At 72.2% G+C, this 56,765-nt stretch carries 47 protein-coding genes, 3 tRNA genes and 3 pseudogenes (2 of these 53 cut by a window edge); 17 read left to right on the forward strand and 36 right to left on the reverse strand.

The genetic code is table 11. The features are described 5' to 3' along the window. The 5 genes from ACGFYN_RS07325 to ACGFYN_RS07345 form a co-directional block, all read right to left on the reverse strand. Positions 1 to 312, reverse strand: the 5' portion of a protein-coding gene (locus tag ACGFYN_RS07325; RefSeq protein WP_393864769.1) for an SDR family NAD(P)-dependent oxidoreductase. Its footprint begins 453 nt before the window's first position; 312 of the gene's 765 nt are visible here — the first part of the coding sequence; the start codon lies at positions 310 to 312; its stop codon lies beyond the left edge, outside the window. Between the two features lie 72 nt (positions 313 to 384). Next, the gene (locus ACGFYN_RS07330; protein WP_393864770.1) at positions 385 to 969 is read right to left on the reverse strand and encodes a TetR/AcrR family transcriptional regulator; all 585 of its coding nucleotides are present in this window, start codon (positions 967 to 969) and stop codon (positions 385 to 387) included. 54 nt (positions 970 to 1,023) lie between these two features. Then, positions 1,024 to 1,374, reverse strand: coding sequence for a nitrite reductase small subunit NirD (gene nirD / locus ACGFYN_RS07335; RefSeq protein ID WP_393864771.1), 351 nt, complete (start codon positions 1,372 to 1,374; stop codon positions 1,024 to 1,026). After that, complete coding sequence (nirB, locus tag ACGFYN_RS07340; protein WP_393864772.1) at positions 1,371 to 3,986, reverse strand: nitrite reductase large subunit NirB; 2,616 nt, start codon at positions 3,984 to 3,986, stop codon at positions 1,371 to 1,373. Before nirB ends, nirD begins: the two co-directional genes overlap by 4 nt. After that, complete coding sequence (locus ACGFYN_RS07345) at positions 3,987 to 5,291, reverse strand: NAD(P)/FAD-dependent oxidoreductase (protein ID WP_393864773.1); 1,305 nt, start codon at positions 5,289 to 5,291, stop codon at positions 3,987 to 3,989. A gap of 188 nt (positions 5,292 to 5,479) precedes the next feature. Between ACGFYN_RS07345 and ACGFYN_RS07350 the strand changes: the two are divergent. Next, positions 5,480 to 5,689: pseudogene (locus tag ACGFYN_RS07350) on the forward strand (chloramphenicol phosphotransferase); the annotation flags it as partial. On the opposite strand, the gene ACGFYN_RS07355 reads toward ACGFYN_RS07350, so the two are convergent. Next, positions 5,673 to 6,293, reverse strand: a complete 621-nt coding sequence (locus ACGFYN_RS07355; protein ID WP_393864774.1) for a class F sortase — start codon at positions 6,291 to 6,293, stop codon at positions 5,673 to 5,675. The pseudogene ACGFYN_RS07350 and the gene ACGFYN_RS07355 sit on opposite strands and share 17 nt — an antisense overlap. 131 nt (positions 6,294 to 6,424) lie before the next feature. Beyond that, on the reverse strand, positions 6,425 to 6,940 hold the full coding sequence (locus tag ACGFYN_RS07360; RefSeq protein WP_393864775.1) for a hypothetical protein: 516 nt from the start codon (positions 6,938 to 6,940) through the stop codon (positions 6,425 to 6,427). A gap of 289 nt (positions 6,941 to 7,229) precedes the next feature. On the opposite strand from ACGFYN_RS07360, the gene ACGFYN_RS07365 reads away from it, so the two are divergent. Next, positions 7,230 to 7,820, forward strand: coding sequence for an NADPH-dependent FMN reductase (locus ACGFYN_RS07365; protein WP_393864776.1), 591 nt, complete (start codon positions 7,230 to 7,232; stop codon positions 7,818 to 7,820). Positions 7,821 to 7,885: 65 nt separating this feature from the next. Here ACGFYN_RS07365 and ACGFYN_RS07370 read toward each other — a convergent pair whose 3' ends face one another. Then, the gene (locus ACGFYN_RS07370; RefSeq protein WP_393864777.1) at positions 7,886 to 9,538 is read right to left on the reverse strand and encodes a M4 family metallopeptidase; all 1,653 of its coding nucleotides are present in this window, start codon (positions 9,536 to 9,538) and stop codon (positions 7,886 to 7,888) included. Between the two features lie 133 nt (positions 9,539 to 9,671). On the opposite strand from ACGFYN_RS07370, the gene ACGFYN_RS07375 reads away from it, so the two are divergent. Further along, entirely contained in the window at positions 9,672 to 10,082 is a 411-nt protein-coding gene (locus ACGFYN_RS07375; RefSeq protein ID WP_393864778.1) for a gamma-glutamylcyclotransferase family protein, read from the forward strand. Between the two features lie 3 nt (positions 10,083 to 10,085). On the opposite strand, the gene ACGFYN_RS07380 is transcribed toward ACGFYN_RS07375, so the two are convergent. Both ACGFYN_RS07380 and ACGFYN_RS07385 read right to left on the reverse strand, forming a co-directional pair. Next, on the reverse strand, positions 10,086 to 12,188 hold the full coding sequence (locus ACGFYN_RS07380) for a molybdopterin oxidoreductase family protein (RefSeq protein WP_393864779.1): 2,103 nt from the start codon (positions 12,186 to 12,188) through the stop codon (positions 10,086 to 10,088). A gap of 114 nt (positions 12,189 to 12,302) precedes the next feature. Further along, on the reverse strand, positions 12,303 to 12,989 hold the full coding sequence (locus tag ACGFYN_RS07385; RefSeq protein ID WP_393864780.1) for a vancomycin high temperature exclusion protein: 687 nt from the start codon (positions 12,987 to 12,989) through the stop codon (positions 12,303 to 12,305). A 258-nt stretch (positions 12,990 to 13,247) separates the two neighbouring features. Between ACGFYN_RS07385 and ACGFYN_RS07390 the strand changes: the two genes are divergently transcribed. The 5 genes from ACGFYN_RS07390 (at position 13,248) to ACGFYN_RS07410 (ending at position 20,299) form a co-directional block, all read left to right on the forward strand. Further along, a complete protein-coding gene (locus ACGFYN_RS07390; protein WP_393864876.1) occupies positions 13,248 to 14,120 on the forward strand; it encodes a sirohydrochlorin chelatase in 873 nt (290 codons plus the stop codon). Positions 14,121 to 14,170: 50 nt separating this feature from the next. Beyond that, on the forward strand, positions 14,171 to 15,484 hold the full coding sequence (locus ACGFYN_RS07395; protein ID WP_393864781.1) for a deoxyguanosinetriphosphate triphosphohydrolase: 1,314 nt from the start codon (positions 14,171 to 14,173) through the stop codon (positions 15,482 to 15,484). Positions 15,485 to 15,619: 135 nt separating this feature from the next. Beyond that, positions 15,620 to 16,885 carry an NAD(P)/FAD-dependent oxidoreductase gene (locus tag ACGFYN_RS07400; RefSeq protein ID WP_393864782.1) on the forward strand — a complete coding sequence of 422 codons (1,266 nt, stop codon included), beginning with the start codon at positions 15,620 to 15,622 and terminating at the stop codon, positions 16,883 to 16,885. 104 nt (positions 16,886 to 16,989) lie between these two features. Then, complete coding sequence (gene dnaG / locus ACGFYN_RS07405) at positions 16,990 to 18,894, forward strand: DNA primase (protein ID WP_393864783.1); 1,905 nt, start codon at positions 16,990 to 16,992, stop codon at positions 18,892 to 18,894. Between the two features lie 103 nt (positions 18,895 to 18,997). Next, positions 18,998 to 20,299 carry a sigma-70 family RNA polymerase sigma factor gene (locus ACGFYN_RS07410; protein WP_393864784.1) on the forward strand — a complete coding sequence of 434 codons (1,302 nt, stop codon included), beginning with the start codon at positions 18,998 to 19,000 and terminating at the stop codon, positions 20,297 to 20,299. A 71-nt stretch (positions 20,300 to 20,370) separates the two neighbouring features. On the opposite strand, the gene ACGFYN_RS07415 is transcribed toward ACGFYN_RS07410, so the two are convergent. The 4 genes from ACGFYN_RS07415 to ACGFYN_RS07430 form a co-directional block, all read right to left on the reverse strand. Further along, entirely contained in the window at positions 20,371 to 22,302 is a 1,932-nt protein-coding gene (locus ACGFYN_RS07415) for an ABC transporter ATP-binding protein (RefSeq protein WP_393864785.1), read from the reverse strand. Beyond that, complete coding sequence (locus ACGFYN_RS07420) at positions 22,302 to 24,035, reverse strand: ABC transporter ATP-binding protein (RefSeq protein WP_393864786.1); 1,734 nt, start codon at positions 24,033 to 24,035, stop codon at positions 22,302 to 22,304. Before ACGFYN_RS07420 ends, ACGFYN_RS07415 begins: the two co-directional genes overlap by 1 nt. 115 nt (positions 24,036 to 24,150) lie before the next feature. After that, positions 24,151 to 25,608, reverse strand: a complete 1,458-nt coding sequence (locus ACGFYN_RS07425; protein ID WP_393864787.1) for an FGGY family carbohydrate kinase — start codon at positions 25,606 to 25,608, stop codon at positions 24,151 to 24,153. Positions 25,609 to 25,701: 93 nt separating this feature from the next. Then, complete coding sequence (locus tag ACGFYN_RS07430; protein ID WP_393864788.1) at positions 25,702 to 26,007, reverse strand: YtxH domain-containing protein; 306 nt, start codon at positions 26,005 to 26,007, stop codon at positions 25,702 to 25,704. A 157-nt stretch (positions 26,008 to 26,164) separates the two neighbouring features. Here ACGFYN_RS07430 and ACGFYN_RS07435 point away from each other — a divergent pair. From ACGFYN_RS07435 to ACGFYN_RS07445, 3 genes are all read left to right on the forward strand, one after another. Then, a tRNA-Asn gene (locus ACGFYN_RS07435) sits at positions 26,165 to 26,237 on the forward strand. 5 nt (positions 26,238 to 26,242) lie between these two features. Next, positions 26,243 to 26,315: transfer RNA gene (locus tag ACGFYN_RS07440), tRNA-Asn, on the forward strand. Positions 26,316 to 26,493: 178 nt separating this feature from the next. Beyond that, positions 26,494 to 26,570: transfer RNA gene (locus ACGFYN_RS07445), tRNA-Ile, on the forward strand. A gap of 120 nt (positions 26,571 to 26,690) precedes the next feature. Here ACGFYN_RS07445 and ACGFYN_RS07450 read toward each other — a convergent pair. From ACGFYN_RS07450 to ACGFYN_RS07470, 5 genes are all read right to left on the reverse strand, one after another. Beyond that, positions 26,691 to 26,987, reverse strand: a complete 297-nt coding sequence (locus tag ACGFYN_RS07450) for a hypothetical protein (protein ID WP_393864789.1) — start codon at positions 26,985 to 26,987, stop codon at positions 26,691 to 26,693. A 263-nt stretch (positions 26,988 to 27,250) separates the two neighbouring features. Next, positions 27,251 to 27,739, reverse strand: a complete 489-nt coding sequence (locus ACGFYN_RS07455) for a hypothetical protein (protein ID WP_393864790.1) — start codon at positions 27,737 to 27,739, stop codon at positions 27,251 to 27,253. 58 nt (positions 27,740 to 27,797) lie between these two features. Then, on the reverse strand, positions 27,798 to 28,202 hold the full coding sequence (locus ACGFYN_RS07460; protein WP_393864791.1) for a hypothetical protein: 405 nt from the start codon (positions 28,200 to 28,202) through the stop codon (positions 27,798 to 27,800). A gap of 147 nt (positions 28,203 to 28,349) precedes the next feature. Further along, the gene (locus tag ACGFYN_RS07465; protein WP_393864792.1) at positions 28,350 to 29,045 is read right to left on the reverse strand and encodes a hypothetical protein; all 696 of its coding nucleotides are present in this window, start codon (positions 29,043 to 29,045) and stop codon (positions 28,350 to 28,352) included. 499 nt (positions 29,046 to 29,544) lie between these two features. Continuing rightward, positions 29,545 to 30,231: an ANTAR domain-containing protein gene (locus tag ACGFYN_RS07470; RefSeq protein ID WP_393864793.1), complete on the reverse strand. Its 687-nt coding sequence runs from the start codon at positions 30,229 to 30,231 to the stop codon at positions 29,545 to 29,547. Positions 30,232 to 30,468: 237 nt separating this feature from the next. On the opposite strand from ACGFYN_RS07470, the gene ACGFYN_RS07475 reads away from it, so the two are divergent. Together ACGFYN_RS07475 and ACGFYN_RS07480 are read left to right on the forward strand one after the other, a co-directional pair. Then, positions 30,469 to 30,864, forward strand: a complete 396-nt coding sequence (locus tag ACGFYN_RS07475) for an STAS domain-containing protein (protein ID WP_393864794.1) — start codon at positions 30,469 to 30,471, stop codon at positions 30,862 to 30,864. Beyond that, complete coding sequence (locus ACGFYN_RS07480) at positions 30,861 to 31,826, forward strand: anti-sigma factor RsbA family regulatory protein (RefSeq protein ID WP_393864795.1); 966 nt, start codon at positions 30,861 to 30,863, stop codon at positions 31,824 to 31,826. The genes ACGFYN_RS07475 and ACGFYN_RS07480 overlap by 4 nt, the downstream gene beginning before the upstream one ends. 111 nt (positions 31,827 to 31,937) lie before the next feature. Here ACGFYN_RS07480 and ACGFYN_RS07485 read toward each other — a convergent pair. The 3 genes and pseudogenes from ACGFYN_RS07485 to ACGFYN_RS07495 all read right to left on the reverse strand — a co-directional run bounded on the left by ACGFYN_RS07485 (position 31,938) and on the right by ACGFYN_RS07495 (position 34,817). Next, a pseudogene (locus ACGFYN_RS07485) lies at positions 31,938 to 33,400 on the reverse strand (GAF domain-containing protein). 19 nt (positions 33,401 to 33,419) lie between these two features. Then, a complete protein-coding gene (locus tag ACGFYN_RS07490) occupies positions 33,420 to 34,460 on the reverse strand; it encodes a rod shape-determining protein (protein WP_393864796.1) in 1,041 nt (346 codons plus the stop codon). Positions 34,461 to 34,649: 189 nt separating this feature from the next. Then, positions 34,650 to 34,817: a hypothetical protein gene (locus ACGFYN_RS07495; RefSeq protein ID WP_393864797.1), complete on the reverse strand. Its 168-nt coding sequence runs from the start codon at positions 34,815 to 34,817 to the stop codon at positions 34,650 to 34,652. Positions 34,818 to 34,864: 47 nt separating this feature from the next. On the opposite strand from ACGFYN_RS07495, the pseudogene ACGFYN_RS07500 reads away from it, so the two are divergent. Beyond that, a pseudogene (locus tag ACGFYN_RS07500) lies at positions 34,865 to 37,675 on the forward strand (S8 family serine peptidase); the annotation flags it as partial. On the opposite strand, the gene ACGFYN_RS07505 reads toward ACGFYN_RS07500, so the two are convergent. From ACGFYN_RS07505 to ACGFYN_RS07515, 3 genes are all read right to left on the reverse strand, one after another. Beyond that, positions 37,650 to 39,005 (reverse strand): carboxyl transferase domain-containing protein, encoded by a 1,356-nt coding sequence (locus tag ACGFYN_RS07505; RefSeq protein ID WP_393864798.1) that lies wholly within the window; start codon positions 39,003 to 39,005, stop codon positions 37,650 to 37,652. The pseudogene ACGFYN_RS07500 and the gene ACGFYN_RS07505 sit on opposite strands and share 26 nt — an antisense overlap. Then, positions 38,998 to 40,443 (reverse strand): acyl-CoA synthetase, encoded by a 1,446-nt coding sequence (locus ACGFYN_RS07510; RefSeq protein ID WP_393864799.1) that lies wholly within the window; start codon positions 40,441 to 40,443, stop codon positions 38,998 to 39,000. The genes ACGFYN_RS07505 and ACGFYN_RS07510 overlap by 8 nt, the downstream gene beginning before the upstream one ends. A gap of 71 nt (positions 40,444 to 40,514) precedes the next feature. Next, a complete protein-coding gene (locus tag ACGFYN_RS07515) occupies positions 40,515 to 41,558 on the reverse strand; it encodes a MerR family transcriptional regulator (RefSeq protein ID WP_393864877.1) in 1,044 nt (347 codons plus the stop codon). 166 nt (positions 41,559 to 41,724) lie between these two features. Here ACGFYN_RS07515 and ACGFYN_RS07520 point away from each other — a divergent pair, with 166 nt between their 5' ends. Next, the gene (locus ACGFYN_RS07520; protein WP_393864800.1) at positions 41,725 to 42,594 is read left to right on the forward strand and encodes a RimK family alpha-L-glutamate ligase; all 870 of its coding nucleotides are present in this window, start codon (positions 41,725 to 41,727) and stop codon (positions 42,592 to 42,594) included. 13 nt (positions 42,595 to 42,607) lie between these two features. Here the strand turns inward: ACGFYN_RS07520 and ACGFYN_RS07525 are convergent, their stop codons facing one another. From ACGFYN_RS07525 to ACGFYN_RS07570, 10 genes are all read right to left on the reverse strand, one after another. Beyond that, a complete protein-coding gene (locus tag ACGFYN_RS07525; RefSeq protein WP_393864801.1) occupies positions 42,608 to 43,207 on the reverse strand; it encodes a hypothetical protein in 600 nt (199 codons plus the stop codon). After that, on the reverse strand, positions 43,173 to 44,009 hold the full coding sequence (locus ACGFYN_RS07530) for an FkbM family methyltransferase (RefSeq protein ID WP_393864802.1): 837 nt from the start codon (positions 44,007 to 44,009) through the stop codon (positions 43,173 to 43,175). Before ACGFYN_RS07530 ends, ACGFYN_RS07525 begins: the two co-directional genes overlap by 35 nt. Next, positions 44,009 to 44,233 carry a Trm112 family protein gene (locus ACGFYN_RS07535; RefSeq protein WP_393864803.1) on the reverse strand — a complete coding sequence of 75 codons (225 nt, stop codon included), beginning with the start codon at positions 44,231 to 44,233 and terminating at the stop codon, positions 44,009 to 44,011. Before ACGFYN_RS07535 ends, ACGFYN_RS07530 begins: the two co-directional genes overlap by 1 nt. Continuing rightward, a complete protein-coding gene (locus ACGFYN_RS07540) occupies positions 44,230 to 45,156 on the reverse strand; it encodes a hypothetical protein (protein WP_393864878.1) in 927 nt (308 codons plus the stop codon). The genes ACGFYN_RS07535 and ACGFYN_RS07540 overlap by 4 nt, the downstream gene beginning before the upstream one ends. 24 nt (positions 45,157 to 45,180) lie before the next feature. Next, complete coding sequence (locus ACGFYN_RS07545) at positions 45,181 to 45,915, reverse strand: methyltransferase domain-containing protein (RefSeq protein ID WP_393864804.1); 735 nt, start codon at positions 45,913 to 45,915, stop codon at positions 45,181 to 45,183. Further along, a complete protein-coding gene (locus ACGFYN_RS07550; RefSeq protein WP_393864805.1) occupies positions 45,912 to 47,300 on the reverse strand; it encodes a condensation protein in 1,389 nt (462 codons plus the stop codon). Before ACGFYN_RS07550 ends, ACGFYN_RS07545 begins: the two co-directional genes overlap by 4 nt. After that, positions 47,297 to 51,811 (reverse strand): alpha-(1->3)-arabinofuranosyltransferase family protein, encoded by a 4,515-nt coding sequence (locus ACGFYN_RS07555; RefSeq protein ID WP_393864806.1) that lies wholly within the window; start codon positions 51,809 to 51,811, stop codon positions 47,297 to 47,299. The genes ACGFYN_RS07550 and ACGFYN_RS07555 overlap by 4 nt, the downstream gene beginning before the upstream one ends. Beyond that, entirely contained in the window at positions 51,808 to 52,560 is a 753-nt protein-coding gene (locus ACGFYN_RS07560) for a class I SAM-dependent methyltransferase (RefSeq protein ID WP_393864807.1), read from the reverse strand. Before ACGFYN_RS07560 ends, ACGFYN_RS07555 begins: the two co-directional genes overlap by 4 nt. Before the next feature lie 47 nt (positions 52,561 to 52,607). Then, positions 52,608 to 53,759: a glycosyltransferase family 4 protein gene (locus ACGFYN_RS07565; RefSeq protein ID WP_393864808.1), complete on the reverse strand. Its 1,152-nt coding sequence runs from the start codon at positions 53,757 to 53,759 to the stop codon at positions 52,608 to 52,610. 193 nt (positions 53,760 to 53,952) lie between these two features. Further along, positions 53,953 to 54,939: a DUF3068 domain-containing protein gene (locus ACGFYN_RS07570; protein WP_393864809.1), complete on the reverse strand. Its 987-nt coding sequence runs from the start codon at positions 54,937 to 54,939 to the stop codon at positions 53,953 to 53,955. 164 nt (positions 54,940 to 55,103) lie between these two features. Here ACGFYN_RS07570 and ACGFYN_RS07575 point away from each other — a divergent pair, with 164 nt between their 5' ends. After that, entirely contained in the window at positions 55,104 to 55,256 is a 153-nt protein-coding gene (locus ACGFYN_RS07575) for a hypothetical protein (RefSeq protein ID WP_393864810.1), read from the forward strand. A 2-nt stretch (positions 55,257 to 55,258) separates the two neighbouring features. Continuing rightward, positions 55,259 to 56,500, forward strand: a complete 1,242-nt coding sequence (locus ACGFYN_RS07580; protein ID WP_393864811.1) for a PucR family transcriptional regulator — start codon at positions 55,259 to 55,261, stop codon at positions 56,498 to 56,500. Between the two features lie 19 nt (positions 56,501 to 56,519). Here the strand turns inward: ACGFYN_RS07580 and ACGFYN_RS07585 are convergent, their stop codons facing one another. Continuing rightward, positions 56,520 to 56,765: the end of an NAD-dependent epimerase/dehydratase family protein gene (locus ACGFYN_RS07585; protein WP_393864812.1), read on the reverse strand. It continues 846 nt past the right edge of the window; 246 of the gene's 1,092 nt are visible here — the last part of the coding sequence; its start codon lies off the right edge, out of view; the stop codon is at positions 56,520 to 56,522.

Here is a 56,765-nt window from a genome sequence, read left to right on the forward strand (position 1 = left end):
GAGGTCCGCCAGCGGGGCGCCGCCGCGGAAGACGCCCGCGTTGTTGACCGCCACGTCGAGTGAGCCGAAGGTGTCGACGGCGGCCCGCACCATGGACTCCGCGTCCTCGGGGCGCGTGACGTCGGCCGTCACCGCGAGCGCCTTGCCGCCCTGGTCCTCGATCAGCCGGACCGTCTCGTCGAGCGGTTCCCTGCGCCGCCCGGCCACGACGACCCGCGCCCCCTCCGCGGCGAACGCGAGCGCGATCGCCCGCCCGATCCCGGAGCCCGCGCCGGTGACGAGTGCGGTCCTGTCGGTGAAACGGCTGGTCATGATCTCCCCTTGTTCTTGACCGATCGGTTCAGTATGAGAGCGCAGAAAGCACCCCTCCATGAGAGAGGCGTCTCAGTCGAGCAGCGCCAGTGCCTGCTCCGCCGCGTCCCGTACCCGGGCCGGGTCCGCGGACGCCTTGCCGACCACCCGCAGGCCCTGGAGCAGCACCAGCAGCATGCGGGCGAGGGTGAGCGGATCGCGGCCGGCCGGCAGCTCGCCCTGGGCCTGCGCGCGGACCAGGGCCGAGTGCAGCACGGCCTCGAGCTGGTCCCAGTTGCGCTCCACGTGCCGGGCCGCCGCCGGGTCGTGCGGGGCGAGCTCGCCGGCCGTGTTGGTCACCAGGCAGCCGTTCAGGCGCAGTTGGGCGTCGGCCGCCTCGGCCGCGTACCGCCGTACGACGGCCCGTACGCCGGGCAGTGCGGGGCCCGGCCGGGACAGCTCCCGCACGATCGGCGGGAGTCCTGCCCGGTCGTAGCGCTCCAGTGCCTTCAGATACAGCTCGTGCTTGTTGCCGAAGGTCGCGTAGATGCTGGCGCGTCCGATGCCGAGGCTGGCCACCAGGTCGGACATCGACGTCGCCTCGTAGCCGCGCCGCCAGAACAGCTCCAGGGCTGCCTGCAGCGCGGCGTCCGGATCGAACTCCTTGGTCCTGGCCACGAACCGCAGCCTAGATCTGATCAGAACGATCGGTCAAGAAAGGTCGGGGAGGGGCTACGCCGCCCGTACCTCGTACGTCGCCACCCGCACCGACTCGTCGTCCAGGCACTGCCCCGACATCAGGTCGAAGCGCTGCTTGAGCAGGGGCGAGGCGACGTACGGGCGGCCCTGGTGGGAGCCGGTCAGGCCGCGGGAGAGGACCGCCGCGCCGCCGAAGGGGTCGCGGTTGTCGATCGCGTACAGGTTGCCGTCGCGGTCGCGGAACAGGGCGGCCTGGCGGCCGTCGGGCAGCAGGGCGGCCACCCCCCGGCCGGGGACCAGCCGGGTGAGGTCGCAGACCGCCAGCCAGCCGTCCGCCAGCTGGAGTTCGATCTTCAGGTCGGTCGTCTCGGGTGCCAGGGTCATCGCTGGGCGCTTCCTTCCAGGAGGCTGTCGGGGCGCATGCCGATGGACAGCAGCGGCAGGTCGGGCTTGATCTGGTCGCGCTCGGGGACGAAGCCGACGACCGGGTCGGGGGCGTCGGGCGCGTTCACGAAGGACACGAACCGGGCGAGCTTGTCCGGGTTGTTGATGGTGGTCGCCCACTCGTCGGCGTAGTTCGCCACGTGGTCCGCCATCAGGGACTCCAGCTCCTCGCAGATGCCGAGGGAGTCCTCCACCACCACGTCCCGCACGTGGTCCAGGCCGCCGGGGATGCGCTCCAGCCAGGTCGAGGTGCGCTCCAGGCGGTCGGCGGTGCGGATGTAGAACATCAGGAACCGGTCGATCAGACGCACCAGTTCGGCGTCGGTCAGGTCCTGGGCCAGCAGGTCCGCGTGGCGCGGGGTCGCGCCGCCGTTGCCGCCGACGTAGAGGTTCCAGCCGCCTACGGTGGCGATGACGCCGAAGTCCTTCGACTGGGCCTCGGCGCACTCGCGGGCGCAGCCGGAGACCGCGGACTTGAGCTTGTGCGGGGATCGCAGGCCCCGGTAGCGCAGCTCCAGGTCGATCGCCATGCGGACGGAGTCCTGGACGCCGTAGCGGCACCAGGTCTGGCCCACGCAGGACTTCACGGTGCGCAGCGCCTTGCCGTACGCGTGGCCCGACTCGAAGCCGGCGTCCACCAACCGCATCCAGATCAGCGGGAGTTGCTCGACGCGGGCGCCGAACATGTCGATCCGCTGACCACCGGTGATCTTCGTGTAGAGGCCGAAGTCGCGGGCGATCTCGCCGATCGTGATCAGGCCCTCGGGGGTGATCTCACCGCCGGGGATGCGCGGGACGACCGAGTACGAGCCGTTCTTCTGGAGGTTGGCCAGGAAGTGGTCGTTGCTGTCCTGCAGTGCCGCCTGCTCGCCCTCCAGGACGTAGCCGCTCGCACCGATCGTGGGGGCGAGGGAGGCGATGATCGAGCCGATCGCCGGCTTGCAGGTCTCGCAGCCGTCGCCGCCCCGGGCGCCGTCGCGGCCGTAGCGGTCGAGCAGGTCCTGGTAGGTGCTGATGCGCAGGGCGAGGACGATCTCGTAGAGCTCCTCGCGGGTCTGCGAGAAGCAGCCGCACAGGCCCTTGTCGACCTCGACGCCGCTCGCCTCCAGCTCCGATGTGACCAGCTGGCCGAGCACCTTGACGCAACTGCCGCAGCCCGTACCGGCCTTGGTGCACTTCTTGACCTCGGGCACGGTGCTGCAGGAGTGCTCCGTCACCGCGCCGCGGATCGCGCCCTTGGAGACGTTGTGGCAGGAGCAGATGATCGCCTCGTCGGGCAGGGCCGACGGGCCGAGCTGGGCCCCCGAGCCCGCTCCGGCGGGCAGGACGAGCGACTCGGGGGAGATGGGCGGGACCGAACCGGTCAGGGCCCGCAGGGTGCCGTAGGCGTCCGCGTCGCCGACCAGGATGCCGCCGAGCAGCGTGCCGTCGCGGCCGATGACGAGCTTCTTGTACAGGCCCGAGCGGGAGTCGGAGTAGACGACGTCCAGGCAGTCCTCGGTGGCGCCGTGCGCGTCGCCGAAGGACGCGACGTCCACACCGAGGAGCTTGAGCTTGGTGGACAGGTCGGCGCCGGTGAAGGTCAGTTCCTCCGTCTCGTCCGCGGCGATCGTGGCGGCGGCCGTCGCGGCCTGCTCGTAGCCGGGGGCCACCAGGCCGTATACCCGGCCGTCGCAGGCCAGCGCGCACTCGCCGATCGCGAAGACGTGCGGATCGGCGACCGTGCGGCACTGCTCGTCGACGGTGATGCCGCCACGCTCGCCGACGGTGAGGCCGCAGGCGCGGGCGAGCTGGTCCCTCGGCCGCACACCGGCGCTGAACACCACCAGGTCCGTGGCGAGTTCGGAGCCGTCGGAGAGCTTCATGCCGGTGACCACACCGGCGGCGTCGACGACGATCTCCTGCGTGCCCACGCCCGTGTGGACGCTCAGGCCCATCTCCTCGATGGTGCGCAGCAGGGCCGCGCCGCCGCCGTCGTCCACCTGCACCGGCATCAGCCGCGGCGCGAACTCCACGATGTGGGAGGTGAGTCCGAGACCCTGCAGCGCGCCGGCCGCCTCCAGGCCCAGCAGCCCGCCGCCGACCACCGCGCCGACCGTCGCCCCGCTCTTCGCGTACTCCTCGATCGCGAGCAGGTCCTCGATCGTGCGGTAGACGAAGCAGCCCTCGGCGTCCTTGTTCGGGACCGGCGGCACGAACGGGTACGAGCCGGTGGCCAGCACGAGGGTGTCGTAGGAGAAGACCTTGCCGGACCTGGCGGTGACCTTCCGCGCCTCGCGGTCGACCCTCTCGGCCGGGTCGCCCACGTACAGCTCGATGCCGTGGTCGTTGATGAACTCCATGTCGGTCATGGAGAGTTCCTCGGGGCTGCGGCCCGAGAAGTACGAGGTGAGGGCGACACGGTCGTAGGCGGGACGCGGCTCCTCACAGAGCACGACCACGCGGTGCGTGGCGGTCAGGCCGCGCTCGGCGAGCGCTTCCAGGAAGCGCTGGCCGACCATGCCGTGGCCGACGAGGACGATCGTGGGGGTGGCCCCCAGGGCGGCGGTCATTCAGGAGCCTCCATCATTGGTGAGCAGGTGGAGCAGCGGGCCGTCGTCGGGGAGCGGCTCTGCTCCCTCCCAGGCGCGGGCGAGCGCGCCGACGGTGCCGAGTTCGCCGACGAGAACCCCGCCGACCAGGCGGTCGTCGCGGACGACGACCTTGCGGTACGTGCCGCGGGTGGCGTCCGTGAGCTGGACGACGTCGTCCCCGGGACGCGGCTCCGTCTCGCCGAACGCGGCGAGGTCGAAGAAGCCCTCCCCGGCCAGCGTCAGCCGGGTCAGTGAACGGGTGCCGGTGTAACGGGCGTTCGTCCGGCCGGAGAGCGACTCGGCGAGGATCTCGGCCTGTTCGAGCGCCGGAGCGGCCAGTCCGTACACGGTGCCGTCGTGCTGGACGCAGTCGCCGACGGCCCGGATGTGCGGGTCGGAGGTGCGCAGTTCGTCGTCGACGACGATCCCCTTGCGGACCTCGAGTCCCGCGATCTGCGCGAGGCCGACCCGCGGGTGGACGCCGCAGGCCAGGACCACCAGGTCGGCGTCGAGGGCGTACCCGTCGTGCATCTCGACCGAGCGGACCGCGCCGCCCACGCAGCGCACGTCGCGCACCCGGCACTCGGTGTGGACCTCCACGCCGAGGTCGCCCAGGTGCCGCTCGACCAGCGCGGACGCGTTCGGGTCGAGCTGGCGCTCCATGAGGCGCTCGGACTGCTGGGCGAGGACGACCTGGGCACCGCGCCGGGCGAGCGCGCGGGCGGCGGACACCCCGAGGAGCCCGCCGCCGATGACGACCGCGCGCACGCCGGGCCGAACCGCCTTGGAAAGGCCCAGGCAGTCGTCCATGGTGCGGAACGCGTGCACGCCCTCGGGCAGCACGTGATCCGGGGTGCTGTGCCTTTCCGGGGGACGACCCCCGGACTCCCGGCCGGAAGAGCGGGTCGGCTCCCCGGCAACGCGCGCAGACGCGAGGTATGCGTCCCTGAACAGGCCGCGCAGGGGCGGCAGTACGGGGTTCGAGCCGGTCGCCAGGACGAGCGTGTCGTATGCGATCTCCGAGCCGTCCGCGAGGTGTACGGCTCGCACCTCGCGGTCGATGCCCGTGACCCGGCCGCGGATGAGCTCCGCGGGCGCGGGCAGCGCGATGACGTCCGGGCTGTAGCGCCCGGCCAGCACCTCGGCGAGGAGCACCCGGTTGTACGGGCGGTGCTCCTCCTCGCCGATCAGCGTCACGGGCGTGCCGAGCTCACCGAGCCGCCGGGCGAGACGGACGCCCGCGAGGCCGGCGCCGATCACCACCACACGCGTATTCGAGGTCATGCCTAGGAGCGTGCGGTGCCGGTGTTACCCGGCAGCATCACCTCTGTTTCCCGCGGGGAACGCTGCCCTCTTCGGGTGCGGAGGGTGGGTGTGAGGGTTCCGGGAGGGCCCCGGGAGGGCGGTGTGAGGCCGCTACGGTGACCCGATGAACCTCAGGTGATCGTGCTCAACGGCGGCTCCAGCCGGCCGGCCTGGGCGTCCTCTGGGCCGGCGTCCACTGCGCCCCGGGACCGCAGCGGGCCGCGAGCTCGCCCGGGGCGACCGCCCGCACGGCATGACCGGGAATCAGGCGGACCTGGCCCACAAGGGAGTGACCTACGACGTCGAGGTGGACACGACACACACCGGCGCTGGAGTGCGCCCGCACGATCGCTGCGGCCGTCAGCCGCTGCCCGTGAGGTGGGCGAAGACCACGACGTTCCCCTGGTAGCCCGTGCTGCGTGAGTAGCCGCCACCGCAGGTGATCACGCGGAGTTCGGGGCGGCTCGCGGGGCCGTAGACCTTCCGGTCGGGGAAGTGGCGGGCGTCGTAGACCTCGACCGCGTCGACCGAGAACAGGGCCGTGCCGCCGTCGCGCCGGTCGACCTCGATGCGGCTGCCCCTGCGCACGGAGCCGAGGTCGTAGAAGACGGCGGGGCCGTCGGCGTTGTCGACATGGCCGGCGACGACGGCGGTGCCGCGTTCGCCGGGGGTGGTGCCGGCCTCGTACCAGCCGGCGAGGTTCGGCTTCGCGGCGGGCGGCACGTCGAGGCTGCCGGCGCGGGTGAGCGCGAGGCCCATGAGGGGCGCGTTCACGTGGATCGACGGGATGCGGATGCGGTCCGGCGGCGACGGCGGCAGCGCGGGCGCGGCGGGCGGTTCGCCGCCGTGGCCGGTGCGGGCCTGCGCGGCTGAGGGCTGCGGCGGGGCGTGCGTCAGCGTGTCCGTGGTGAGCAGCCACGCGCCCGCGCACAGGGCGGTCACGGTGACGGCGCCTATCGCGGTGTTGCTGATGCGGCGCACGCGTGCCTCCAGAAGGACGGGACGGGCGGACCCGTCCGGTGGACCCGTTCCCCCCTCCGGGCCGCGAGGGGCGTCGGACCCGGAGGGGGAGGGACAAGCGGTACCGGCGGACGGACAGCGGAGGGTGTCCGTCAGATCCCGTCGCCTCTCGCCCGGCGATGCAGGAGCCAGGTACCGCCCGCGGCGGCGACGGCGAGAGCCGCCACACCGGCCGCGGCCTGCACGGGATCGGGGCCCAGAGCGCCGCCGACCCCCGTCTTCACACTTCCGTGGGGCGCCTGCCCGCGCGCCTCGGCCAGAGTCACCACCAGGTCGCCCTTGACCTGCCGGTCGCCCTCGGCGCACTTCGCGACGATCTCGTACGTCCCGGGCTGCGCGCTCGACGGCACCCGGAACTGGCCGATCGCCTGGCCCTCGTGCGCGCTCGGGGCCAGCGTGAAGGGGCCCGCGCCCACCGCGCCCGCGTCGCCCGCCGCCGTGCCGGCCGCGCAGTCCGCGGTGTTGACCGTGACCTCGCCGCCGGGAACGGCCGAGTACGGGAACACCTCCAGGCTGCCGGTGCCGCCCGCGTACGCGGGCGCGGCCACGAAGCCCGCGGCGGCGACGGCGAGCGCGCTACCGGTCAGCAGACGGGCGGTACGTCGCATCGGTGCTCCTTCGAGCTGTCCTCGGTGTCCTTGGGTGTCCTCTGTCCCTCCGAGGTAAGTGGCAGCGGGCCGGGACCGCTTCCTGAACGGATGTCAGAAATGTGGTGAATGGGTGTCAGATGAGCGCGCGTGAGGGGTGCGCGGGCGGACTTGCCGCAGGTCACCGGCGTGAGCGGGGCCCGTGGCCGAAGAGCACCCGTTGGGCGCAGGGCGCGCGGGTGAACGGGTGACCCGGTCCTCACGGCACGGGCTTGACCTCAAGGAAGCTTGAGGTTGGAGGGTGTGACGCATGGAGATCACAGAAGCCGCAGAGACCCCCTTGGCCGTCACCCTCGTCGTCGGCAGCAACCGGCACGGCCGGTTCGGACCGGTCGTCGCCCACTGGCTCCTCGACCGCATGCGCGACCGCGACGACCTGGCCGTCGAGGTGGTCGACGTGGCCGACGCCCACCTGCCCACGACCCTCGCCCCGACCCCCGAGGCGACCGCGGCCCTGTCCGCCGTCACCCCCAAACTGGCCGCCGCGGACGCCTTCGTGGTCCTCACGCCCGAGTACAACCACTCCTACCCGGCGGGCCTGAAGAACCTGATCGACTGGCACTACACCGAATGGCGCGCCAAGCCCGTCGCCCTCGTCTCCTACGGCGGCGTCTCGGGCGGCCTGCGCGCGGTGGAACACCTGCGCCAGGTCTTCGCCGAACTCCACGCGGTGTCCCTGCGCGACACGGTGTCCTTCCACAACGCCGGGTCGTCCTTCGACGGGGGACGCCTCAAGGATCCGACGGCGGCGGATGCGGCGGCGAAGGTGATGCTGGACCAACTGGTGTGGTGGGGACGGGGGTTGAGGGAGGCGCGGGACAAGCGACCGTACGGTCGCTAGGCGGGCGGCAGCGGAGCCTGGTGAGGTCCAGGTTCCGCTGCCGCCGTATTTCCGCCGCCGGCCGGTCAGTTCACGTTGACCGCGCTCCATGCCGCGCCCACCGCGGCGTACTCCGCGCTTCCCGCCCCGTACAGGTCCTTCGCCGCGCTCAGGGTCGCCGTGCGTGCGCCCGCGTAGTTCGTCGACGACGTCATGTAGACCGTCAGCGCGCGGTACCAGATCTGGCCCAGCTTGTCCCGGCCGATGCCGGTCACCGACTTGCCGTTGTACGTGGGGGAGTTGTAGCTGACGCCGTTGATGGTCTTAGCGCCGCTGCCCTCGGCCAGCAGGTACGCGAAGTGGTTCGCGACCCCGGAGGAGTAGTGGACGTCGAGGTTGCCGACCGAGCTGCTCCAGTAGTCCGCGGACTGGCCGTCCCTGGACGGCTTGTCCATGTAGCGCAGGGCGTCGGCGCCGAAGCCGGAGCGGACGATCTTCTCGCCGATCAGGTAGTCGCCGGGGTCGGAGGAGTTGTTCGCGTACCACTCCACCAGTGTGCCGAGGATGTCGGACGTCGCCTCGTTCAGGCCGCCGGACTCGCCCGAGTACGTCAGCCCCGCCGTCTTGGAGGTGACGCCGTGCGTCATCTCGTGGCCGGCCACGTCCAGCCCGACCAGCGGTCCGAGCGTCGTACCGTCACCGTCGCCGTACGTCATGCAGAAGCAACTGTCGTCCCAGAAGGCGTTGTTGTACTTGTTGCCGTAGTGGACGCGGTTGTACGAGCCCTTGCCGTCGTTGCCGATGCCGTTGCGGCCGAAGACGTTCTTGTAGAAGTCCCAGGTCATGTTGGTGCCGTACTGCGCGTCCACGGCGGCCGAGGCGCGGTCGGAGTTCGTGCCGTCGCCCCAGTGGTCGTCCGTGTCGGTGAACACCGTCGACGGAGCGCGGCTGACGCAGATGCTGGTGAGGAAGCACAGGTCCGACTTGTTCGCCGCGTCGCCCGTGTAGGTGCCCCCGCGCGTCGGGTCCTTGAGCTGGTACGTCGATCCCGACTGCGTCGTCTGAAGCGGAACCGTGCCGCTGTACAGCGACTTGCCGTCGCCCGTCGCCGTCTCGATGTCGTCCCAGGCGTCGATCTGCGAGCCGGTGCGTGCGTCGGTGAGGACGGTGCGGGAGACCGGGTTGCCCATCGAGTCCTGCGCCATGACGTTCGTCCGCCATGCCAGCTTCGGCGCCCCGTGCAGGGCGTCGACGACCAGTTGGGGCTTGGCGGTCAGCTTCTTCAGGGTCTCGCCGAGGTTGACCGCCCGCAGCGCGTTCGCCGCGAGGTCGGCGGCCCTCGGCGCCGATATGGAGGGGTCGACGGAGGCGAGGGATATCTTGCTCCGCGTCGCCCGGTTGGCGCTGCGGTACGCACCGTCGGACGCCATGTGGACCACGAAGTCGCCGCCCAGGACCGGGAGCTGACGGTACGTCCGCTCGTAGCGCACATGCTGTGTGCCGTCGCCGTCGACGATCACGTCCTGCACCTTCGTGCCCTCGTCGGAGGTGAGCCCGAGGCTCGTGGCGTGCTTCAGCAGCGCCGACGCCGCGTTCTCGATCGCGCCCGCCCTGGTGGGCCGGTCGTCCGCGACGGCGGCGGGGGAAAGTGCGGCGGCCAGCAGGCCGGCGGTGGTCGCGGCCACGCCGAGAGTGGCGAGACGACGGGAGCCCCGGACGTCGATACGTATCCGACTCATGGATCTCCTCGAAAAGGCGCCAACGGGCGCGTGGGGGGAGGGAAGGCGCTTGTTGACTCAGATTTAAGAGGCCATGACAGATCAAGGTCCATAGCGCGTACGAGGAGGTATGTGAGGAGAGAGAATCGTTTTTGTGAGTCTCCGTTTCTTCGTCTACGGCACCCTGCTCCGCGGAGAGCCCAACCACGGCCCCTTCCTGCGCGGCCGCACCGGGCCCGAGGAGCCGGGACGGCTGGACGGCGCGGTGCTCTACGACGGTCCGGGCTATCCGTACGCCGTCGAGGAGCGCGGCGGTGTCGTGTACGGCGAGCTGGTGACCGCACTGCCCGATGACCACGAGGAGTTGCTGGCGGACCTCGACCGCCTGGAGGAGTACGCGCCCGGCGATCCGCGCAACCTCTACGAGCGGGTCGAGCGCGAGGTGCACCGCGACGGTGCCGGACCGCCCGTACGCGCCTGGGTCTACGTGGCCGCCCCCGCCGTCGCCGCACGTCTGCGCGCCCGCGGGAAGCTGATCGAGAGCGGCGACTGGCGGCTCAGGTGAGATTCACTTCCGTACGGCCTCCAGCCGCACCGCGCACGCCTTGAACTCCGGCATCCGGGAGGTCGGGTCGAGCGCCGGGTTGGTCAGGGTGTTGGCGCGGCCCTCGCCGGGCCAGTGGAAGGGCATGAAGACGGTGTCCGGGCGGATCGAGGTGGTGATGCGGGCCGGTGCCACCGCGCGGCCCCGGCGGGAGACCACCGCGACCGGGTCGCCCTCGGCCGCCCCGAGCCGCGCCGCGAGGCGCGGGTGCAGCTCCACGAACGGGCCCGGCGCGGCGGCGTTCAGCTCCGCCACGCGGCGGGTCTGGGCGCCGGACTGGTACTGGGCGACGACCCGGCCGGTGGTCAGCAGCACCGGGTACTCCTCGTCCGGTTCCTCGGCGGAGGCGCGGTGCGAGACGGGGACGAACCGGGCCCGGCCGTCCGGGGTGGCGAACCGGTCGAGGAAGAGGCGGGGAGTGCCGGGGTGGGCGGCGCCGGCGGCCTCCTCGTCCGCGGACTCGTCCTGGGGGCACGGCCAGAACACCCCGTTCTCCTTCGCCAGCCTGCGGTAGGTGATGCCGGAGTAGTCGGCGGGCCCGCCCGCGCTGGCCCGGCGCAGCTCCTCGAAGACCTCCTCGGCGTCGGTCGGGAAGCCCTTCTCCACGCCGAGCCGGCCGGCCAGTTCGTGCATGACCTCCAGGTCGCTGCGGACGCCGCCGGGGGCGGTGATCGCCTGCCGCCGCAGCAGGACACGCCCTTCGAGGCTGGTGGTCGTGCCGGTCTCCTCCGCCCACTGCGTCACGGGCAGGACGACGTCGGCGAGGGCCGCCGTCTCGGACAGCACGACATCGCACACGGCGAGGAAGTCGAGCGACTTGACGCGCTCCTCGACATGCGCGGCGTGCGGCGCCGACACCACCGGGTTCGACCCCATCAGCAGCAGGGACTTGATGTCCGTGCCGAGGGCGTCGAGCAACTCGTAGGCGCTGCGGCCCGGTCCGGGCAGGCTGTCGGGGTCCACGCCCCACACCTCGGCCACATGGCGCCGTGCCGCCGGATCGTCCAGCTTGCGGTAGCCGGGCAACTGGTCGGCCTTCTGGCCGTGTTCGCGCCCGCCCTGGCCGTTGCCCTGCCCGGTCAGGCAGCCGTATCCGGACAGCGGGCGGCCCGCCCGGCCGGTGGCCAGGCACAGGTTGATCCAGGCGCTCACCGTGTCGGTGCCCTTGGCCTGCTGCTCGGGCCCGCGCGCGGTCAGCACCATCGCGGCCTCGGGCTCGCAGAACAGCCGTACCGCCTCGCGCAGTTCGGGAACGGACACCCCCGTGATCCGTTCCACGTACTCGGGCCAGTGCGCCATCGCCGCGGCCCGCGCCTCCTCCCAGCCGGCCGTACGGTCCTGGACGTAGGCCTCGTCGACCCGGCCCTCGGCCACGATCAGATGCAGCAGGCCGAGTGCGAGGGCGAGGTCCGTGCCCGGGCGGGGCGCGAGGTGCAGGTCGGCCTGCTCGGCGGTCTTCGTGCGGCGGGGGTCGACGACGATCAAAGTGCCGCCGTTCTCCCGGAGTTCGCTGAAGAACCGGAGTGACGGCGGCATCGTCTCGGCGAGGTTCGACCCGACGAGGATCACGCAGCCGGTCCTCGGTATGTCCTCCAGCGGGAAGGGCAGCCCGCGGTCCAGCCCGAAGGCCCTCGTGCCGGCGGCCGCCGCCGACGACATGCAGAAGCGGCCGTTGTAGTCGATCTGCGAGGTGCCGAGCACCACCCGGGCGAACTTGCCCAGGGTGTACGCCTTCTCGTTCGTCAGACCGCCCCCGCCGAAGACGCCGACCGCGTCCGGGCCATGTTCCGTACGCGTCCGGCGCAGTCCTTCGGCGATACGGTCCAGTGCCTCGTCCCAGGTGGCGGGCGTGAGGGTGCCCTCGGAGCGCACCAACGGGGAGGTCAGGCGCACCCGGGACGAGAGCACGGCCGGTGCCGTACGGCCCTTGCCGCACAGTGCGCCCCGGTTCACCGGGAAGTCCGCGCGCTCACTCACCTCGACCGTGCCGTCCGGCGCGGGCGTGAGGTTCATCCCGCACTGCAGGGCGCAGTACGGGCAGTGCGTGGGCGTCGCGGTGGTCTGCATGCCACCCAGCGTGCTTCGGCCGTGTTACATACGGGACGGCCCCCTGTTACGCCGGCGGGACGGCGGCCTCCCCCTGTCGGGCCGCCCGGCGTGAGGGGCGCCGCGACCGCCTCGTCACCGGGCGGTCGCCAGCGCCGCCGGCACCCCCGCCTCCTTCGGCCCGAGGAAGCGCGGGTCCGGCTGGAACACCGCGTCCAGCGCCGCCTTGCCCGCCGCGAAGATCTCGCGGGTGCCGCCGTAGTACCAGGTCACGTCGTGCTTGTCCTGGACCCCGATGCCGTACGACCGCACGCCCGCCGCCTGGCACAGCGCGACCGCCCGCCGGATGTGGAAGCCCTGGCTGATCAGCACCGCCCGGTCGACGCCGAAGATCTTCTTCGCGCGGACGCAGGAGTCCCAGGTGTCGAAGCCGGCGTAGTCGCTGACGATCCGCCCGTCGGGGACGCCGTGCCGGGTCAGGTAGCCGCGCATGGCGTCGGGCTCGTCGTAGTCCTTGCGGCTGTTGTCGCCGGTGACCAGGACGACCTCGACGCGGTTCTCGCGGTACAGCCGCGCGGCCGCGTCCAGGCGGTGGGCGAGGTAGGGGGAGGGCTCTCCGTCCCACAGGCCCGCGCCGAACACGACGGCGACCTCGGTGCGGGGCACGTCCGCCGTGGTGCGCAGCCGGTCGCCGGTGACCGTGTACATCCAGGTCGCCGGCAGCAGCGCCAGCACGCACCCGGCCATCACGGCCTGGACCAGCCGCCGGCGGCCGGTACGCGTGCGTGGCAGCCGAGGTCTGCGCAACGTGGGTCGGCGCATCGGACGGTCCCTCCCGTGTGGCCTGCGAAGTCCGTGTGTCGACAGTCAGAGACGTCCTGTCAGGCCGCGCGGTTCGCGCGCACACTAAGTGACCAGTCTCACTCGGAGAGTGAAAGCCCAGGCCGCGTCGCCTCACAAACCCCACAGGTCCCACGGTGAACAGCCGGAAAGCGCCCGTCATTCCGGCGCAACGGATCGGCAACCTGCGGCACCGATCATGTGTCCATGACGCCGTCGAACCCTCCTCGCGACGAGTCCATGACCGAGCCCGGTGCGGCCGTGCAGTTCCAGGCGGCCCACCTCGGCAGCACGGCCCATCTCATGGACCGGATCAGCACGCAGCTCGCCAGTCAGCTCAGCCTCGTCTCGCTCAACGGCAGGCGGCGCCCCGGCCCTCCCGCCCTCGTGGTCGTGGCGCACGGCAGCCGTGACCCGCGCGCCCTGAAGACCGTCCAGGCGCTTGTCGACCGGATCCGGGACGAGCGCCCCGGCCTGCGCGTCCACCTCGGCCACATCGAACTGAACGAACCGCTCCTGCCCGACACCCTCGCCTCCCTCGGCACCGGCGAGGCCGTCCTGGTCCCGCTGCTGCTCGGCCGGGGCTACCACATCAAGCGGGACATCCCCGAGATGGCCGCCGCCTCCGACGCGCACACGCGCGTGGCCGGTGCCCTCGGCCCGCACCCGCTGCTCGTGGATGCGCTGTACTCCCGCCTCGTCGAGGCCGGCTGGCGCACCCGCATGGACGAGGCGGCCCGCCGCAGGAGCGCCGTGGTCCTCGCCGCCGCCGGCTCCCGCGACCCGGAGTCGAAGGTGGACACGGGCCGTACGGCCCAGCTGCTCGCCGACCGCCTGGGTGTCCCGGTGGTCCCCGCCTACGCCACCACCGCCGCACCGGCCGTCCCGGACGCGGTGCGCGCCCTGGCCGCGAGCGGCCGCCACCGGGTCGCCGTCGCCTCGTACTTCACGGCGCCGGGCCGCTTCGCCACCGAGTGCGCCCAGGCGGCCCCGTGGATCGCCTCGGCCCCGCTGGGCACCCACCCGGCGATGGCCCGCCTCGTCCTGCACCGCTACGACCAGGCACTGGCGACGCCCGGCACGGTGACGCGGGCCGAACTCGCCTCGGCCTGAAACGGTCACCGACGTCCCGATTGTCGGTGCCGGGCTTTACTGTCGGGTGCATGGAAGGCAGCGCAGGCATCGCACCGCAGGCTTACGAGAACCACCTCCCGCCCCCCGGGTACGACGCGCCCGCGGTGGAGCGCTGGGCACCGGAGCCCGACAAGCGCCCCGGACGCACCGCCTTCCAGCGCGACCGCGCGCGGGTGCTGCACTCCGCGGCCCTGCGCCGGCTGGCCGGCAAGACCCAGGTGGTCACCCCCGGGACCCGCAGCCAGGCGTGGGACGCCAGCCCGCGTACGCGACTCACCCACTCCCTGGAGTGCGCCCAGGTCGGCCGTGAGCTCGGCGCGGCCCTGGGCTGCGACCCGGACCTGGTGGAGGCCGCCTGCCTCTCCCACGACCTGGGCCATCCGCCCTTCGGTCACAACGGCGAACAGGCGCTGAACGAATTCGCCGAGGACGTCGGGGGCTTCGAGGGCAACGCCCAGTCGCTGCGGCTGCTCACCCGCATCGAACCCAAGCGCTTCACCGACGGCGGCTCCCGCTCCGTCGGCCTCAACCTCACCCGCGCCACGCTGGACGCGGCCACCAAGTACCCGTGGCCGCGCGGCGCCCACCCCACCGACCCCGGCTCCCGGAAGTTCGGTGTCTACGAGGACGACCGCGCCGTCTTCGACTGGGTCCGCAAGGAGGCCCCCGGCCCCCGTGCCACCTTCGAGGCCCAGGTCATGGACTGGTCGGACGACGTGGCGTATTCGGTGCACGACGTCGAGGACGGCCTGCACGCCGGCCACGTCGACCCCAACTGCCTGCACGCCGAGCCCGAACGGCAGGCGGTCTTCGCCGTGGCCGTCGGCCGGTACGTGCCCGCGGACACCGACCCCGCCGAGCTGTCCGCCGCCCTCGACCGCCTCCAGGACCAGGCGTGGTGGCCGCACGGCTACGACGGCTCGGCGGCCGCCCAGGCCCGCCTCAAGGACGCCACCAGCCAGCTCATCGGCCGCTTCTGCCTCGCCGCCGAGGCCGCCACGCGCGCGAGGTACGGCTCCGGGCGCCTGAGCCGCTACGACGCCGAGCTCGTCGTCCCGCACGAGACGCGGCTGGAGTGCGCGGTCCTCAAGGCCGTCGCCGACCGCTACGTCATGCAGCGCGCCGAGCAGGAGCGGCTGCGGGCCGACCAGCGGATCGTGGTGGCCGAGCTGGCCGAGGCGCTCACCCTGCGCGCCCCGGACGGCCTGGACCCGCAGTTCCGCGCCCTGTTCGACCAGGCCGGCGACGACCGTGCCCGCAAGCGCGTCGTCGTGGACCAGATCGCCTCTCTCACGGACGCCTCGGCCCGGTCGCTACACGCGCGCCTGACGGGGCATCCATGAGACTGGCGGGACGCGGGTGACACCAAACACGCCCGAATGTGACCCTCCGTGGCCTGATCGGGCCACTCCCTCTTCCCCCATCACGCTGCGTGCGGGACGCTCGCATGTGGCGGCACCCTTAAGAGGAGGCATCAAGTGGTCGACGCGGATCAGACATTCGTCATCGTCGGAGGCGGCCTCGCCGGCGCGAAGGCGGCCGAGACGCTCCGGGCGGAGGGCTTCAGCGGGCGGGTGATACTGATCTGCGACGAACGCGACCACCCCTACGAGCGCCCGCCCCTCTCCAAGGGCTACCTGCTGGGCAAGGAGGAGCGCGACAGCGTCTTCGTCCACGAACCGGCCTGGTACGCCCGCAACGACATCGAGCTGCACCTCGGCGAGACCGTCGAGGCCATCGACCGCACGGCCAGGACGGTCCGCTTCGGCGGGGACGGCACGCTCGTCCGCTACGACAAGCTGCTGCTGGCCACGGGAGCGGAGCCGCGCCGGCTGGACATCCCGGGCACCGACCTCGCGGGCGTCCACCACCTGCGCCGCCTCGCCCACGCCGAGCGGCTCAAGGGCGTCCTGGCCGCCCTCGGCCGGGACAACGGCCACATCGTGATCGCCGGAGCGGGCTGGATCGGCCTGGAGGTCGCGGCGGCGGCCCGCGAGTACGGCGCCGAGGTGACCGTCGTGGAGCCCGCGCAGACCCCGCTGCACGCCGTCCTCGGCCCCGAACTCGGCAGCCTCTTCGCGGACCTGCACCGCGAGCACGGCGTCCGCTTCCACTTCGGCGCGAAGCTCACGGAGATCGTGGGCCAGGACGGCATGGTGCTGGCCGCCCGCACGGACGACGGCGAGGAGCACCCCGCCCACGACGTCCTGGCGGCGATCGGCGCGGCCCCGCGCACCGGCCTCGCGGAGGCGGCCGGCCTGGAGATCGCCGGCCGCGAGCACGGCGCCGGCATCGTGGTCGACGAGCGGCTGCGCACCTTGGACCCCGACATCTTCGCGGCCGGTGACGTCGTCTCCTTCCCGCACGCCCTGTTCGGCACCCGCCTGCGCATCGAGCACTGGGCCAACGCCCTCAACGGCGGACCGGCGGCCGCCCGCGCCATGCTCGGCCGGGACGTCACCTACGACCGTGTGCCCTATTTCTTCTCGGACCAGTACGACCTGGGGATGGAGTACAACGGCTGGGCGCCCCCGGGCTCGTACGACGAAGTGGTGATCCGGGGAGACGCCGGAAAGCGTGAGTTCATCGCGTTCTGGGTCAAGGACGGCCGGGTGCTGGCCGGGATGAACGTGAACGTGTGGGACGTCAAGGACCCCGTCCAGCAGCTGATCCGCTCGAAGACACGGGTGGACACGGAGGCGCTGGCGGACCCGCACGTTCCGCTCGCAAGCCTCGTCTCCTAGATGTCACAGCACCCCCGTGCTGTGACTCCCGGGGGCAACCCCCGGACCCCGGCCGAACGCGGAGGCGCCCCAGGAGTGTCAGTTCTGCCCCGTAGAATCACCACGTGGCAGGACGGATCAACGACGAGGACGTGAAGGCGGTACGGGACGCGGTCCCGATCGACGCCGTGGTGTCCGAGTACCTCCAGCTGCGCAACGCGGGTGGCGGCAACCTCAAGGGCCTGTGCCCGTTCCACGACGAGAAGTCGCCGTCCTTCCAGGTCAGCCCGAGCAAGGGACTCTTCCACTGCTTCGGCTGTCAGGAGGGCGGCGACACCATCACGTTCGTGATGAAGGTCGACCACCTCACGTTCTCGGAGTCGGTCGAGCGCCTGGCCGCCCAGGCCGGCATCACGCTGCGGTACGAGGAGGGCGGGTACAACCCGTCCCACCAGCGCGGCGAGCGCATCCGCCTGGTCGAGGCCCACAAGATCGCCGCGCAGTGGTACATGGAGCAGCTGGCCACCGGCCCCGAGGCCGACACCGGCCGCGCGTTCCTCGCCGAGCGCGGCTTCGACCAGGCGGCCGCCGAGCACTTCTCCGTGGGCTACAGCCCCCAGGGCTGGGACCACCTCACCCGCTATCTGCGCGGCAAGGGCTTCACCGACAAGGAACTGCTCCTGTCCGGTCTCGCCCAGGAGGGCCGCCGCGGCCCCATCGACCGCTTCCGCGGCCGTCTGATGTGGCCGATCCGCGACATCGGCGGCGACGTCGTCGGCTTCGGCGCCCGCAAGCTGTACGAGGCGGACAACGGCCCGAAGTACCTCAACACCCCCGACACCGCGATCTACCGGAAGTCCCAGGTCCTGTACGGCATCGACCTCGCCAAGAAGGACATCGCCAAGGCGTCCCGCGCGGTGGTCGTCGAGGGCTACACCGACGTCATGGCCTGCCACCTGGCCGGCGTGACGACGGCGATCGCCACCTGCGGCACGGCCTTCGGCGGCGACCACATCAAGATCCTGCGCCGGCTGCTGATGGACAACGGCAGCGCGCGCGTGATCTTCACCTTCGACGGCGACGCGGCCGGCCAGAAGGCGGCCCTGCGCGCCTTCGAGGACGACCAGAAGTTCGCCGCCGAGACCTACATCGCGATCGCTCCGGACGGCATGGACCCCTGCGAGCTGCGCCTCGCGAAGGGCGACGACGCGGTGACGGACCTGGTCGAACCCCGCACCCCGCTCTTCGAGTTCGCGCTGCGCCAGATCGTCGTCCGCTACGACCTCGACACCCCCGCCGGCCGCGCCGCGGCCCTGGACGAGGCGGCCCCGATCGTCGCCCGCATCAAGAACAGCGGCGCCCAGCACGAGGTCGCCGTGCAGCTCGCCGGCATGCTCGGCATCCTCGACACCCAGTTCGTGGTCAAGCGGGTGGCCCAGCTGGCCCGTTGGGCCCGCGACCGAGGCGGCAAGGGCGGCCCGGCCCCGTCGGCCCGCGGCCCGCAGGGGTACGAGGCGGCCCCCCGCCCCAGGAACTCCGGCCCCGCCCTCAACCTCCGCAACCCCGTCTACGCCACCGAACGCGAACTGCTCAAACTGGCCCTCCAGCAACCTGAGTTGGTCTCCCCGGCCTTCGACGCGTACGGCATCGACGAGTTCACCGCCGCGCCCTACGCCGCCGTACGCCAGGCGGTCATGGAGGCGGGCGGCGCCGAGGACGGCACGCGGGACGCCCAGGAGTACCTGGTCCGGGTCCGCGAGGTCGCGCCCGACGACGCCGTCCGTGCCATGGTCACCGAGCTCGCCGTCGAGCCGATCATGCGCCGCACGGTGGACGAGGCGTACGCGGGCATGGTGCTGGTCCAGGTCAGGCGCCGTGCCGTGGAGCGCCGTATCCGCGACATCCAGTCGCAGATGGCCCGGGTCTCCGCGGGCGGAGATCCGGCGCAACTGGCTGCGGTACAGAACGAATTGTGGGTACTCCAACAGTATGACCAGGCGCTGCGGGAGCAAGGAGCCGCGGCGCTCTGAGCACAGCCGTACGGCTGGGTAACCGCGCGGTCACGGCACGATTGCAAAAAGTCACCGCACGCCCCTCGTGGCGGCGATGTGTCGTACTCCACACTGGGTTCCGGTGCCTGAGTCCTCGGAGCGCGGCCGATCCGTCCCACACGGGTCCCACAACCCCGCGGTTCCGCTCATCGCGTACGGGACGGACAGCGGCGTGGCCGCAGACTCCGCCCCCGAAGTACCGCTGCCGCACACCTCTGCAGCGATCATCCTGGAGGTCGCCCCCGTGCAGACCCAGACCCTCACCCAGACCGACGCCAGTACGGACACGGAGCCGGACGCCGAGACCGAGGTTCTGGTCGCGGTCCCCCCGCAGAACCGTGTCATGCACCACCCCGAGGCGGACCCGGAGGGCGCGCCCGAGCCGGCCGAACCGCCCGCCGGGGCGCTGGAGACCGAGGCCACCGAGCCGGTGGAACCTCCCGTCGTGGAGCGGGCCCGCGCCGACACCAGCGGCCCGTCCTCCGACCTGTTCCGCCAGTACCTGCGCGAGATCGGCCGTATCCCGCTGCTCACCGCGGCCGAGGAGGTCGAACTCGCCCGACGGGTCGAGGCCGGCCTGTTCGCCGAGGAGAAGCTGGGCAACGCCCCTTCTCTCGACAGCCAGTTGGCCCTCGACCTGGACCGCCTGGTGGTCATGGGCCGGATGGCCAAGCGCCGCCTCATCGAGGCGAACCTGCGCCTCGTGGTCTCCGTGGCCAAGCGGTACGTCGGCCGCGGCCTGACCATGCTGGACCTGGTCCAGGAGGGCAACCTCGGGCTCATCAGGGCGGTCGAGAAGTTCGACTACGCCCGCGGCTACAAGTTCTCGACGTACGCGACCTGGTGGATCCGCCAGGCCATGTCGCGGGCTCTAGCCGACCAGGCCCGTACGATCCGCGTCCCGGTCCATGTCGTCGAACTGATCAACCGGGTCGTCCGCGTCCAGCGCCGCATGCTGCAGGAGCGGGGCTACGAGCCGACACCGGAAGAGGTCGCCGCCCACCTCGACCTGGCGCCAGAGCGGGTCAGCGAGGTGCTGCGGCTGGCCCAGGAGCCCGTCTCCCTGCACGCCCCCGTGGGCGAGGAGGACGACGTGGCCCTCGGCGACCTGATCGAGGACGGCGACGCGACCTCACCGGTGGAGTCGGCGGCGTTCCTGCTGCTCAGGGAGCACCTGGAAGCCGTGCTCTCCACGCTCGGCGAGCGTGAGCGCAAGGTCGTACAGCTCCGCTACGGCCTGGCCGACGGCCGCCCCCGCACGCTGGAGGAGATAGGCCGCATCTTCGGCGTGACCCGGGAACGGATACGGCAGATCGAGTCGAAGACCCTGAACAAGCTCCGCGACCACGCCTTCGCGGACCAGCTGCGGGGATACCTGGACTGAGCCGTCCGAGCTGACAGAGAAGGGGGGGCCGCCTCCCGGCGGCCCCCCTCACAGCTGATCGACCGGCACCGTTAGTCCACCTCGGCCACAGCCTGGGCGAACTGCGCCTTGTACAGCCGCGCGTACGCCCCGTCCGCCGCCAAGAGATCCCCGTGCGCGCCCTGCTCGACGATCGACCCGTTCTCCATGACGAGGATCGTGTCCGCGTCCCGGATGGTCGACAGCCGGTGCGCGATCACGAACGACGTGCGCCCGTGCGCGAGTTTGGCCATCGCCTTCTGGATCAGCACCTCGGTGCGGGTGTCCACGGAGCTGGTGGCCTCGTCGAGCACCAGGATCACCGGGTCGGACAGGAACGCCCGCGCGATGGTGATGAGCTGCTTCTCACCGGCGCTGACCCCCGTGCCCTCGTCGTCGATCACGGTGTCGTACCCGTCGGGCAGCGTACGGACGAACCGGTCGGCGTGCGCGGCCCGCGCCGCCTCCTCGATCTCGCCCCGGGTGACCTCCCGGGACGCGCCGTACGCGATGTTCTCCGCGATCGTGCCGCCGAACAGCCACGTGTCCTGCAGCACCATGCCGATCCCGGAACGCAGTTCGTTCCGGGACATGGACGCGATGTCGACGCCGTCGAGCGTGATCCGCCCGCCGGAGACGTCGTAGAACCGCATGAGCAGGTTCACCAGGGTGGTCTTGCCCGCGCCCGTCGGGCCGACGATCGCGACCGTGTGGCCCGGTTCGGCCTTCAGGGACAGGTTCTCGATCAGCGGCTTGTCGGGGTCGTAGCGGAAGGAGATGTTCTGCAGCTCCACCCGCCCACGCAGCTCCTCGGGCCGCCGGCCCTCCACCGGATCCGCCTCCTGCTCCTCCGCGTCCAGGAGTTCGAAGATCCGCTCGGCCGAGGCGACACCCGACTGCACCAGGTTGGCCATCGACGCGACCTGCGTCAGCGGCATCGAGAACTGCCGCGAGTACTGGATGAAGGCCTGCACGTCACCGATGGACAGGGCGCCCGAGGCGACCCGCAGACCGCCGACGACGGCCACCAGCACGTAATTGAGGTTCGACACGCACATCATCAGCGGCTGCATGATCCCGCTGTTGAACTGCGCCTTGAACCCGGCCTCGTACAGCGCGTCGTTCTGCTCGGCGAACTGCTGCGCCGACTCGTCCTGCCGCCCGAACACCTTCACCAGCGTGTGGCCGGTGTACATCTCCTCGACGTGGGCGTTCAGCTTGCCGGTGGAGCGCCACTGCTGCACGAAGTGCGGCTGCGAGCGCTTGCCCACGCGCGTGGCGACGACGAACGACAGCGGCACGGTCACCAGCGCGACCAGCGCCAGCAGCCACGACACCCAGAACATCACCGCGAGCACACCGATGATCGTCAGCAGCGAGTTGATGAGCTGGCCCATCGACTGCTGCAGCGTCTGCCCGATGTTGTCGATGTCGTTGGTCGCGCGGGACAGCACCTCACCGCGCTGGCGCTTGTCGAAGTACGACAGCGGAAGGCGCGACATCTTCGTCTGCACGTCCTCGCGCATCCGGAACATCGTGCGGTTGACCGTCCGGTTGACCAGCCGCGTCGCCACCGCCATCAGCAGGCCGGCGACCGCGAACGTGCACAGCGCCAGCAGCAGTACGCGGCCCACGGCGTCGAAGTCGATGCCCTGGCCCGGTGTGAAGTCGGTGCTGCGGAGCATGTCGGCGACCTGCCCCTGGCCCCGCGCCCGCATCGAGTCGAGGACCTGCTCCTTGGTCGCACCGGCCGGCATCTGCCGCCCGATGATTCCGGAGAAGACCAGGTCGGTGGCCTTGCCGAGGATCTTCGGCCCGATCACGTTGAGGCCCACGCTGACCACCACGCACAGCAGCAGCGCATAGATGGTGAGACGTTCCGGCTTGAACTGGGAGATCAGGCGTTTGCCCGAGACCTTGAAGTCCATCGAGTGGTTGTCCGGGCCGCCGCCCTGGCCCATCATCCGCGCCATCGGCCCGGCCATCAGGCAGCCTCCGCTTCCGTCAGCTGGGAGAGCACGATCTCCCGGTATGTCTCGTTGTCGGCCATCAGTTCGTGATGACGGCCCGTGCCGACGATCCGGCCCTCGTCGAGGACCACGATCCGGTCGGCGTCCCGGATGGTCGCCACCCGCTGGGCGACGATCACGACGGTCGCCTCCGCGGTCTCCTCGGAGAGCGCCGCCCGCAGCGCGGCGTCGGTGGCGTAGTCGAGGGCGGAGAAGGAGTCGTCGAAGAGGTAGATCTCCGGGCGCTGGACGAGCGTGCGGGCGATGGCGAGCCGCTGGCGCTGGCCGCCCGAGACGTTCGTACCGCCCTGCGCGATGGGCGCGTTGAGCCCGCCCTCCAGCTCGGTCACGAAGCCCTTGGCCTGCGCGACCTCCAGCGCCTGCCACAGCTCCTCGTCCGTGGCGTCCGGATTGCCGTAGCGCAGATTGGTCGCCACGGTGCCCGCGAACAGGTACGGCTTCTGCGGTACGAGCCCGACCGTCTTCGCCAGCAGCTTCGGCTCGAGGGAGGCGACGTCCGTGCCGTCGACGAGGACCTCGCCGTCGGTCGCGTCGAACAGCCGCGGGACCAGCCCGAGCAGCGTGGACTTGCCGCTGCCGGTCGAGCCGATCACGGCGGTCACCTCGCCGGGCCGTGCCACCAGGTCGATCGCCGTGAGGACGGGCTCCTCGGCACCGGGATAGCGGAACCCGGCGTTACGGATCTCCAGGTGCCCGTGCCGGCGCAGCTCGGTGACCGGCGCCACCGGCGGCACCACGCTGGAGGAGGTGCCGAGGACCTCCTGGATCCGCTCGGCGCACACCTCCGCGCGCGGCACCATCATGAACATGAAGGTGGCCATCATCACGGACATGACGATCTGCATGAGATAGGCGAGAAAGGCGGTCAGATCGCCGATCTGCATGCCGCCGCTGTCGATGCGGTGCGCACCGAACCAGACCACGGCGATCGACGACAGGTTCACCACCGTCATCACGATCGGGAACATCAGCGCGAGCATGTTGCCGGTCTTCAGCGACATCTCGGTGAGATCGGCGTTGGACTTCCGGAACCGGTCCTTCTCGTAGTCGTCCCGGACGAAGGCGCGGATGACGCGGTTGCCGGTGATCTGCTCGCGCAGCACCCGGTTCACCGTGTCCAGCCGGGTCTGCATGGAACGGAACAGCGGCCGCAGCCGCCGCACGATCAGGGTCACGCAGATGCCCAGGGTGGGCACCACCGCGACCAGCACCGCTGACAGCGGCACGTCCAGACCGAGCGCCAGCACGATGCCGCCCACGCACATGATCGGCGCGGACACCATCAGCGTGAACGTCATCAGGGCCAGCATCTGGACCTGCTGCACGTCATTGGTGGTGCGGGTGATCAGCGACGGCGCGCCGAAGTGGCCGACCTCCCGCGAGGAGAAGGACTGCACCCGGTCGAAGACGGCGGCCCGGACGTCCCGGCCGAGCGCCGAGGCGGTCCTGGCGCCGAAGTAGACGGCACCGATGTTGCACACGACCTGCGCCAGCGAGATGCCGATCATCAGGGCGCCGAAGGAGAGGATGTAACCCGTGTCACCCTTCACGACGCCGTTGTCGATGATGTGCGCGTTGAGCGTGGGCAGGTACAAGGTGGCGCAGGTCTGCAGGAACTGCAGCAGCACCAACAGGGCGATGGGTTTCTTGTAGGGCCTGAGATAGGTCCGCAGTAGTCGTATGAGCACGCTACGTCTCTCGGAGTCGGCGATGGGGCGGGCTTGATGCCCGAGGCTCCTATCGTCGGACACTCCACCCGTGTTACCTCAACCGATTAAGCCGACAGCAGTGAGGTTTACCGTCTTACGGGCGGAAAGCTCCAGGGTGTGTCTGATCCCTCACGGAAACGAACTGCTGCCGCACCGCCTGACCCACCGCCAGCTCGCCGCCGGGCTCGAGAACCTGCGCCGCCGCGCCCTGCCAGGCCGGCGGGTTGCGCGGGTCGAGGGTGCCCTGCGAGGAGCCGAGCGCCCAGGCCGCCTGCCGGGCGGCACCGATCGCCGCGTAGTCCGCGGGCTGCGGCACCACGACCTGCGCCCCGAACAGCATCGGCGCCGCAGCCTGCACGGCGGGCAGCTCGGCGGCCGCCCCCAGCAGGAAGACCCGCCGTACCTCGACGCCCCGCCCGCGCAGCACGTCCAGCGCGTCCGCGAGCCCGCACAGCATGCCCTCGAACGCCGCCCGCGCCAGGTGCTCCGCCTTCATCGACTCCCGCCGCAGCCCGGCGAGGGTGCCCGCGGTGTGCGGCAGGTTCGGCGTCCGCTCACCCTCCAGATACGGCAGGAGTACGAGTCCGTGCGAGCCGGGCGTCGACTTCAGCGCCAGATCGGACAGACTCTCCAGGTCGGGCAGCCCGAGCAGTTCGGCCGTCCCGCGCAGGGCCCGTACGGCGTTGAGCGTGGTGACGACGGGCAGATGCATGCCGGTCGCGTCCGCCAGGGAGGTGATCATCCCGCTGCTGTCGAAGAGGGCCTCGGGATGGACCGCCATCACGGAGCCGGAGGCGCCGAGCGACACCACGGCGTCACCGAGCCCGATGCCGAGCCCCAACGCGGCGGCCATGGTCTCGCCGGTCCCCGCCGAGATCAGCAGCCCCTCGGGGGTCGTACCGGCCGGGTCGGACGGCCCGATCACCTCGGGCAGCATGACCTGGTGACCGAGCGCCAGCTCGACGAGATCGGTGCGGTAGGAGCCGGTGGCCGCCGACCAGTACCCGGTCCCGGAGGCGCCGCCCCGGTCGGTGGTCCGGCGCACGGGCCGACCCAGCAACTGCCACACCAGCCAGTCGTGGGCCTGCATGAGCATCGCGGTGCGCAGGGCCGCGTCGGGCTCGTTCTTCGCCAGCCAGCGCAGCTTGGTCACCGGCTGCGCGGCCTGCGGCACGCACCCCACCGCCTGCGCCCACGCCTCGCGCCCGCCGAGCGCGTCGATCAGATCGGCCGCCGCGACCTGCGCCCGCTTGTCCCCGCCGACCATCGCGGGCCGCACGGTGCCGCCCTGGGAGTCGAGCGGCACGAGCGAGTTCGCCTGCGCCGACACGCCGATGGCCTGCACGCCTTCGAGAAGTCCGCCGCCGGCCGCCTCACCGAGGGAGAGCAGCCAGGCCTGCGGGTCGACGTCGGAGGGCCGTCCGCCCCCGCCGTCGACACCCTCGATCGGATGCGGGGCGTACCCCTGCCTGAGCACGGCGCCCGTGTCCGAGTCACAGACGACGATGCGAGTGAAATCGGGCGCACTGTCCAGCCCGGCGACTATCCCCATGACCAAAATTCTATGGGCCCTGCGGCGCGACGGCGCGTGGCCTCACAGGCCCCTCGCAGCCGAGGAGAAACCATGTGCCGCTGAGGGCGCCGGCTAGGTGTTGCTGGTGCCCCAGTCGTCCTGTGCCGCGCCGTCGCCGCCGCGTTCGCGAAGGGAGCGCACCCGCTGGGTCACCGAGTCCGGCACGCGGTCCCCGACCTTGTCGCTCACCACGTGGTACGCCTTGCCCGCGAACTCGCGTCCCTGCTGCGCCGCCGACTCCGCGGTGTTGCGGACGGCGGGGTTCTGCGCGACCTGACGTGCCGACTTCTTCAGCTGCTCGTAGCGCTCGCGCCCGGCGCGCGTGCCCAGTACGTAACCAAGGGCCAGTCCGACGACGAACGTCAGCTTGTAGCGCATGGCGGCCACCCTCTCCTAGTGCAGGTCTTCGGCGCGGTGTCGGTGCCGGGGGAACCGATTGGCGGAGCACCCCCCTGCTTGCGCTAATGTATGTGTCGCAGCGAGCGCCCGCCCCCTGGCGAATACCCAGGTAGGTACGTTCGATGCAACGAGGCATTCCTCCGTAGCTCAATTGGCAGAGCAGCCGGCTGTTAACCGGCAGGTTACTGGTTCGAGTCCAGTCGGGGGAGCTCGGTCCTCCGTAGCTCAATTGGCAGAGCAGCCGGCTGTTAACCGGCAGGTTACTGGTTCGAGTCCAGTCGGGGGAGCATGCTGAACGAGGACCCCTCCGGGGTCCTTTTTCATGTCCGGCCCCGCGCCCGGGAACCGTGCAGGTCACGGCGGAGTCCTCAAGGGCAGGCGAAGTCGACCATACGAAGCAGGAGATCGTATGAGCGGCTATGCTGCGGCAGACGGCGCGCACAAATGTGCGCGACACGCCGCTATGGGGCGGTAGCTCAGCCGGTTAGAGCAGCGGACTCATAATCCGTCGGCCGTGGGTTCGAGTCCCACCCGCCCCACCACACATCATCGGTGCAGAATCGATATGACCTGTGCGGACCTTACAGGCGGCGGACAACAGACAGGCGGTCAGCCCTGAGGCTGACCGCCTGTCTGTTGTCCGTTGACGAGCCGGGCCTCGACTAGAAGGCCTTGTTGTCGCAACCCATCTTCGAGCCGAGCTGCGCGTTCTGGGCCGCCGGGTCGCCCTCGCCGTTGAGGCCGTTGCCGAGCACGCCGTCGAGCAGCCCGACCGTGCCGAGGATGTCGATGTTCAGGTCGTGGGACCGGCACGTGGTGCTCTGCTGGACGCTGAGCTGGCCGCCGGCGGCGACGCCGCCGCCCTGGCCCGTGCCGTCGGCGTGTGCGGTGCCGGCGGCCAGGATGCCGATGCTGCCGAGGGCGGCGAGCAGGACGGCGGCCTTGTGAAGCTTGTGCATGTCATCTCCGGTGAAGAGGTAGATGCGAGACGCGAAGGATCGACTCCTTACAGCCACCGGAGATTAGTGACAAACGGCCCAAATTATCCCAGGGCGCGCCGGTCCACATCTTGAGCGTCGGCAAGGTTCTCGGGGCGTAACACCCGTGCACGGGCTGGGGTACTCCTCAACGGGCCTGTCTGCGAACGGAGTTGAGCGACAGCCGTGGTGCGGACGGCCGTTGGGTGCGATGTGGCACCCGGGTGGCTTGTGAGTGCGGTGAGTTACGCCGTTTCGCCGCGCAGGCCGTCGCGCAGCCGCCGGAGGTCGTCGGCATGGCGGCCCAGGCCGTTCAGGCGCAACCGCGCGGCCTCGGTGCGGGAGGTGGGGTGGAGCGTGAAGGCGAGGTTGAGGGACTCGCGGAGCATCCAGAGGTCGTAGGCCAGCAGACGGGCCGCGTGGGCCTGGACCGCCACCAGGTCCGGCTCGGTGAGCTGCAGGTCCTGCAGGCGGGAGCGCAGGCGATGCAGGGTGATGCTCTGCCGGCCGCAGGAGCGGGCCGTCTGGCGGGAGACGGGGCCCGGTTCGCCGCAGGCCGCCACCGCCGCGTCGGCCGGCGCCTGCGCGGTCACCGCTTCGTCCAGGACCGAGAGCAGGCCGTGCAGCTGGGCCGGGCGCGAAGGGCGGGCCGGGGCGGGGTGGTGATGCAGGCGCGCGAGAGTCCGCATGGCACGGTGCCACGGGACGGTGCCCGGCGGAGGGCGTCTGCGCATGGCCCCAGTGTGCGCCTCGGCGGCCGGTCCCCGGCAGCCCCCGGTACGGGGCCGCCGGTCAGGGAGCGGTCGAACGGCGTTCCTCGTCGGTCAGGGGCGGGCCCTGAAGGTGCGGCCCGCGCGGACCGAAGCGCAGGGGGATCAGCATGTCCGGCGAGAAGAGACGCGGCGCCGGCTTCGACAGGCTCATGACGTCCAGGAGGGCGCCCAGCGCACGGGGGTTGCGGGCGCCGGTGGCGACCGCGCGGTCGATGAAACGGGTCAGGCCGCGTTCCACCGTGGTCGGGGGAGCGGTCTTGGCGCCCGGGTGGAACACGTCCTGGCCGACGGCCAGGTTCCAGGGCGGCGCCGACCGGGCGGGCCGCTGCGCGCTGGAGGCGGCGGGCGGTGCCCGGAGCGGTGAGCGCGGTGGAGCGCAGGACGGCGCGGACGGCGAGCGCGCACCGGGCGGCGACGGTGACACCGTGGCCGTAGACCGGGTGGTGGCCGGCGATCGCGTCGCCGAGGACCGTGAAGCCGTCGGGCCAGGACAGCATCTTCTCGTAGTAGCGGCGGCGGTTGGCCGTGCTGCGGGTGGTCGCGACACCGCCGAGCGGCTCGGCGTCCTTGATCAGTTCGCCGATGACGGGGTCGCCGAGGGTGAGCGCGAAGTGCGGAGGCTGTCCCTCTCCAGCACTTCGTGCGCCGGCGCCTCGTGCGGGACCGCCGAGCGGATGACGCCCTCGAGCAGGCGGTCCAGCTGCTCCGGGGTCATCGCGCCGTGGCGTCGCAGGTCCGCGGCCCGCACGCCGTACCGGTCCATCAAGGCCCGTACGGGATCCGGCTGTTCGGAGCGGCGCTCCAACGTCCGCAGGGCGGGCAGCAGTACGTGTTCGAGGGCGTCGGCGGCCGGTGCGGTGAAGAACGCCTCGCCGCCCTCGACACCGAAGAACTCCACCAGGCCATGCAGGAATTCGACGCTGGGCACCTTCTTGCCGGCGCAGACCTGGCGGGCCCAGTACTCCGAGACGCCCAGGTGCTCGCGCACGTCGGCCGCGAGATCCGACATCCGGCCGCCGGTACGGGCCAGATGGGCGTCGGCGAGGGTTCTCAGGCGGGCGCAGACACGGTCGTTGACCTTGTCGGCCGGGGTGGCGCCGCCCGACAGCAGGATGCGCACGGTGCCTTCGGGCAGGGCCGTCCTGGCGGCCAGTTCGCGCGGGTCGAGCAGGTCCGACGGGGTCAGGCCCTGCTCCTCGGCGAGTGTCTCGAGACGCCGAAGGGTCTCGGGGAGATGTGTGGGCGGCTCCACCATGTGCTTCGTCATGCGTTCCCTGAGCCCGGGGTCGACAGCTGTGTGTGGCGCCTCGCAGCCTAGAGGTACTTTCGCCTCTCTCAACGATCGTTTATCGGCCAAAAAACGATCGTTGAACGGTCAGCGGGTTACAGGGGGCGGGCCGCAGGAGAAGAAGAGAGGGAGAGGCGCCTAAGGGGCGCCTCCTCCCTGGGGAGTAGCGGACGGCGGGCCCGCTCCTGCTGCGGAGGCAGTGCAGATGCCTCCGTGGGCACGATGTGCCGGAGGGCCGCGCGGACCAGGCTGGTTCACATCAGCCAGCAGGCCGACAGACCCGAGGAGGGCGTCATGAACCGCCAGATCCGCGTCCGCGTCATCCGCCGGCCCAGCTCGCCCCGCGACACCCCGATCGACCGCAGGACGCCTTCGGGACGGGTGCTGCCGTACTGAGACGGGTGCCGGCGTACTGAGACGGTCCCTACGTACTGAGGCGGTGCCTACGTACTGAGACGTCTGCCGGCGTACTGAGAGGTCAGCGCAGACAGTGCGCGATCGCGGTGCGCAGGGCCAGGCGCAGTTCCTCGGGTGGATCCGTGCCGTCGCCCCCCGCGACCGCCGTGACCGTCGAGGCGACAATGCGCAGCTTGGTGTTGGAGATCTGGGAGGCCTCGCGCAGGATGTTCCACGCCTCGTCGGCGGTGCAGGAATGGGTGGCCATCAGAACGCCGCGCGCCTGGTCGACGACCGGGCGGGAGACGATCGCCTGGCGCAGCTGACGGACCTCCTCGCGCAGGCAGTCCAGCTGCTCCTCGCGCTCCAGGGCCACCGCCGAGGCGGCGGGGGAGCCGGGTTCCCGGGCGGCCGAGTGTTCCGTCCGGTGCAGAGGGTCCTTGGTATCCAGGCCGGCGAGCTCCAGGATGCGGCGCGGCTGGCCGCTCCAGTGCGCCGTCCGCACCGTTATGCGGTGCCGGTGGCCGTAGGAGCACAGAAGACTCAGGAACTGCAGGCCCGCCGTGTCCATGAAGACGACCCTGCGCATGTCCATGTCGAGCCGGCTGGTGTCCGCGGGCAGGTCCTGCAGAGTCCTGGACAGAGTGTCCGCACATCCGTTGACGAGTTCTCCGCGCGGAGTGAGAACGGCCCGGCCCGCGTCCACGCGGCCGTCAATGACCAGGGTGTTCGGCCGCCTCGCGAGATGTGGGTGTGTCGCTGAGGTCATGTCCCCGCCTCGATGGTCGCCGACCGCGCACGTCACGTGATTCACGCGTGTGACGTCACGTGTCCTGTCGCCGCCGGCTTCCGGCCGGGGAGCCACCGTGGACTCAGCTCCGCGGGGACCCGGCGGTGCTTCCTTTCGCATGGCCCCGTCTTCGCCCGGTAAACCTGGATCCGGGAATGCCGGGCGGCCTTCGCGGCACGGGAATGCCGGCCGTGCCCCGGGGTACATGAGCCGTACATGGACCAACGTCCGGGAAGCAGGCTGGACAGGGGGAACACCGTGGACATCCGGCAACGGACAGTGCCCGGCGCCGCCCGCCCCGAGCGCGGGCTGAGGGTGGCCCCGCTGCCCGGACGGACCGGGCTGAAGCTGTCCGGGGAAGTGAGCCTCGCGACGCACGCCGACTGGGAGAGCGCGCTGGCGCGGGCCCTGCGTGAGGGTGGCCGGATGTACCGACTGGAGCTGTCCGCCGTGACCTTCGTCGACGTGGCGGGCGCGGGGGCGCTTGCGGCAGCGGCCCGGACGCTTCAGGACGGCAGGAGACTCGTGCTGCACGAACCACCGCTCACCCTGTGCCGGCTGCTGGACCTGTTCTGGCCGGATCTGCGAACGATCGAGGTGGTGACGTCATGAGCCTGACCGAGCCGCAACCCGGGACGCTCACCGCCGTCGATCCGTTCGTGCACCCGGCCCTCTTCTACGCCGACGAGCACGAGTACCTCGCGGGCACGCTGCCCTTCATACGTGACGCCCTCGCCGTCGGCGGGCCCGTCGCGGTGGCCGTGCCCACCGAGAACCTCGCACTGATACGGGACGGGCTGGGCGCGGACGCCAACGCCGGCGCCGTGCGGTTCGTGGACATGCGCGAGGCCGGGCGCAACCCCGGCCGGATCATCCCCGGTGTGCTGCGCGCATTCGCCGACGCGCAGCCGCCCGGCACCCGCGTCAGCATCGTCGGCGAGCCGGTCTGGGCCGGCCGCGGGCCCGACGAGTACCCCGCCTGCGTCCAGCACGAGGCGCTGATCAACGACGCCTTCCGCGGCCGCAGCGCCACCATCCTGTGCCCGTACGACACCCGGCGGCTGGCCCCGCACGTCATCGCCGACGCGCACGCGACCCACCCCACCGTCGTGCGGGCCGGGTCCGGGCGTGCGGAGGACAGCCGGGCCTACGCCCCCGCGGACGTCGTGGCCCGCTACAACCGGCCGCTGCCGCCCGCCGCGGACGTGCCGGCCTACCGCTTCGAGAAGGAGTCCCTCAGCGAGGCGCGGCACTTCGCGGTCGACGAGGGCACGCGGCTCGGCCTGACGTCCGCCCGGCGGGAGGACCTGGCGCTGGTCACCGCCGAGCTGACCACCAACAGCGTGGTGCACGGCGGCGGTTCGGGCACGCTCGCGCTGTGGGCCGAGGACGGGCACGTGGTGTGCGAGGTGCGCGACAAGGGCCACCTCACCGATCCGCTGGCCGGACGCCGGCCCGCCGCGCGCGAGCAGCGCGGCGGCCGCGGGCTGCTCATGGTCAACCTCATCGCGGACCTCGTCCGCGTGCACACCGGGCCCGGCGGCACCACGGTCCGCTGCTGGTTCGCCCGCTGACGACGCGCGCCCGCCGTTCACGGCCGGACACCTGTCGCCTGTCACCTGTCACCTGTCACCTGTCACCTGTCACCTGTCACAGGTCACAGGTCACAGGTCACCTGTCACAGGTCACAGCGGGGCCTGCCACGTCATGGTCGAGCCCGTGACCCCGTCCTCCCCGCTCCCGGCCTGCCCACCCTCGTCCTCTCCGCGCTGCCGGCCCTCCCCGTCCTCGGCGATCCCGTCGTCGCGCACCGTCAGCCGTACGCCGTCGAGGCCGTCCGGGAGCCCGGCCGTCACGTCCACGGTGACCTCGATACGGGAGACGCCGGGGGGCGGGAGGCGGCGGCGAGGGCGCGGCGCAGGGCGGTGAGGAGGCGGGTCGCGGCCTGGTCCGGGACACGGCTGTCGACGGGGCCGGTGAACCGCGTGGACGGCTGGAAGCCGAGCAGGGCCGCCGCGCCCGCCGTCTCCCTGAGCACCCTGCCGCGGAAGGTGGTCGGCGCGTCGGCGGGCGGCTGCTGGAGCGCGAAGATCGCCGTACGGACCTCCTGGACGGTCGACCGGAGCTCGTCGACGGCTCGGGCGAGGGTCTCCTGGACGTCGCCTTCGGGGCTTCTGCGCTGGGTGGACTCCAGCATCATGCCGGTGGCGAACAGCCGCTGGACGACGAGATCGTGCAGGTCGCGCGCGATGCGGTCGCGGTCCTCGTAGACGGCGAGGCGCTCGCGGCTGTGCTGCGCGTCGGCGAGGACGAGGGCGGCGGCCGCCTGGTAGGCGAACTGGCAGGCCAGCAGCCGCTCGACGGCGGTGTACGGCCGGTCGCCGCGGCGGCGGGGCAGGGCGAGGGTGCCGATGAGCCGACCGTCCGCCTCCAGCGGCAGCATCATGCTGGGCCCGAACCGGTGCCGTACATGCGTGGTCATCCGGGGATCGGTCGCCGAGTCGTCGATGAACACCGGTTCCCCGCCCAGGAGTTGTTCCAGGACCGGGCTGCCGGGCTGGATGACGGCACCTACGATGTCGCCGGGGTCCTCGTACGTCGACGCGGTCACGATCTCCATGCCGCCCTCGGCGGTGCGCTGCAGGATCACGCCCGCCGCCGCGTCGGCGAGGACCCGGGCGTGTTCGGCGACGGTCATCAGCGCGTCGGCGGCGCTCTCGCCGGTGAGCAGGGCGTTGGTGACGGCCGCGGCGCCCTCGATCCAGCGCTCGCGCTGCCGGGCGGCCTCGTAGAGACGGGCGTTTCCGATCGCGATGCCGGCCTGGGCGGCGAGGACGTGCAGCAGTTGCTCGTCCTCGCCGGTGAAGGCCGCGGCGTGCCGCTTCCCGGCGAGGTGGAGGTCGCCGAAGTGCTCGTCCTGGACGCGGATGGGCACGCGCAGGGTCTCGGGGCAGCGCGGCGCGGCCCCGGGGGTGCGGATCCCGGTGAGCCCGTCCCGGCCGGGGGCCACGGTGTCGAGCGCCGCGTGGCGGGCGCCGGTCAGTTCGGCCGCCCTGTCCACGATGTGCTGGAGGGTGGTACGCAGTTCGAGGTCGGTACCGACGCTGAGGACGGCCTCGAGCAGGGGCGGGAGGCGGGTGCCGGCCATGCCGTGCCGCTTCCGGAGCTCATTTGCCGGCGATCGGCTGGAGCATCAGCGGCTCGATCTTGCCCTCCACCATGTAGCCCAGACCCTGGACGGCGCAGATGTCGGGCCGTTCGGCGATGTGCACGGGCAGCTTGGTGGCCTGGCGCAGCATCTGGTCCAGGCCCGGCAGCAGCGCGCTGCCGCCCACCATCGTGATCCCGCTGTCGACGAGGTCGGCGACCAGGTCGGGCGGGCAGCCGCGCAGCACCCGGCCGATGCCGTCGAGCACGGCGGTCAGCGGGGTCTCGATCGCGTCGCGCACCGCGGCGGTGTCGACCCGCACGCTGCGGGCGAGCCCGGTGGCGACGTCGCGCCCGTGGATCTCGGTGGACTCCGGCCCCTGGCGGGTGAGCCCGTTGCCGGACAGGGCGATCTGCAGCGGCCGTACGGACTGGCTGGGCAGCATCAACTCGTGCTCGTGGCGCAGGTGCTGGACGATCGCGTGGTCGACGGCCTCGCCGCCGACGGGGATGCGCTCGGCGGTCACGATCGAGCCGAGCGAGAGCACGGCGACCTGGGTGGCCGCCGCCCCGCACACCATGATCATGGTGGCCTCGGGCTGCTCCACGGGCAGTCCGCAGCCCACGGCGGCCGCGATGAGCGTGTCCACGAGCTCCACGCGGCGCGCGCCGAGCCCGACGAGTGTCTCGACGGCCGCCCGCCGGGCCAGCGGGTCGGCGTCGTGCGGGGTGCAGGCGGCGGCCCGCAGGAAGGGCTTGCGGCGCAGGGTGCGGCGCATCTTGTCGCCGAGCAGCTGCCGCAGCATGCGCTGCGCCATCTCGATGTCGACGACGGTGCCGCCGGAGACCGGGCGGACGACGCGGATGTAGTCCGGGGTGCGGCCCTTCATCTTCTCGGCGAACTCGCCGACGGCGATGAGGGCGCCGGTACGGGTGTTCACGGCGGCGGCGGACGGCTGGTCGACGACGAGGCCGGAACCCTTGACGTAGACGCGGGTCCGGGCCGCCCCCAGGTCGACGGCGAAATGACAGCGTCGCAGCTGCTCCAGACTGGCGGTCATACAAGGTCCTCCCGAAAGCGCAGACCGTGGAGGCCACCGGGTGGCGGGCCCTTATTAGGCATCGTGCGGCTGCGGGGGTGGGGAGCGCCTTTTATGGGGGGCCGGGCGGGGGTGCCGCTGAATGGGGGTTTTGCGGCAAATATACCGATGTAAATCCCATGTAAATCCCAGACAAGTCTGTCTGGGCAGCTATAAGGGGCGGGCCGCCTCCAGGAGGGGCGCCGGCGAGGAAACGGTCACGTCGCAGTCCGCCTCGCGCGGGCTCTGGCCGATGGTCGGATTGCGGGCCAGGCCGATGAAGCGCAGGCCGAGCTGCTGGGCGGAGGTGAGCTCCGCGACCGTGGAACCGATCAGCACGCCCGTGGACGCGGTTCCGTCCGGGGAGCCCAGGGCGCGTAGGAGGCAGTCCGGGTCGGGAGAATGGGGTCGCCCCGGAGGCCACCCTCGCCGTCGGGAAGGTCCTCAGCGACCAGGGGTCGGGCAGTGAGTCCCAGATCATCGCGGGCATGGAGTGGGCCGCGCGGGACGTGCACGCCAAGGTCGTCTCCATGAGCCTCGGCTCCACCGAGCCCAGCGACGGCACCGACCCCATGGCGCAGGCCGTCGACACCCTCTCCAAGGAGACGGGCGCCCTCTTCGTCGTCGCCGCGGGCAACACCGGTGCCCCCTCCTCGATCGGTTCGCCCGGCGCCGCCGACGCCGCGCTCACCGTCGGGGCCGTCGACGCGGACGACCAGGCCGCCTACTTCACCAGCGCCGGGCCGCGCTACGGCGACAACGCGCTCAAGCCCGACCTCTCCGCGCCCGGCGTCGCCATCCTCGCCGCACGGTCCCAACTCGTCGACGGCACCGGCTACTACACCACCATGAGCGGTACGTCGATGGCGACGCCCCACGTCGCCGGAGTCGCCGCGCTGCTCGCCCAGGAGCACCCCGACTGGACCGGCGCGCAGCTCAAGGACGCCCTGATGTCGACCTCCGCGCGGCTCGACGCGTCCGCCTACCAGCTCGGTGCGGGCCGCGTCAGTGTGCCCGCCGCCGTCAAGGCCGACATCACCGCCACCGGCAGCGCCGACCTCGGGTTCTACAGCTGGCCCTACCAGGCGAACACGCCGGTCACCAGGACCGTCACGTACACCAACTCCTCCGACAGCAATGTGGAGTTGAGTCTCACCGTCGAAGGTGCTCCCGCCGGTGTCGCCACGCTCGCCGACAGCACTCTCACCGTCCCCGCGCACGGCACCGCGTCCACCACCGTCACCGGCGACGGCTCGAAGGCCGAGGTGGGGAACACCAGCGGACAGATCGTGGCCTCCGTCGCCGGGACGCCGGTCGCGCACACCGCGTTCGGGCTGGTCAAGGAGGAGGAGCGGTACACGCTCACCGTCCATGTGAAGGACCGCGACGGCGCCGCGACCCCCGCCGACCTCGTGGTGCAGAAGCTGGCCGAGGGCGCGGACGCGACGCCGGCCCACGTCGGCGACTCCGGCACGCTGACCCTGCGGCTCCGGCCGGGGACGTACAGCGTGGCCTCCTTCCTCGACGTGCACGGCAGCCACGGCGCCGACTCGCTCGGGCTCGGCTTCCTCGCGGCGCCCGAGATCACCCTCGACCGGGATCGTGAAGTCACCCTCGACGGACGTAAGTTGAAGGAGGTCACGGCGGTGGTCGGGCGGCGTACCGAGACCCGGCAGCTGCTCATGGAGTACGACCGCGACGCGGGGGGCTCCGACCTGTTCGGCGCCGTCCAGGTGCCCGTCAAGTACGACAGCGTCTTCGCGGCGCCGACCGCGAAGGTCACGCAGGGCGGCTTCGAGTACCGGACCGTGTGGCGGCTGGGCAAGCCGCTGCTGGAGGTCAAGGGCGTCGGCGAGACGGTCGTGCAGCCGGGCGGCACGCTCGTCGAGGGGCACACCGAACTGCCGCTCGTGGACGTGGGAGACGGGCCCTTCGACGGGGTCCGCGGCAAGGCGGTGCTCGCGCGTCTCGCCGACGGCGCCGACCCGTCCGCCCTCGCGCAGGCCGCGCAGGACGCGGGCGCCAAGGCGCTGTTCGTGACCGACGACGCTGCCGGGCGGCTCAACACCTGGTGGGGCAACGACGACGACAGCGACCGGCCGCTGCAGATCGCCACGGTGAACGCCGCCGACGCGGCACGGCTGCGGGCGGCCGGACGCGTCGACATGACGGGCACGCGCAACACCCCCTACATGTACGACCTTTCGCAGGGGCATCGCGGAGCCGTGCCGGACCGCGACTTGACCTACGCGCCGAGCGGCCGTGAACTCGCCACGCTGGACACGAGGTTCCACGCGGCGAAGCCGGTGGACGGCGGCGAGTTCCGGTACTCGATCACCGGCACCTTCCCCATCGGCCTCGGCTTCCAGGAGCGGATCGACTACCCGGCCGAGCGCACCGACTACGTGTCCACCGGCCCCGGGCAGCTCTGGCACGAGTCGGTGACGGCCGCGGACGGCGCCCTCGAGGAACGCAGCGGACTCGTCGACTACGACGGCGGCTCGCACCGGACGCTGAACTGGTTCCGGCCCGTATGGCACCCGTGGCTCGGCACCGGGCTCGGCTGGGGGCAGCAACGCGCCGGGAACCAGCTCCAGTTCAACACCCCCGGCTGGGGCGACTCGGGCCCCGACCACACCGGCTTCGGGGACGTGTGGAGCGACGGCAGCGGCATGTCACAGTCCACCGAGGTCTACCTGGACGGCACGCTCGCCGACCGGCGCACGGGGTCCGGCGCGTACGTCTACGACGCGCCCGCCGACGAGCACACCTACAAGGTCGTCACGGACACGGCACTCGACGCCGGCCGCTGGAAGCTGTCGGCCAAGGGCCACGCCGAGTGGACCTTCAGATCCGCGGCCACGCCCGACGGCCGCTGGACCTTCCTGCCCCTGATCAACCTCGGCTTCGACGTCGGCACGAACCTCGCGGGGGACGTGACCGGCGGGAAACGGCTGCCGGTGGGCGTCCACGCGGAGTACGTACGGGGCGCGCCCGGAACCGGCACGATCGGCGACCGGACGCTCCAGGTGTCGTACGACGACGGGACGTCCTGGCGGGCGGTGCCCCTCACCGCCGGCCGCGGCACGCTGACCGTGCCGCGCGATGCCTCGTACATCTCCCTGCGGGCCTCGGCGGACGACGACCGCGGCGGCTCGGTGACGCAGGAGATCATCCGGGCGGTGGGGGTGCGGTAGCCCCCACGACACCCCGGACGACGCCCAGCTCCACCAAGTCCTGCGGCCGGATGCGGAGTTGGTCGGCGGTGGATTCGGCCCGGGCGGGCGGCCGCTTCAGGATGGCGGCCGCCATCTCCGGGGCGATGACGGAGAAGTAGCTGTCCGGGGTGGCCCAGGTGCTGCCCTGCGCGGCCAGCGCCAGCGCGCCGCCCGAGCCGCCCTCGCCGATGACGAGCGTGGTGACCGGTGTGCGGGCGGCCGCCACCGCGGCGAACACCTCCGCGATCGCGGCGCCCGCGCCCTGCCGCTCCGCCTCCGCGTCGTTGGCCGCGCCCGGCGTGTCCACCAGGGTCAGCACCGGGATGCCGAGCCGGTCCGCGAGGTGGATCAGCCGGGCGGCGGTGCGGTAGCCGGCGGGGCGGGTCGGGGTCCCGGTCTGGGCGGCGTAGGCGACGGTGCGGCCCTCGTGCTCCCCGAAGCCGCAGAGCATGCCGCCGGGGTCGATGCCGCCGCAGCGGTCGCCGCTGAGGACGGCGCGCCGGGTGAAGTAGGCATCCAAGTACGCCTGCGCGCGCGGGCGTTGCGCGGAGCGGGCCCGCCGGACCGCCTCCCAGCCGGTCCCGGGAAGGTCCGCCGAGCCGAGGGCCGCGGGCACGGGAGCCTCGCTCGCCGGTGAGGTCAGCAGCCGTAGCCATGTGCCCAGCGTCTCGCGCAGTTCCGTCGCCGGGACCACCGCGTCCGCCGACCCCGCCGCGAGCTGCGCCTCGGCCGTGTACGCCGCCGGGTCCGCGTCCGGCGGCCGTACCCGGGAGCCGGCGAAGCCGACCTGGGCGCCGGGCAGCGCGAGGATGACGTCGGCGCCCGCGCCCAGGGTGGCCCAGCCGCCGCCGGTCGTCGGGTCCCGCAGTACGGCGATCTGGGCGAGCCCCGCCGCCCTGGTGAGCGCCGACTGCCTCGCCACCCGCTGGAGCTGGGTCAGCGCGAGCATGCCCTCCTGCATCCGGCTGCCGCCCGTGGCGACCAACGGGACGACCGGCAGCCGCTGTTCACGGGCGTGGGTGTACGCCGCCTCCAGCCGGTCGCCGGTGCGCTCGCCGAGCGAGCCGCCGAGGAAGCCGAACTCGAAGGCGACGAGTACCGCCCGTGTGCCCGCGACGCTCGCCGTGCCGCACACCACGGACTCCTGCTCGCCGGTGCGCTCGGCGGCGCGGGCGCGCGAGGCGTCGTAGCCCTCCCAGGCGAGTGGCCCGTCAGGCCCGGAGTCCCGTGCCGGGTAGCGCAGTTCGGCGAAGGTGGAGTCGTCCGCGACGAGCGCCAGGAACGCGCGGGCGGAGAGGCGCTCAGTCACGGGTCAGCGCCCGCTTCATGATCTTCCCCATGTCGTTGCGGGGCAGGGCTTCGAGGTGGTGGACGACGCGCGGGCGCTTGTGCGGGGCGAGACGTCCGGCCACGTGGTCCGCCAACTCCGCCGCGGTCGGAGGGGCTTGGGGATCCGCCGGGACCACCCAGGCCACGATCCGCTCACCCAGATCCGCGTCGGGCTCCCCGGTGACGGCCGCCTCCCGCACCCCCGGATGCTCCAGCAGCGCGTTCTCGATCTCGCCCGCCCCGATCTTGTAACCCCCGCTCTTGATCAGGTCGGTGGCCTTGCGGCCGACGATGCGGACGTAGCCGTCGTGATCGCGTACCGCCATGTCGCCGGTGCGGAACCAGCCGTCCGCGGTGAAGGCCGCCGTCGTCGCGTCGGGCCGGTTCAGGTACCCGGTGAACAGGTTCGGGCCGCGTACCTGGATCTCGCCCACGGTCTCCGCGTCGCAGGAGGTGATCGGCGACCCGTCCTCCTCCACGAGCCGCAGTTCGACACCGGGCAGCGGTACGCCGACCGTTCCGGCACGAGCCTCGCCGTCCGCCCGCACGCTGGTGTTCATCAGGGTCTCGGTCATGCCGTACCGCTCGACGACCCGCCGTCCCGTCGCGGCCGTGATGCGCTCGTGGTCGTGGACCGGGAGGGCGGCGGAGCCGGAGACGAGCAGCCGGGCCCGGCCGAGCGCCTTGGCCAGCTCCGTGTCCTGCGGCAGAGCTTGAGCGATCCGGTGGTACATCGTCGGCACCCCGAACAGCATGGTCGCGCCGTCGTTCAGCTCGCGTGTCACGCCCTCGGTGGAGAACCGGCCGAGGTGGCGGACGGAGCCGCCGCGGCGCAGCGGGCCCAGGATGCCCAGCACCAGGCCGTGCACATGGAACAGCGGCAGCCCGTGCACGAGCACGTCGTCGCCGGTCCACCGCCAGGCGTCGGCGAGCGCGTCCAGCGTCGTGGCGACGGCCAGGCGGGGGATGACGGCACCCTTGGGCGGGCCGGTGGTGCCGGAGGTGTAGACGATCAGGGCGGGGTCCTCGTCGACGGCGGACGGGGCGGGGGCGGGGCTCCCGGTGCCGTGCACGTCCACCTCGACGCGCGGCAAGTCCCGTACGCCGTTCGGGAGTTCATCGGACTCGGAGGCCAGCACCGCGGCAGGGGCGCTGTCGGACAGGATGTGCCCGAGCTCCTTCTCGCCCGACTTCGGATTGAGCGGCACCGCGGCCACCCCGGCCCGCAGCGCCGCCACCACGGCCACGGCGGTCTCCAGGGTGGGGGTGGCCCACACGGCGACCCGGCCCCCGAGCGGGAGCCGGGCGGCCAGGGCGCCGGTCGCGGCGGCGAGCTCCGCGTAGGTCAGGGTCCGGTCGCCGAACGTGAGGGCGACCTCCTCGATCGGGCTCTCCAGGGCGGCAAAGAGAGGGGACACGCGAAGCACTCCATCCATGCGGGGCGGCAACGACACCTCCGTTCCTACACCAGCCGCCCCGCCGCCGACGATCAGGCGTCGGTCCGCACCACGTCCGCCACCACACAGCTCACGTTGTCCGGACCGCCGGCCTCGTTCGCCGCGTCCACCAGGGCGACCACGGCCTCGTCCGGCGTCCCGGCGGCGAGCAGCTGCCGTATGCGCGCGTCGGGGAGGACGGCCGGCAGTCCGTCGGAGCACAGGAGGTAGCGGTCGCCCGGCGCGGCGTCCTGCAGGCGCAGGTCCGGGTCGGCGGTGCCCAGGGCCTTGAGGAGGAGGGAGCGCTGGGGGTGGGTCGTGGCCTCCTCCGGCGTCAGACGGCCCTCGTCGATCAGCGACTGGACCACGGTGTGGTCGTGGGTGATGCGGAACAGGGCCTGGTCGCGCAGGAGATAGACGCGGCTGTCGCCGATGTGGACCAGGGCGAGGCGGGAGCCCGTCCAGAGCAGGGCGGTCAGGGTCGTGCCGTTGTCGTCGGAGCCCTCCGTCGCGTCGCGGACCGCCTCCGTCGCGCCCCGCACGGCGTCCTCCAGGAGGTTGAGGACATCGCCCGCGGGCAGCTCCTCCCGGTCCAGGAACCTCAGCGCCTCGACGGCCGCGCCGCTCGCGGGCGCGCCCGCGGGGCCGAATCCGTCGGCGACCGCGAGCAGCCGGGTGCCCGCGTACGCCGTGTCCTGGTTGGCGGGGCGGACCCGGCCCCGGTCCGAATGGACGGAATAGCGCATCTCCAGCATGGTGGTGTCCTTCCTCGGTTCGTCCAGCAGGTGATCCACGAGGAATGCGGCGAGGTCCCGCCGCACCGCCGTCTCCGCCTCGACCTGGGACCAGTAGGCGCGGATCTCCCGCGCCGCGTCCGCCGGGCCGAGGGCGCAGATCTCACGGATGCGGGCGAGCGGCATGCCCAGCCGCCGCAGCCAGGCCACCAGCCGGGCCCGCTCCAGCTGCTCCACCGCGTAGTAGCGGTAGCCGGAGTGCGGGTCGACCCGGGCCGGGCGCAGCAGCTCCAGCTCGTCGTACAGCCGCAGGGCCTTCGGCGACAGGCGGCTGGCCCGCGCGAAGGCACCGATCGTGAGCATGTCCGTCCGCACTGCGAAGTCCTCTCCGTGTTCCTGCCGCCGATGCTGGGGCCTGCCCAAAGGGGAAGGTCAATCCGGTTGGTTCGGTTGCGGGTGGTCCGGTTAGCCTGCGCAGTGATCCGCCGCCGTACGACGTACGCGATGACGTACGAGACTGGAGACCGCCGTGCCCCGCGTCGCACTCGCCACCTACGACCCCGGAGAGCGGCCCAGCAAGGACCGTGACCTTCCGGTGCTGGTGCGGGAGCTGCGGGCGGCCGGGGCCGACGCCGCCGGCGTGCCGTGGGACGACCCCGGCACCGACTGGGGAGCGTTCGACCTCGTCGTCATCCGGTCGACCTGGGACTACAGCTGGCGGGCGGACGAGTTCGTGGCGTGGGCGCACAAGACGGCCGCGGTCACCCGGCTCGCCAATCCGGCCGAGGTGGTGCGCTGGAACACCGACAAGCGCTACCTCGGCGATCTCGCCGGCGCCGGCGTGCCCGTCGTGCCCACCCGCTATCTCGCGCCCGGCGACGCGCCCGACCTGCCCGGCGACCACGAGTACGTCGTCAAGCCGGCCTCGGGCGCGGGCGCGCGCTACGCCGCGCGCTACACGCCGGCCGGCCACGACACGGCCGTACGGCACCTCGCGCGCATGCACGAGGAGGGGCTGACCGCGATGGTGCAGCCCTATCTGGCGGGCATCGACGTCAGCGGGGAGCGGGCGCTGCAGTTCTTCGGCGGCCGGTTCCTGCACGCCTCCCGCAAGGGCGCCGTGCTGGCGCCGGGCACGGCCTACGACGCCGACAAGGTGGCCCACCCGGACCTGGTCCCGTGGAGCCCGACCCCGGCGGAGCTCGCGGTCGCCGAGCGCGCCCTGGCCGCCGTACCGGATGCCGCGGAGCTGCTGTACGCGCGTGTGGACATCGTCGACGGGGACGACGGGCGGCCGATGCTGATGGAGCTGGAGCTCGTCGAGCCGAACCTGTTCCTCGATCTGCATCCCGGCTCGGTGGCCGTGGTCAGGGACGCGATCCTGGCGGCTGCGGGGTAGCGGCCATGGCCGGTCAGCCGTCCACGGCGATGCGCTGAAGCAGTCCCCAGGTGAACTCGGCCACCACCTGGCGCCGGGCTCCCGCCGCGTCCGGCGCGGTGAAGGTCAGGCCCCAGCGGGTCGGGGCCGTGCCCTCCAGAGGGCGGGCGGGGGCGAAGGCGCGGGCCGCCTCGTCGACCGTGCAGGACCAGGGGGTGAGGTCTTCGAGGGTCTTCAGGTCCGGGCCCGGGGCACCGGGGGTGCGGATCAGCCACTCGTTCCAGACGGCGCCGTTCGGTGCGAGCAGGACCTCGAAGCGCAGGTCGGGCCAGAGGGGGACGGGCCAGAGCAGGGCCTCGCAGTCCAGGTCGCCGATCCTGCGGGTGAGTGTGGACTCGGGGGCGCCGAGGATCGAGCGGTGGCGGGAGGCGGCCGCCCGCCCGCGGGGGGAGTGCAGCATCGCCTGCCAGCGCTTGTTGGCCTCTCTCATGTCGGCGATGGAGACGCCCAGTTGATGCCGGGCGTCCTCCACCAGGTCCGGATTGTGGTCGGCCATGCGGCGCAGGAGGACCAGCTGGAAGTCGAGCGGGGTGAACGGGCTAGCGGGGCGCTTGGCGGACGGCATGGGAACCATGGTCGCGCACGCCGTGTTCGACTGCCTCTCCTCCGGGGCGGCGGCCGTCCGGCAGGAACAGGACGGAGTTGACGTAGCGCGGGTGGCGGCGGAAGGGCAGGACGCGGCTCAGCAGGCCCTGCGAGGCGACGTGCGCGACGCTCGCCTGGTGCGCCTCCAGCGGGAACTTCGCCAGCGGCACCCAGGTCGAACCGGGCAGCACCCAGCCGTCGTAGCGGAGCAGGGAGAGGTAGGTGACGACGGGGGCGATCGGCTGGATGCGGGACTCCAGCTCCACGAAGAGAGCCGGGCGGTCGCGGGCCAGCAGGCCGGTCGCCCCGCGCAGCACCGCGAGCTCGCTGCCGTCCACGTCGATCTTGATGAAGTCGACGTCGCGCAGGCCGAGTTCGTCGAGCGTGACGCAGGAGACGTGCAGGGCGTGGGCGTGGATGTCCCTGCGGACCAGGGAGGACACGCCCCGGTCGCCGGCGTCGTCCGGCGGCAGCCAGAGGCGGGCGGTGCCGGGGCGGTCGGAGGCGGCGGCCCGGACGACGCGGACGTTGGCCGGGACGGTGGCGGACAGCAGTCCGGCCAGGTGCGGGACCGGTTCGACGGTCACGACCTGGCGGGCCCGCCGGGCCAGGCGCCGGGTCCACGGGCCGTACCAGCCGCCCACGTCCACGGCGGTGCCGCAGCCGGAGGGGCACAGGTCGGCCAGCCGGGCGAGCTCGGGCTCGAAGCGCGGGTAGACCGCGCGGGCGGTGGCGGCCACCAGACGGGTGGGCAGCAGCGGGGCCAGGCGGGCGGCGAGGGTACGGGTCATCACCGGGCCATCCGCTCCAGCAGGGCCTCGTGCTCGTCGTCCGACACCTGCTCCCCGGACGACGGCAGCAGCTGCGGGATGCCGTCGACGATCGGGTAACGGCGGTGCAGGCGCGGGTTGTAGAGCGCCTCGCCGCCGGTCGGCCCGTCCGGCACGAGCAGGTGCAGCGGGCCCTTGTCGAGCGGGCACGCCAGGATGCGCAGCAGTGGGTCGTCCGGTTTCATGGAGGGGTCAACTCCTTGGTGGCTATGGGGGGTTGCGGTGCCTGGTCGTCGTGTTTGGGCATGGTCAGAAGGACGGAGACGGCGAGGAGGGTGCCCGCCAGGCGCAGCGAGAGCCGCAGCGGGTCGTGCGGGAGTGCCTCGCCGAACGAGAGCGTGCCGAGCACGGCCGTGAACAGACAGGTCACGGTCGTGCACACCGGCACGATCAGCGAGGCCCGGCAGCGCTGCAGCGCGGCCTGCGACATCACCAGGCCGAACGCGCCGGTGAACAGCAGGAGATAGGGGTACGGCGAGTGCAGCACGCCCGCCACCGCGTGTCCCGGGCCGCCGTTCGTCAGGTACGGCAGGTAGCTCGACACGCCCTTGATGGCGAGCGAGCTGACCCCGTACAGCAGGCCCACGGCCACCCCGTACTCCACGCCGGTGGTCGGCGCACGGTGCCGTTTGCGGGTGCGGCGCTCGGCGGCGCCGTAGAGCCACACCCCGCAGGCCAGCGACGGCACGCACACCAGCAGGATCAGCGGGTACGGCGCGCTGCGGCTGACCGTGTCGGCGCCCGCGCCGCCCTCCTTCAGCGACAGCACGACCATGAGCAGCGCGGCGAGGATCGCGCCGAGCGCGTACCGCTCCCGGCCCGTGGTCTCCTCGCCCAGCAGCCGGGCCGACAGCAGCACGAGCAGGACCAGGCCGGAGACGAAGATGCCCTGGGCGGCGGCGATCGGCAGGGTGCGGTAGACGACGAGCTGCGCGCCGAAGCCGGCGGCCAGGGCCAGCGAGCCGCCGATCCACAGCGGGCTGCCGAGCACCAGCCGCAGCAGCCGGGCGGGTTGACGGATCGTCACCTCGGGGAGGGAGGTGAGCGCCCGTTTCTCCAGGACGAAACCGAGGCTGTACAGGGTGTTCGCCATCAGGGCCGCGGCCACTCCCCACCACATGGTGTGCCCCCTCTAGGTCTTCCGGGCGTGCAGGAGAAGGATCGAGGCGAGTGACGGTCTGGAGCAGGCCAGCCGGTCGAGGGCGCGCAGGGGGCGGGGCACGCCGTGGAAGGGCGCGCCTTTCATCCCGACGACCTCGAAGCCGGAGGCGGCGACGAACTCCCTCAGCGCGCGGGCGGTGTAGAGCCGAAGGTGCCCCACCACCTCCCGGCCCGGCCGGCCGTGGACGGCGCGCAGACTGACCTCGGAGAACACGGGCTGCACCCCGGCCAGCAGCAGGGCGCGGTTGTACCAGGCGGCCAGGTTCGGGGTGGAGAGCATCAGATGGCCTCCCGGGCGCAGGACCCGCCGGATCTCGTCGAGCGCCGAGTCGGGGTCGACCAGGTGCTCGACGACCTCGCTGAACAGCACGGCGTCGGCGCAGCCGGACCTGAACGGCAGCCCACCGCCGGTGAGTTCACCACGGATCGCGTACGTCAGGTGGGTGCGGGCGCGGGAGAGGGCGTCCTGGGACCAGTCGACGCCGACGATGCGGTGGCCGGGCAGAAGGGGGGCGGCTGTGGCGGCCGCGGTGCCGTCGCCGCAGCCGATGTCCAGGACGGTGCAGGGGGTGCGCGTGGCCGGGCCGAGGGCGGCGGCCAGCATGCGGGCCTGGCGGAGGCTGCGGGGAGTGCCGGAGGCGACGGGGACGGCGGGGTCCTCGTAGAAGTCGCGCAGGTCCGGGTGGTGCACGGGGGCGGTGGTCACGGGGACACCTCCGTGCAGTGCAGGTGGTGCTCGAACAGGTCCCGCAGATGGGCGCCGTCGCCGTGGCTGAGCAGCGCGCGGGACCAGCGCAGGGCGAGGTGGAGGCGGCCGGCGGTGGAGGCGGTGGTGACGGTGAGGCCGCGGGGCATGCGCGCGGGCGCCGAGAACCAGACCGCGTGTGCGCGGCCCGCCTCCTCGCCGAAGTCCAGCGGGTAGGGGATGCGGCCGATGTTGCTGAGCAGGGTCGTCGACGTCCAGGGCGCGGCGGCTCTGCGCAGGCCCCTGGTGAGGGCGGCGCGCCAGGCGACGGGGGTGACCGGGGCGGTCAGAAGGGCGGCTCCGTGGCCGAGTTGGGGGCGCGGTAGGGACTTCAGGGCCCGGGTGCGGGTCGCCGTGCGGCGCAGCAGGGCGGACATGCCGTCGGGGCCGTCTACGGTCAACTCCTCGGGGGAGAAGGGGACTTCCACCAGCCGGGTGCCGTTGCCGATGGGCATCGTGGCGTCCCGGGGGCGGTCGTCCACCGGCATCGTGATGCGCAGGGGGCGCGGGTGGGCGCCGTGTTCCCGGTTCCAGTGCGCGACGGTGCGGGCGGTGGTGACCATGAGCTGGTCGTTCACCGTGTACGGGGAGCCCTTGGGGCGGTGCGGGAGAGGCAGTTCGGTGACGAGCATGCCGTTGCCGGGGGAGGGCTCGGGCGTGCCGGGGGCGACGCGGGCCGGCGGGGACCAGTTGGAGGGGGTGTCGCCGGGGTCCTGGGGGGCGTCCGGAGTGCGTACGGGGGGTGCGGCGGGGGAGTTGTCCCGGCCGCCGTAGATCTCGGCTGCGGTCGCGAGGACGCGGAGGCAGGCGGGGCCGTCGAGGGCGGTGTGGTTGATGGTGAGGAAGAGGACGGTGCCCTTGGACCGTGCCGGCGACGGTTCGTCGGGCCGGTGGGGCGGCATGCCCACGCCGTCCGTCGCCTCGCTGCCCTCCGCCGGGCCCGCCCCCTCCACCACCTCCAGGCGTATCGGCGGGGACAGGGACAGCGGGGGGGCCGTCGTCAGCGCCCGGGTCCGGGCGTCCCGGAGGGCGCAGCGGCCCGCGGCGGGGAAGCTCACCACCTCCACGTCCGGGCCGGCGGTCAGCTCCCACTCGTAGCGGCGCCGGTACCAGTGGCCGGCGGCCTCCCGCATCAGGATGCGCGGGTGGCGGCGCAGGGCCTCCCCTAAGGCGGTGCGCAGCCGGTCGCGGTCCAGCCTCCCCGGCAGGTGTACCTCGATGTGGACGGTCTCCGGCTCCTCCTCCTGGAGGCAGTGCCGGGCGACCTCGTCGACGACCGGGAAGGGGATGCGCCCGGGCGGACGGGCCGGACCGTCCGCGCGGGCGGGGTGGTCGAGTGTGGTCATGTCGGGTCGCTCTTCCTCGGGAACCGCGTGGTCGGCGGGTCGGGATCGGGCTCGGGCTCGCCGCGGCCGCGCGCCGAGATGGTCGGCCCGGCGTCGGGGCGGGGGCGCGGGGGAGGGGCCTCGGTGCCGGTGCCGGGTGATGGCGGGCCGCTCCCATGTGCCGGGCCGTTCCCGGGTGGCCGTCCACTGCCGGGCGGGGGGCCGCTCTCGGGTGCCCGTCCGCCGTGGGGTGCTGGTCCGCCCCCGGGTGGCGGTCCGCCCTCGGGTGCCGGGCCGCTGTCCGGTCCGGGGCCGCTCTCGCCCCGGACCCGCTGCGGCAGGGGCCGGGTCGGCGCCTCGGAGCCGGGCGCCGGTGCCGCCGCGGGTACGACGGGCAGTACCGCCGTGGAGCCCGGTCCCTCGTCGGACTCCCGTACGCCCGCCACACCCGCGAACAGACCTATCAGGGCGAGCAGTTGGGCCGCGTGCCCGAACGCGCCGTGGCCCGCGCCCACCGGATCGCCGGCGCCCGTGGCCGCCGCGATCCCCGCCCCCGCGAGGGCGGCGAACGCGATCGGCACGAGCAGGGCGTGCCGCCGGTACGCGAGCAGCGCCAGCGCGGGCACCAGCAGCGCGAGCCATCCGGCGATCACGATGCCCACCGCCGTCAGCACCACCGCACCGAGCCACAGGCCGGGCAGCGGCGGCACCGGCTGCCGCGGGTCGGGGTTCGGCGCGCGCCGGCGCCACACGACCAGGCCCACCAGGACCGCGAGGCCCACCGCGCCGCCGATCAGTCCGCCCTCATAGGTCGTCGCGGGCTCGTACGACAGCTTGACCGTGCCGCCCGCCCCGGCCGGGATGCGCCAGCCCTGCTGCCAGCCGTCGAGGCGGACCGGGGTGAGCTCCTTGCCGCCCAGGGTGGCCTTCCAGCCGTCGTTGTAGTTCTCGTACGTCGTCAGATACGTCGCCGCACCGGAGCCGACGGCCACCTCGCGGCGGTCGCCCAGCCAGTCCCTGATCGTCAACTGCCGTGCGGCGGAGGCGGGTTCGGTGACCGTGCCGCGGGTCAGCGTCACATCCGTCAGGACGAGCGGCCCGGCGTCCCCGGCCTCCAGCCGGTGACTGCCCGTGGACAGCTCCAGCCCGGTGTCGTCACGCCCCTGCTGACAGAGCGTCACCGCCACCTGCCGGTGCTCGCGCAGGTCCCGTACGGTTCCCTTCACGCTGGTCCGGTACAGCTCGCCGTCCACCGCCACGTCCGGTCCCCGCCCGCACGGCAGCGAGAAGGTCCGGCTGTCGCTCGGCTGCGGGGTGCGGTACTGGTCCAGGGCCGGGATGTAGGCCTCGGTCAGGCCCACGGGCAGCTGCAGGTCATCGTCGGCGACCGGGTTGTGCAGGGTCAGCGGCGCGGTCTGCGTGATCGTGATGTCCAGGTGGTCGGTGGTGATCGGATCGAAGCGGACCACGCCGTTCTCGTCGACGCCGGCGATCGTCGCGCCGTCCGGGGAGCTGATGTCCACCTGGGTCGGGCGGGTGGACAGGCCGCCCGCCGGGGCCAGCACCACCTCACCGATCGGCTGTTTGCCGCTCCAGCTGAGATGGATCGTGGGCCGGTCGCCGGCGATCCACGCCGTCGTCAGGTCGCCGTCGGTGAGATTGCGCGCCGACACGCCCGCGCCGAGCGGCGCCGTCGAGTCGGCGGTCGCGACGATGCGGGTCTGCTGGTCGGGGGCGACCTCGTAGAGCAGCTTGTCGAGGTCCTCGCCGGGCACCGGCACCGCGTTCGCCTTGATCTCGAACGTCCCCGCCGTGGCCGTGGAGAAGCGCCGGTGCAGGCCCGCCTCCATGCCTGTCGCGGCGATGCCGGTGGGGTCGGCGGCGCGGTGCAGCGAGACCTGCTCGGCGGCCGCGTCGGCGGCCGTGGCGTCCGTCGGCAGGCGCAGCAGCCGGGTCACCTGCACATGCGGCAGGTCGATCTCCGAGAAGCCGGCGCCGGTCAGGCCCGCGTGGCGGCTCACCGACGCGGTGACCGTCAGCTTCATCCAACTCGTCGTGCCCTTGGGCGCCTTGACGCTCTGCGTCTGGCCGTTCGGACGCAGGAAGCTGGTCGCCGACCCCTTCTCGGTCTCCACCCGCACCTTGGTCGCCGCCGAGCGCACGCTCTCCTGAGGCAGCGGGGTCACCTTGAACGAGGACGGCATGTCGTAGCGGTCCGTGAAGCCGATGCGCAGCCACTGCCCGTCCGGCGAACCCGGCGAGCCCTCCGCCCAGGCCGTGTCCGGGTTGCCGTCGAAGGCGTTCACCGGGTCGTACTGGGGGAGGCTGAAGAGCCAGTTGCCGCTGGAGGACGCCGTCACCGAGCGGGCGCCGCGCAACTGGGCGACCGTCTGATGGCCGAGGCCCGTGACGGGCAGGATCTGGTGCGGCTTCTTCCCCGGGTCCTGCACGGCATCCGGCGCGTTGCGCTCCGAACTCGTATAGGTGTACGACGTGTTGGCGGTGACCAGCCCGAACCGCGTGTCCGCGCGGCGCAGCCCGTCGCCGGTGATCTGCAGCGGCGGCGAGCCGAGGCCGGGGTGGTTGTCGCCGGTCAGCACGGTCGGCCGGCCGCGCAGCTCGGAGGCGAGGGGCAGCAGCGACTCAGGTCCGCCGGAGACGACGGCTGTGTCGGAGACGGGCAGCAGATGCGCCTGGCCCGGTCGCGGTACGTCCGAGCCGGACGGCTGGTAGATCTCGACCGCCCGCTGCCGTGGATACAGCCCTTCCACCTGGAGCGGCGCGTCATGGGCGATGACGCCGCCGGTCATGATCGGGCCGAAGCCCGTCACCCGCTCGTAGCCGGACTGCTCCAGCGTCCGCTTCACGGTCGAGGTGGGCACCGCGTCGGCCTGGGTGGGATCGAGGTCGTTGCGTACGACGACGTAGTGGACGCCGGCCCGGCTCAAGTAGTCGGCCAGGCCCGGGACATCGCTCCCGGTGGCCAGGGCCTGCTCGACGGCGTCCATCGCGCGCCGGTTGCCCGGGGTGCCGAAGGGGACGAAGTCACGTTGCGCCCAGCGCGACGTGGCGAGGACGTCCAGGGGCTCGTCGATCGGCGCGCCCCAGCTGTAGAGGCCGTGCGCGGTGGCGGGGACGACCAGCGCACGGGAGTCGGGGGAGTACTTCTGCAGCCAACCGGCCGTGGTCTTCCAGTACTTGGGCAGCTCCTGGAAGGAGCCGGGGCCGAGGATGGAGCCGTTCAGGTACGGCCACATGAGGCCCGGCAGGATCAGGACCACCGCGATCAGCGGGGCGAAGCGGCGCCCGCGCACCCGCCGGGCACCGCGCGGCACGGTCGCCACGCCCATCAGATGGGCGAGGCCCAGGACCAGCGCAAGGGCAAGGCCCGTCTGGAACTTGTAGATGTTGCGGAAGGGGACCAGCCAGCCGTTCAGCCAGTCCTGCACGGTCCCGTGGAAGGGCGCGCCGAACGCGCCGCCGTACCCGGCGAACAGCACCAGCACGACCGAGATCACGGTCAGCACCAGCCACCGCCGCTCCGGCATGTCGCGTCTGGCGAGTCCGGCGAGTCCAAGTCCGGCCGCCAGCGCCGAGCAGACGATCACGACCACCGAGGAGACGACGGTCCAGCCGGCCGGCAGCCACGCCTCGCCGAAGTGCAGATACGCGACCCAGTTGCCGGCCCCGCGCAGCCCCTCCGTCGCCGACATCGTGGACGTCGTGGTCTGCGAACTCTCCACGTAGGGAAGAAAGTTCTCGCCGTAGACGCCGAGCATCAGCAGCGGTATCCACCACCAGGCCGTCGCCACGATCACGCCCGGCACCCACCAGGCGATCAGTTTGCGTTGGCGTGGTCCGGGCGGCCGGGAGAGGAGATACAGCCCGACCGGCAGCAGCGAGGCCAGGGTGGAGGCGCCGTTGACGCCGCCCATGAACGGCACGACCAGCGCCGAGCGCAGCGCCGCGACCCGGGCCGTGTACCGCTCGTCGGTCAGCGGCAGCAGCACCCAGGGCAGGAAGGCGCCGGGCAGCACGGCCGCCGACGTGGAGCCGACGACGATGGTGAACACCGGCCACAGCGCGTACGCCACCGCGGCGAGCAGCCGGGACCCGCGGCTGCCCACGGTGAGCCGCTCGGCCAGCCGCAGCGCACCCCAGAAGGCGACGGACACCAGCAGCGACATCCACAGCCGCTCCGCCAGCCACACCGGCAGGTGCAGCGCGTGCGCCAGCCAGTAGAACGGCAGCATCGGCCAGAGATAACCGGCGTACTGGTCCTGGATCCCGCCGAAGGAGCCCTGGTCGTGCCAGAGCTGCCCCAGGTCGGAGAAGAAGGCACCCGGGTCGACCGTGACTCCGAGCTTGGTGTCGAAGGTCTGGCGGCCCGGGTGCACCGCGACGAACAACAGGAACGCCACGGCCCAGAACCCCAGCAGCCAGCGCCGCGACCTCGGGCCCTCCGGCGGGCCCGAGGCGGCCGCGGTGGTGGGGACGGCTGCCGGGGGAGGAGCCTGGACCGTGGTCGTCATGGGGGACACCGCCGGAGGATGAGGAGGAGGTTCCAGGTGGCCACCTCGCGGATCCCGGGCGCCTTGACGACCGTCTCCGCGAGAAAGGGCCAGTAGCGGGAGCGCGCCGAGACGATGTCGACGTCGTCGCGGGCGCGGACCTGCCGCAGGGTGGCGCCGATGTGCACGGCGAAGAGGTTCTCGCCGAGGGTGTGCTTGGCGGGTCTTCCGGTACGGCGCAGATAGCGGGCGCGGGCCCGCTCGGCACCGAAGTAGTGCCAGGGGGCCCACTCGTGACCGCCCCACGGGGACAGCCAGTTGGTGAACGAGACATAGATCAGCCCGCCGGGCCGGGTCACCCGCGCCAGCTCGCTCAGGAACGTCTGCGGATCGGCCACGTGCTCCAGCACGTTCGACGAGAAGGTCACGTCGGCGGCCCCGTCGGACAGCGGCAGCAGGTAGCCGTCCGCGATCACGGCCCCCTCGGGCGGCTTCTCGCCCAACTCCCGTACGTCGGGCTCGAAGAGATACGCATGCGCATCCCGACGCCGGAACTCCTCGGTGAAGTACCCGCCGCCCCCGCCGACGTCCACGACGGTCCGCCCCGCTACGGCCCCGCCGTATGCCTCGACCTGATCGACGGCATCGAGGGCCAGCAGCTCGTAGCAGGCCACGGGATTGTCCTGCTCGTGCCGAAAGGCACGAAAGAGAGCGAGGGAGCGCCGAAAGGACGGATCCTTGAAGCCCCGGCCGAGCGCAACTGCCCTCAAGGGGCGCGGGGAACTGCGCGACCAGCCACGACGAACCCGCAGACGGGTCACGGTCCCCAGCCCCTCACCGCCTCAGAAGCAACCGCCCGGAACTGTCTCACCGTCCGATGCCAGCGATAACGCGCCGCACGGTCCCGGGCGGCCTTGCCCATCGCCTCCCGCCGCGGCCCGGACAGGGCCAGCGCGCACCAGGCGGCCGCGAAGGACGACTCCCCGTGCGCGAGCACCCCCGTCTCGCCGTCCACGACGGAATCCCGCAGCCCGGGCACGTCGAAGGCGATCGTCGGCGTCTCGCGGGTGGCCGCCTCGGTGACGACGAGGCCCCACCCCTCCACGGCGGACGGATGCAGCAGCAGCCAGGCCGCACAGAGCAGCCGGTGCTTATCCTCCTCGGACACATGGCCCGCGAACTCCACGCCGGGACCGGCCAGTTGCTCCAGGCCGGCCCGTTCGGGACCGTCGCCCACGATGACCAGCCGGCCACCTGTGACCGGCCGCACCCGCTCCCAGAGCCGTAGGAGCAGATCGATCCGCTTGTACTCGACGAGTCTGCCGATGGCCACGAACAGCGGCTCCGGCGAACGGTCGGCGCGCGGTCCCGGCTCCTCCACGCCGTTGTGCACGACGCGGATACGGTCCCGCGAGACGCCGATGTCCCGCAGGGCATGCGCCGTCGAGGGGGAGACGGCGACCAGCAGGCTCCGGTGCTGGGCACCGGTCAGCGCCCACTGCTCGAGTCTTCGGCCGAGCCGCGCGGCGGGCAGCAGGGGCCCGCCGAAACGCATCTTCCACAGGTCGGAGTGGACGTGGTTGACCAGGCACAGGGTGGGGCCCCGGTGCCAGAGAGGTGCCAGATACGGCATTCCGTTGCAGACCTCGACCAGCAGATCGGTCTCGCCGACCTGACGGGCGAAGGCGGAGCGCGCGCGCAGATAGTGGCCGAACTCCCCGCCGGCGGACACGACCCGGTAGTCCCGGAATGCCGCGGGACCGCCGCAGATCAGCGTCACCTGGTGGCCGAGGGCGGTCAGCCCCTCGGCCAGCCGGTCGACCAGCAGCTCGGAGCCGCCGGCGGCCGGATTGTCCAGATCACGGTGGGCGAGGAAAACGATTCGGCGCGGTTGTGGGGGGTGCGCCGGACGGTGCTGCGACGCCCAGGGGTGACCGGTGCGCAGCGGGGAAGGCACGTGCTGGGGCATAGGTGCTCCAACTCGTCTCAGGGTGCGGAACTCAGCGGTAATTTTTGGACTTGCTGTGGGGGGACTGAGCTCTTCATGGGCGGGGCGTGTGGACAGCTTGTGCTCGGGTGGGGTTGGACAGTTTTCGCCCACCCGTTCGCCACGGCTACTCACCGGGATGACAATTTGCGGCTTTATTAGAACTGACGTCATGTCACTTCGTGAGCTGAGCCGGTGAAGTTCCGCTCGAATCGGGCTGATTCCGACTTTCCCGCCCTCGTAGCACCAAAACCACACCCACCGCCGCCAGGACGAATCCGGCCACAGCGGCGCCGATGGGCAGCGTCTGCCCCACCATGCGCAGCTGGCCGCTCTCCTTCTTGGCCTGCTTCACCTGGTCCTTCTGCGTCGCCGTGGTGAACGCCAGCTTCCGGCTGTCCAGCAGCACGACCGCGTCCTTCTTGGAGCCCGGCGCGCGCAGCGTGCGGCGCGGGCCGACCTGGGCGTAGAGCACCCGGCCGGTGCGCTGGTCGACGACGAGCTGGACGCCGTGGTTGGAGTACCACTCCTCGGCCAGCACCTGCGGCTTGTTCTTCTGCCCGACGATCGTCCCCGGCACCAGCCGCGTGCCGATCTTCGTCGTCGAGACCGAGCCGGTGAACCGGTAACCCGTGTAGCCCTGGACCTTCCTGGTGCCCGCGTAGTGCAGCACGACCGTGTCGCCGAGGGAGTTGTCCCACCAGGTGTAGGAGCGTTTGTGCACGTCGAAGGGGAACTTCAGATAGGAGTCGCCCTCGAAGTACGGGTTCTCCTTGCAGCAGTGCACCGGCTCGTTGGTGTGCCGGTCGGTCACCCACCGGTTCAGGAAGAACTCCAGCGCGTCGTGCGGATCGGCGGCCGGCAGCGACTTGTCGGTGTCGACCGTCGTCGTCACGTCCCACACCGCCCGGCCGCTCTTCTCGCTGTCCTTGACGTTGCCGCGCACCTGCTGGGTGACCGTGATCCGCTTGTCGTGCAGGGTCGCGATCGCGTCGGTGTCGAAGTAACTGCCGGTGCCGCTGTAGACGGCCGTGGTGTCGATGTCGATCGGGTTCACGGCGGCCCGCGGCTCGACGTACCAGACCAGCATCGGCGCCAGGACCAGCAGAAACGTGCCGAGTCCCAGAAGGGTCAGCGAAAGGGGGGAGGCTGTACGGCGCATCCGGACTCCAGGGGGGTGGATGTCTCCAGTTCGGGCCGCTCCATGTGGCCGGAGACCGTAGGCGCCTCTTGACGCGGTGTCAATGCTTGTCGAAACTGGCTCGACAGGCAGGGGTGGGACCGCCGGGTGGGCACGACCTTTCGGACAGAGAGGCTGACCCTGCGATGTCCAGACTGCTCGCCGCCGTGTTGACCGTCGTGGCCGCCGCGGCCCTCGCCGTTGGCGCGGCCCTCGGCATCGTCGCGCTGCTCCAGGCGACCCCCGACCAGCCCAACACCCCGTTGATCACCTACGAGCATGCCCAGCAGGGGAGTTGACGGTGACGCCCGCCCGCTCCCCGGCTGTCACGACCCGTTCGGCCTGGCACGACGTCCCGCGTCTGCAGGTCCGCCGCTTCGCCGCGATCGCCATGGCGGAGGCACCCTCGCTCGCCGAGGAGATCCTGAGCGAGATCCGCCGCGAGTACCCCCATCTGCCCGTCGTCCTGGACGAGTCCGGCGAGCCGATGGCCCTGGTCGGCATCCGCCGCGCCATCGAGGTCTTCGTCCAGCACCTGGAACAGTCGGAGGGGCGTCCCTCGGTCCCGCCCGGTGTGTTCCAGGAGTTCGGGCGTGGCGAGGGCCTGCACGGCCGGTCCCTGGACTCGCTCCAGGCGATCTACCGGATGGGCGTCCGCCTTGCCTGGCGCCGCTTCGCCGAGATCGGACAGCGCGTCGAGATCCCGCCGCCCGCGATGTACGAACTCGTCGACGCGGGTTACGAGTACCTGGACGGCCTGGTCGATCAGTCCGTACGGGGCTACGCCGAGGCGGCCGCCCGGCAGGCCGGTGAACGCCTGCGGCTGCAGAAGCGGTTGATGGAGCTGTTGCTGGCCGAACACCACCGGGGCGATCCGGCCGACGCGCTGACCGAGCGGGCCGCGCGGGTCGGCTGGCCGCTGCCGAAGAAGGTCGCGGTCGGCGTGCTGCTCCGCCCGGCCCGGGAGGCGGTCGCGCCCGCCGTCGGACAGGGCGTGCTGCTCGACATGGAGTACGAGCAGCCCCGCATGGTCGTCCCCGAACCGGACGCGGCGGGCCGGCCCGAATTACTGCACCGGGCGCTGACCGGCTGGTCCGGGGCGATCGGTCCACCCGTACCGCTGTCCGACGCGGCGAAGTCGCTGCGCTGGGCCGAGGCGGCGGTCCGTCTGATGGAACGGAAACTGCTGCCCGCCGGGGACGTCCTGTACTGCACCGAGCACACCGAGGCGCTGGTGCTGCTCCAGCCCGAGGAGCTGATCGACGACCTGGCGCTGCGGTGCCTCGCGCCCCTGACGCACTGCGGGCCGACGCACGGACGCCGGCTCGCCGAGACGCTGCTGGCCTGGCTGGAGACCCGGGGCGGGGCGCCGGAAGTGGCCGCCCGGCTGGGCGTCCACCCTCAGACGGTCCGCTACCGGCTGCGCCAGATCCGCGAGCTGTGGGGCGACGAGATAGACGACCCCGACCGCCGCTTCGAGCTCGAACTGGTCCTGAGGGCACAGCGGTTGAGGGGGGTGCTGGGGGAGGCGGGGCGGCGGTGAGGTGTCTGCCGGCGACGGCTCACCGGCCGGACCGCCGCTGCCGATGACGCTGCCGCTGTGCCCGCCAGGCGGCGTAATGGTCCAGCAGCGTTTCCTCCACGGGCCGGTAGGTGATGCCCAGTTCGCGCACGCTGCGGCTGTTGTCCACCTCGAACCTGATGCCGAGGTGCTTTCGGATGTAGTCCTGGGTCAGCCCGAAGGCGGGGCCCAGGACACGAACGGGCCAGTGCGGGAGGCGAGTTCGGGGAAGCCGGAGATCCCTGGG

The organism is Streptomyces sp. NPDC048419 (assembly GCF_043200415.1).
In the GTDB taxonomy this organism is placed as follows: domain Bacteria; phylum Actinomycetota; class Actinomycetes; order Streptomycetales; family Streptomycetaceae; genus Streptomyces.

Excerpts from the sequence above, each read along its gene's own strand:
- nirD (WP_393864771.1), bottom strand. The coding sequence starts at position 1,374 with ATGACCCTGGCACCCGAGACGACCGACCTGAAGATCGAACTCCAGCTG.
- nirB (WP_393864772.1), bottom strand. The coding sequence starts at position 3,986 with ATGACCGCCGCCCTGGGGGCCACCCCCACGATCGTCCTCGTCGGCCAC.
- ACGFYN_RS07345 (WP_393864773.1), bottom strand. The coding sequence starts at position 5,291 with ATGACCTCGAATACGCGTGTGGTGGTGATCGGCGCCGGCCTCGCGGGC.
- ACGFYN_RS07360 (WP_393864775.1), bottom strand. The coding sequence starts at position 6,940 with ATGCGACGTACCGCCCGTCTGCTGACCGGTAGCGCGCTCGCCGTCGCC.
- ACGFYN_RS07365 (WP_393864776.1), top strand. The coding sequence starts at position 7,230 with ATGGAGATCACAGAAGCCGCAGAGACCCCCTTGGCCGTCACCCTCGTC.
- ACGFYN_RS07370 (WP_393864777.1), bottom strand. The coding sequence starts at position 9,538 with ATGAGTCGGATACGTATCGACGTCCGGGGCTCCCGTCGTCTCGCCACT.
- ACGFYN_RS07380 (WP_393864779.1), bottom strand. The coding sequence starts at position 12,188 with ATGCAGACCACCGCGACGCCCACGCACTGCCCGTACTGCGCCCTGCAG.
- ACGFYN_RS07385 (WP_393864780.1), bottom strand. The coding sequence starts at position 12,989 with ATGCGCCGACCCACGTTGCGCAGACCTCGGCTGCCACGCACGCGTACC.
- ACGFYN_RS07390 (WP_393864876.1), top strand. The coding sequence starts at position 13,248 with ATGACCGAGCCCGGTGCGGCCGTGCAGTTCCAGGCGGCCCACCTCGGC.
- ACGFYN_RS07395 (WP_393864781.1), top strand. The coding sequence starts at position 14,171 with ATGGAAGGCAGCGCAGGCATCGCACCGCAGGCTTACGAGAACCACCTC.
- ACGFYN_RS07415 (WP_393864785.1), bottom strand. The coding sequence starts at position 22,302 with ATGGCCGGGCCGATGGCGCGGATGATGGGCCAGGGCGGCGGCCCGGAC.
- ACGFYN_RS07425 (WP_393864787.1), bottom strand. The coding sequence starts at position 25,608 with ATGGGGATAGTCGCCGGGCTGGACAGTGCGCCCGATTTCACTCGCATC.
- ACGFYN_RS07430 (WP_393864788.1), bottom strand. The coding sequence starts at position 26,007 with ATGCGCTACAAGCTGACGTTCGTCGTCGGACTGGCCCTTGGTTACGTA.
- ACGFYN_RS07450 (WP_393864789.1), bottom strand. The coding sequence starts at position 26,987 with ATGCACAAGCTTCACAAGGCCGCCGTCCTGCTCGCCGCCCTCGGCAGC.
- ACGFYN_RS07455 (WP_393864790.1), bottom strand. The coding sequence starts at position 27,739 with ATGCGCAGACGCCCTCCGCCGGGCACCGTCCCGTGGCACCGTGCCATG.
- ACGFYN_RS07465 (WP_393864792.1), bottom strand. The coding sequence starts at position 29,045 with ATGACGAAGCACATGGTGGAGCCGCCCACACATCTCCCCGAGACCCTT.
- ACGFYN_RS07470 (WP_393864793.1), bottom strand. The coding sequence starts at position 30,231 with ATGACCTCAGCGACACACCCACATCTCGCGAGGCGGCCGAACACCCTG.
- ACGFYN_RS07475 (WP_393864794.1), top strand. The coding sequence starts at position 30,469 with ATGGACCAACGTCCGGGAAGCAGGCTGGACAGGGGGAACACCGTGGAC.
- ACGFYN_RS07480 (WP_393864795.1), top strand. The coding sequence starts at position 30,861 with ATGAGCCTGACCGAGCCGCAACCCGGGACGCTCACCGCCGTCGATCCG.
- ACGFYN_RS07490 (WP_393864796.1), bottom strand. The coding sequence starts at position 34,460 with ATGACCGCCAGTCTGGAGCAGCTGCGACGCTGTCATTTCGCCGTCGAC.
- ACGFYN_RS07515 (WP_393864877.1), bottom strand. The coding sequence starts at position 41,558 with ATGCTCACGATCGGTGCCTTCGCGCGGGCCAGCCGCCTGTCGCCGAAG.
- ACGFYN_RS07525 (WP_393864801.1), bottom strand. The coding sequence starts at position 43,207 with ATGGTTCCCATGCCGTCCGCCAAGCGCCCCGCTAGCCCGTTCACCCCG.
- ACGFYN_RS07530 (WP_393864802.1), bottom strand. The coding sequence starts at position 44,009 with ATGACCCGTACCCTCGCCGCCCGCCTGGCCCCGCTGCTGCCCACCCGT.
- ACGFYN_RS07535 (WP_393864803.1), bottom strand. The coding sequence starts at position 44,233 with ATGAAACCGGACGACCCACTGCTGCGCATCCTGGCGTGCCCGCTCGAC.
- ACGFYN_RS07550 (WP_393864805.1), bottom strand. The coding sequence starts at position 47,300 with ATGACCACACTCGACCACCCCGCCCGCGCGGACGGTCCGGCCCGTCCG.
- ACGFYN_RS07555 (WP_393864806.1), bottom strand. The coding sequence starts at position 51,811 with ATGACGACCACGGTCCAGGCTCCTCCCCCGGCAGCCGTCCCCACCACC.
- ACGFYN_RS07565 (WP_393864808.1), bottom strand. The coding sequence starts at position 53,759 with ATGCCCCAGCACGTGCCTTCCCCGCTGCGCACCGGTCACCCCTGGGCG.
- ACGFYN_RS07570 (WP_393864809.1), bottom strand. The coding sequence starts at position 54,939 with ATGCGCCGTACAGCCTCCCCCCTTTCGCTGACCCTTCTGGGACTCGGC.
- ACGFYN_RS07575 (WP_393864810.1), top strand. The coding sequence starts at position 55,104 with ATGTCCAGACTGCTCGCCGCCGTGTTGACCGTCGTGGCCGCCGCGGCC.